Source organism: Streptomyces sp. NPDC050145 (assembly GCF_044460245.1).
In the GTDB taxonomy this organism is placed as follows: Bacteria; Actinomycetota; Actinomycetes; order Streptomycetales; family Streptomycetaceae; genus Streptomyces.
The window spans coordinates 1-56,695 of sequence record NZ_JBITJS010000012.1 but is presented as its reverse complement, the minus strand read 5'-3'; the positions used below and the strand labels follow the sequence as shown (position 1 = coordinate 56,695).

The 56,695-nt window shown below is 71.2% G+C and carries 51 protein-coding genes (1 of these 51 cut by a window edge); 11 read left to right on the top strand and 40 right to left on the bottom strand.

Translation table 11 applies throughout. From position 1 onward, the window contains the following. Positions 1 to 988: the 3' portion of an amino acid deaminase/aldolase gene (locus ACIBTU_RS24095; protein ID WP_399128459.1), read on the top strand. 215 nt of this gene lie to the left of the window's left edge; the window shows 988 of its 1,203 coding nt (coding positions 216–1,203); its start codon lies beyond the left edge, outside the window; the stop codon is at positions 986 to 988. Between the two features lie 12 nt (positions 989 to 1,000). Here the strand turns inward: ACIBTU_RS24095 and ACIBTU_RS24090 are convergent, their stop codons facing one another. From ACIBTU_RS24090 to ACIBTU_RS24070, 5 genes are all read right to left on the bottom strand, one after another. After that, entirely contained in the window at positions 1,001 to 1,924 is a 924-nt protein-coding gene (locus tag ACIBTU_RS24090; protein ID WP_399128458.1) for a DUF2510 domain-containing protein, read from the bottom strand. A gap of 224 nt (positions 1,925 to 2,148) precedes the next feature. Continuing rightward, positions 2,149 to 3,441 (bottom strand): haloacid dehalogenase-like hydrolase, encoded by a 1,293-nt coding sequence (locus ACIBTU_RS24085; protein ID WP_399128457.1) that lies wholly within the window; start codon positions 3,439 to 3,441, stop codon positions 2,149 to 2,151. Between the two features lie 67 nt (positions 3,442 to 3,508). Beyond that, positions 3,509 to 4,291, bottom strand: coding sequence for a 3-oxoacyl-ACP reductase (locus tag ACIBTU_RS24080; protein ID WP_399128456.1), 783 nt, complete (start codon positions 4,289 to 4,291; stop codon positions 3,509 to 3,511). Between the two features lie 4 nt (positions 4,292 to 4,295). Then, positions 4,296 to 5,678 (bottom strand): aldehyde dehydrogenase family protein, encoded by a 1,383-nt coding sequence (locus ACIBTU_RS24075; RefSeq protein ID WP_399128455.1) that lies wholly within the window; start codon positions 5,676 to 5,678, stop codon positions 4,296 to 4,298. Then, positions 5,675 to 7,039: a glutamine synthetase family protein gene (locus ACIBTU_RS24070; protein ID WP_399128454.1), complete on the bottom strand. Its 1,365-nt coding sequence runs from the start codon at positions 7,037 to 7,039 to the stop codon at positions 5,675 to 5,677. Before ACIBTU_RS24070 ends, ACIBTU_RS24075 begins: the two co-directional genes overlap by 4 nt. A gap of 87 nt (positions 7,040 to 7,126) precedes the next feature. Here ACIBTU_RS24070 and ACIBTU_RS24065 point away from each other — a divergent pair, with 87 nt between their 5' ends. Continuing rightward, positions 7,127 to 7,843 carry a FadR/GntR family transcriptional regulator gene (locus ACIBTU_RS24065; protein ID WP_399128453.1) on the top strand — a complete coding sequence of 239 codons (717 nt, stop codon included), beginning with the start codon at positions 7,127 to 7,129 and terminating at the stop codon, positions 7,841 to 7,843. A 153-nt stretch (positions 7,844 to 7,996) separates the two neighbouring features. Next, positions 7,997 to 8,695 (top strand): gamma-glutamyl-gamma-aminobutyrate hydrolase family protein, encoded by a 699-nt coding sequence (locus tag ACIBTU_RS24060; RefSeq protein WP_399128451.1) that lies wholly within the window; start codon positions 7,997 to 7,999, stop codon positions 8,693 to 8,695. Between the two features lie 535 nt (positions 8,696 to 9,230). Here ACIBTU_RS24060 and ACIBTU_RS24055 read toward each other — a convergent pair. After that, a complete protein-coding gene (locus ACIBTU_RS24055) occupies positions 9,231 to 10,217 on the bottom strand; it encodes a LysR family transcriptional regulator (RefSeq protein ID WP_399128450.1) in 987 nt (328 codons plus the stop codon). Between the two features lie 70 nt (positions 10,218 to 10,287). Here ACIBTU_RS24055 and ACIBTU_RS24050 point away from each other — a divergent pair, with 70 nt between their 5' ends. Further along, a complete protein-coding gene (locus ACIBTU_RS24050; RefSeq protein WP_399128449.1) occupies positions 10,288 to 11,400 on the top strand; it encodes a TDT family transporter in 1,113 nt (370 codons plus the stop codon). A 162-nt stretch (positions 11,401 to 11,562) separates the two neighbouring features. Here ACIBTU_RS24050 and ACIBTU_RS24045 read toward each other — a convergent pair whose 3' ends face one another. From ACIBTU_RS24045 to ACIBTU_RS24030, 4 genes are all read right to left on the bottom strand, one after another. After that, a complete protein-coding gene (locus ACIBTU_RS24045) occupies positions 11,563 to 12,273 on the bottom strand; it encodes a helical backbone metal receptor (protein WP_399128448.1) in 711 nt (236 codons plus the stop codon). A gap of 8 nt (positions 12,274 to 12,281) precedes the next feature. Further along, positions 12,282 to 12,884 (bottom strand): helix-turn-helix domain-containing protein, encoded by a 603-nt coding sequence (locus ACIBTU_RS24040; protein WP_399128447.1) that lies wholly within the window; start codon positions 12,882 to 12,884, stop codon positions 12,282 to 12,284. A 334-nt stretch (positions 12,885 to 13,218) separates the two neighbouring features. Further along, positions 13,219 to 15,831, bottom strand: coding sequence for an ABC transporter permease/substrate binding protein (locus ACIBTU_RS24035; protein ID WP_399128446.1), 2,613 nt, complete (start codon positions 15,829 to 15,831; stop codon positions 13,219 to 13,221). Continuing rightward, positions 15,824 to 16,987 (bottom strand): glycine betaine/L-proline ABC transporter ATP-binding protein, encoded by a 1,164-nt coding sequence (locus ACIBTU_RS24030; RefSeq protein WP_399128445.1) that lies wholly within the window; start codon positions 16,985 to 16,987, stop codon positions 15,824 to 15,826. The genes ACIBTU_RS24035 and ACIBTU_RS24030 overlap by 8 nt, the downstream gene beginning before the upstream one ends. Before the next feature lie 247 nt (positions 16,988 to 17,234). Between ACIBTU_RS24030 and ACIBTU_RS24025 the strand changes: the two genes are divergently transcribed. The 3 genes from ACIBTU_RS24025 (at position 17,235) to ACIBTU_RS24015 (ending at position 20,466) form a co-directional block, all read left to right on the top strand. After that, positions 17,235 to 18,185: a 5'-3' exonuclease H3TH domain-containing protein gene (locus ACIBTU_RS24025; protein WP_399128662.1), complete on the top strand. Its 951-nt coding sequence runs from the start codon at positions 17,235 to 17,237 to the stop codon at positions 18,183 to 18,185. 63 nt (positions 18,186 to 18,248) lie between these two features. Then, positions 18,249 to 19,091, top strand: coding sequence for a siderophore-interacting protein (locus tag ACIBTU_RS24020; protein ID WP_399128444.1), 843 nt, complete (start codon positions 18,249 to 18,251; stop codon positions 19,089 to 19,091). A gap of 409 nt (positions 19,092 to 19,500) precedes the next feature. Continuing rightward, positions 19,501 to 20,466 (top strand): RluA family pseudouridine synthase, encoded by a 966-nt coding sequence (locus tag ACIBTU_RS24015; RefSeq protein WP_399128443.1) that lies wholly within the window; start codon positions 19,501 to 19,503, stop codon positions 20,464 to 20,466. Between the two features lie 13 nt (positions 20,467 to 20,479). On the opposite strand, the gene ACIBTU_RS24010 is transcribed toward ACIBTU_RS24015, so the two are convergent. The 17 genes from ACIBTU_RS24010 to ACIBTU_RS23930 form a co-directional block, all read right to left on the bottom strand. Beyond that, on the bottom strand, positions 20,480 to 22,018 hold the full coding sequence (locus ACIBTU_RS24010; protein WP_399128442.1) for a cytochrome P450: 1,539 nt from the start codon (positions 22,016 to 22,018) through the stop codon (positions 20,480 to 20,482). Positions 22,019 to 22,081: 63 nt separating this feature from the next. Next, positions 22,082 to 22,732, bottom strand: a complete 651-nt coding sequence (locus ACIBTU_RS24005; protein ID WP_399128441.1) for a GTP-binding protein — start codon at positions 22,730 to 22,732, stop codon at positions 22,082 to 22,084. Beyond that, positions 22,713 to 23,120, bottom strand: a complete 408-nt coding sequence (locus ACIBTU_RS24000; protein WP_399128440.1) for a DUF742 domain-containing protein — start codon at positions 23,118 to 23,120, stop codon at positions 22,713 to 22,715. The genes ACIBTU_RS24005 and ACIBTU_RS24000 overlap by 20 nt, the downstream gene beginning before the upstream one ends. Continuing rightward, complete coding sequence (locus ACIBTU_RS23995; protein WP_188339907.1) at positions 23,117 to 23,524, bottom strand: roadblock/LC7 domain-containing protein; 408 nt, start codon at positions 23,522 to 23,524, stop codon at positions 23,117 to 23,119. Before ACIBTU_RS23995 ends, ACIBTU_RS24000 begins: the two co-directional genes overlap by 4 nt. Continuing rightward, positions 23,521 to 25,125, bottom strand: a complete 1,605-nt coding sequence (locus tag ACIBTU_RS23990) for a sensor histidine kinase (protein WP_399128439.1) — start codon at positions 25,123 to 25,125, stop codon at positions 23,521 to 23,523. Before ACIBTU_RS23990 ends, ACIBTU_RS23995 begins: the two co-directional genes overlap by 4 nt. 354 nt (positions 25,126 to 25,479) lie before the next feature. Beyond that, entirely contained in the window at positions 25,480 to 28,287 is a 2,808-nt protein-coding gene (locus ACIBTU_RS23985; RefSeq protein ID WP_399128438.1) for a DEAD/DEAH box helicase, read from the bottom strand. A 50-nt stretch (positions 28,288 to 28,337) separates the two neighbouring features. Next, positions 28,338 to 29,246: a diacylglycerol kinase gene (locus ACIBTU_RS23980; RefSeq protein ID WP_399128437.1), complete on the bottom strand. Its 909-nt coding sequence runs from the start codon at positions 29,244 to 29,246 to the stop codon at positions 28,338 to 28,340. Between the two features lie 42 nt (positions 29,247 to 29,288). Further along, entirely contained in the window at positions 29,289 to 30,257 is a 969-nt protein-coding gene (gene tatC / locus ACIBTU_RS23975) for a twin-arginine translocase subunit TatC (protein ID WP_399128435.1), read from the bottom strand. A gap of 50 nt (positions 30,258 to 30,307) precedes the next feature. After that, on the bottom strand, positions 30,308 to 30,604 hold the full coding sequence (tatA, locus tag ACIBTU_RS23970) for a Sec-independent protein translocase subunit TatA (RefSeq protein WP_399128434.1): 297 nt from the start codon (positions 30,602 to 30,604) through the stop codon (positions 30,308 to 30,310). 282 nt (positions 30,605 to 30,886) lie between these two features. Further along, positions 30,887 to 31,084, bottom strand: coding sequence for a hypothetical protein (locus tag ACIBTU_RS23965; protein ID WP_188339901.1), 198 nt, complete (start codon positions 31,082 to 31,084; stop codon positions 30,887 to 30,889). 9 nt (positions 31,085 to 31,093) lie between these two features. Then, complete coding sequence (locus tag ACIBTU_RS23960; protein ID WP_399128432.1) at positions 31,094 to 31,375, bottom strand: hypothetical protein; 282 nt, start codon at positions 31,373 to 31,375, stop codon at positions 31,094 to 31,096. A 79-nt stretch (positions 31,376 to 31,454) separates the two neighbouring features. Further along, the gene (locus ACIBTU_RS23955) at positions 31,455 to 32,417 is read right to left on the bottom strand and encodes a helix-turn-helix transcriptional regulator (protein ID WP_399128430.1); all 963 of its coding nucleotides are present in this window, start codon (positions 32,415 to 32,417) and stop codon (positions 31,455 to 31,457) included. A 14-nt stretch (positions 32,418 to 32,431) separates the two neighbouring features. Further along, on the bottom strand, positions 32,432 to 33,385 hold the full coding sequence (locus tag ACIBTU_RS23950) for a helix-turn-helix transcriptional regulator (protein ID WP_399128429.1): 954 nt from the start codon (positions 33,383 to 33,385) through the stop codon (positions 32,432 to 32,434). A 199-nt stretch (positions 33,386 to 33,584) separates the two neighbouring features. Continuing rightward, the gene (locus ACIBTU_RS23945) at positions 33,585 to 33,959 is read right to left on the bottom strand and encodes an FKBP-type peptidyl-prolyl cis-trans isomerase (protein WP_399128428.1); all 375 of its coding nucleotides are present in this window, start codon (positions 33,957 to 33,959) and stop codon (positions 33,585 to 33,587) included. Positions 33,960 to 34,023: 64 nt separating this feature from the next. Continuing rightward, entirely contained in the window at positions 34,024 to 35,052 is a 1,029-nt protein-coding gene (locus ACIBTU_RS23940; RefSeq protein ID WP_399128427.1) for an FKBP-type peptidyl-prolyl cis-trans isomerase, read from the bottom strand. Between the two features lie 152 nt (positions 35,053 to 35,204). Further along, on the bottom strand, positions 35,205 to 36,566 hold the full coding sequence (gene pafA / locus ACIBTU_RS23935; RefSeq protein WP_399128425.1) for a Pup--protein ligase: 1,362 nt from the start codon (positions 36,564 to 36,566) through the stop codon (positions 35,205 to 35,207). Between the two features lie 9 nt (positions 36,567 to 36,575). Continuing rightward, on the bottom strand, positions 36,576 to 37,835 hold the full coding sequence (locus ACIBTU_RS23930) for an MFS transporter (protein ID WP_399128424.1): 1,260 nt from the start codon (positions 37,833 to 37,835) through the stop codon (positions 36,576 to 36,578). 130 nt (positions 37,836 to 37,965) lie between these two features. On the opposite strand from ACIBTU_RS23930, the gene ACIBTU_RS23925 reads away from it, so the two are divergent. Continuing rightward, a complete protein-coding gene (locus ACIBTU_RS23925; RefSeq protein WP_399128423.1) occupies positions 37,966 to 39,006 on the top strand; it encodes a LacI family DNA-binding transcriptional regulator in 1,041 nt (346 codons plus the stop codon). 60 nt (positions 39,007 to 39,066) lie between these two features. Here the strand turns inward: ACIBTU_RS23925 and prcA are convergent, their stop codons facing one another. The 6 genes from prcA to arc all read right to left on the bottom strand — a co-directional run bounded on the left by prcA (position 39,067) and on the right by arc (position 45,213). Continuing rightward, positions 39,067 to 39,855 (bottom strand): proteasome subunit alpha, encoded by a 789-nt coding sequence (gene prcA, locus ACIBTU_RS23920; RefSeq protein ID WP_399128422.1) that lies wholly within the window; start codon positions 39,853 to 39,855, stop codon positions 39,067 to 39,069. Between the two features lie 46 nt (positions 39,856 to 39,901). Next, positions 39,902 to 40,747 (bottom strand): proteasome subunit beta, encoded by an 846-nt coding sequence (prcB, locus tag ACIBTU_RS23915; protein WP_399128421.1) that lies wholly within the window; start codon positions 40,745 to 40,747, stop codon positions 39,902 to 39,904. After that, positions 40,699 to 41,289 (bottom strand): endonuclease VII domain-containing protein, encoded by a 591-nt coding sequence (locus ACIBTU_RS23910; RefSeq protein ID WP_399128420.1) that lies wholly within the window; start codon positions 41,287 to 41,289, stop codon positions 40,699 to 40,701. Before ACIBTU_RS23910 ends, prcB begins: the two co-directional genes overlap by 49 nt. Positions 41,290 to 41,322: 33 nt before the next feature. After that, positions 41,323 to 41,541: a ubiquitin-like protein Pup gene (locus tag ACIBTU_RS23905; RefSeq protein ID WP_384619947.1), complete on the bottom strand. Its 219-nt coding sequence runs from the start codon at positions 41,539 to 41,541 to the stop codon at positions 41,323 to 41,325. Positions 41,542 to 41,675: 134 nt separating this feature from the next. Continuing rightward, positions 41,676 to 43,187, bottom strand: coding sequence for a depupylase/deamidase Dop (gene dop, locus ACIBTU_RS23900; RefSeq protein WP_399128419.1), 1,512 nt, complete (start codon positions 43,185 to 43,187; stop codon positions 41,676 to 41,678). 259 nt (positions 43,188 to 43,446) lie between these two features. Then, the gene (gene arc / locus ACIBTU_RS23895) at positions 43,447 to 45,213 is read right to left on the bottom strand and encodes a proteasome ATPase (protein ID WP_399128418.1); all 1,767 of its coding nucleotides are present in this window, start codon (positions 45,211 to 45,213) and stop codon (positions 43,447 to 43,449) included. A 265-nt stretch (positions 45,214 to 45,478) separates the two neighbouring features. Here arc and ACIBTU_RS23890 point away from each other — a divergent pair, with 265 nt between their 5' ends. Further along, positions 45,479 to 45,793, top strand: a complete 315-nt coding sequence (locus tag ACIBTU_RS23890) for a ferredoxin (protein ID WP_399128417.1) — start codon at positions 45,479 to 45,481, stop codon at positions 45,791 to 45,793. A 76-nt stretch (positions 45,794 to 45,869) separates the two neighbouring features. On the opposite strand, the gene ACIBTU_RS23885 is transcribed toward ACIBTU_RS23890, so the two are convergent. The 3 genes from ACIBTU_RS23885 to ACIBTU_RS23875 all read right to left on the bottom strand — a co-directional run bounded on the left by ACIBTU_RS23885 (position 45,870) and on the right by ACIBTU_RS23875 (position 49,243). Next, a complete protein-coding gene (locus ACIBTU_RS23885) occupies positions 45,870 to 46,448 on the bottom strand; it encodes a hypothetical protein (protein WP_399128416.1) in 579 nt (192 codons plus the stop codon). 217 nt (positions 46,449 to 46,665) lie between these two features. Continuing rightward, positions 46,666 to 47,571, bottom strand: a complete 906-nt coding sequence (locus ACIBTU_RS23880) for a tRNA (adenine-N1)-methyltransferase (protein WP_399128414.1) — start codon at positions 47,569 to 47,571, stop codon at positions 46,666 to 46,668. Between the two features lie 58 nt (positions 47,572 to 47,629). Then, positions 47,630 to 49,243, bottom strand: a complete 1,614-nt coding sequence (locus tag ACIBTU_RS23875; RefSeq protein ID WP_399128413.1) for a site-2 protease family protein — start codon at positions 49,241 to 49,243, stop codon at positions 47,630 to 47,632. Between the two features lie 179 nt (positions 49,244 to 49,422). Between ACIBTU_RS23875 and ACIBTU_RS23870 the strand changes: the two genes are divergently transcribed. Together ACIBTU_RS23870 and ACIBTU_RS23865 are read left to right on the top strand one after the other, a co-directional pair. Continuing rightward, positions 49,423 to 50,280, top strand: coding sequence for a RecB family exonuclease (locus ACIBTU_RS23870; RefSeq protein WP_399128412.1), 858 nt, complete (start codon positions 49,423 to 49,425; stop codon positions 50,278 to 50,280). 38 nt (positions 50,281 to 50,318) lie between these two features. After that, entirely contained in the window at positions 50,319 to 50,990 is a 672-nt protein-coding gene (locus tag ACIBTU_RS23865) for a response regulator (protein ID WP_399128410.1), read from the top strand. Positions 50,991 to 51,084: 94 nt separating this feature from the next. On the opposite strand, the gene ACIBTU_RS23860 is transcribed toward ACIBTU_RS23865, so the two are convergent. The 4 genes from ACIBTU_RS23860 to ACIBTU_RS23845 form a co-directional block, all read right to left on the bottom strand. Continuing rightward, the gene (locus ACIBTU_RS23860) at positions 51,085 to 52,656 is read right to left on the bottom strand and encodes an ABC transporter substrate-binding protein (RefSeq protein WP_399128661.1); all 1,572 of its coding nucleotides are present in this window, start codon (positions 52,654 to 52,656) and stop codon (positions 51,085 to 51,087) included. An 82-nt stretch (positions 52,657 to 52,738) separates the two neighbouring features. Beyond that, on the bottom strand, positions 52,739 to 54,346 hold the full coding sequence (locus ACIBTU_RS23855; protein ID WP_399128409.1) for an ABC transporter substrate-binding protein: 1,608 nt from the start codon (positions 54,344 to 54,346) through the stop codon (positions 52,739 to 52,741). Between the two features lie 406 nt (positions 54,347 to 54,752). Next, a complete protein-coding gene (locus tag ACIBTU_RS23850) occupies positions 54,753 to 55,448 on the bottom strand; it encodes an HAD-IA family hydrolase (RefSeq protein ID WP_399128408.1) in 696 nt (231 codons plus the stop codon). Positions 55,449 to 55,570: 122 nt separating this feature from the next. Beyond that, a partial coding sequence (locus ACIBTU_RS23845) for a vitamin B12 dependent-methionine synthase activation domain-containing protein (RefSeq protein WP_399128407.1) occupies positions 55,571 to 56,695 on the bottom strand: 1,125 nt, incomplete at its 5' end.

Sequence of the window (56,695 nt, the reverse complement as noted above, 5' to 3'; positions counted from 1 at the left end):
GTCGTTCACGCTGGCCGAGTCGATCTGGCTCGCGCGCTCCGGTGTCGAGGACGTGCTGCTCGCGTACCCGTCGGCGGACCGGAGCGCTTTCGCGGAGCTGGCGCACGATCCGAAGCTGGCCGGCGCGGTCACGGTGATGGTCGACGACCCGGCGCAGTTGAAGCTGATCGACGCGGCGCGCGACGGCGGCCGTGAGGAGATCCGGGTGTGCCTGGAGCTCGACACGTCGTGGCGGGTGCTGGGCGGGCGGGTCCGGATCGGCGCGCTGCGCTCTCCGCTGCGCACTCCGGAGCAGCTCGCCGAACTGGCCCGCGCGGTGGACCGGCGGCCCGGGTTCCGGCTGGTCGGCCTGATGGCGTACGAGGGTCATGTGGCCGGGGTCGGGGACGCGATCGCGGGGCGGCCGGTGCGCTCGCGGGCGATCCGGCTGATGCAGGCGGCGGCGCGCAAGGAGCTGGTGGTGCGCCGGGCCGAGGTGGTGCGGGCGGTGCGCGCGGTGGTGCCGGACCTGGAGTTCGTGAACGGGGGCGGCACGGGCAGCGTGCAGCACACGGCGGCCGAGGACGCGGTGACGGAGATCGCGGCCGGGTCGGGGCTCTATGTGCCGCGGCTCTTCGACAACTACACGTCGTTCAGCGCGCGTCCCGCCGCGCTGTTCGCCCAGCCGGTGGTGCGCCGGCCCGGGGTCGGCGTGGTGACCGTGCTCGGTGGCGGCTACCCGGCCTCGGGCGCGGCGGGCGCGGACCGGCTGCCGGTGCCGTATCTGCCGGAGGGGCTGCGCTACGACCCGCAGGAGGGCCCGGGCGAGGTGCAGACGCCGCTGCTCGGGGCTGCGGCGGACGATCTGCTGATCGGCGACAAGGTGTGGTTCCGGCATGCGAAGGCCGGCGAGCTGTGCGAGCGGTTCGAGGTGCTGCACCTGGTGTCCGGGGACACGGTCACGGAGACGGTGCCGACGTACCGCGGTGAGGGCTACACGTTCCTGTAGCACTCCGGCCGCCTATTGGCTCGGGCCGACCGTGCTGCCCACTCCCCCGCCGCCGGTGCCGTCGACCGCGCGGATGCCCTTGACGATCTTGTCGAGGTCGGTGAGCGGCGGGGACTCGGAGCTGACGTCGAGGGTGCAGCGGACCGCGACGAGCGCCTCGGAGCCGGAGCTGGACGGGAAGACGACGGACTGGACGTAGCCTCCGGCGCCCTCGGCGGTGGTGACCTTCCAGCGCACGAGCCAGCCCGCGCGCCCGGCGACCCCGATCTGCCGGGAGGCGACGACCTTGTGGCCGGTCATGCCGCCGAAGGGGCGCCGGCCGATGGCGTCGGTGTCGTAGGCGCGGTCGGCGGCGTCCTTGACGTCGTCCTCGGCGAGGGCTTCGGGGTCGGTCTCGTCGGTGCCGGTGACGGTGTGCGTGGAGACGGTGCCGCGGCGGCACATGCCCTGGTCGAAGGGGCAGTCGTAGGTGTCCGGCGTGGTGATGAAGGTGTAGTCGTCAGCGACGTTCTCGGCCTTCTGCCAGCCGGTGAGGACGGGCAGCGTGATGCCGTTGAGCTCGTCGGTGACGCGGGAGGGGTCCTCGCTGGGCGAGGGCGGCGGGGCGCTGCTCGCCGCCTCGGAGGACTGCGGCGGCGCGGAGGGCTCCGCGGACGAGGGGGCCGTACGGGTCTTGGGGTCCTGCTCGTCGCCCCCGAAGGCGACGATGCCGCCGGCGACGATCGCGGTGACGAGGGCGACGCCGGCGGTGATCACGGCCACGAGCCTGCCGCGACCGCCGCCGGAGCTCGGCTGCCGCACGGGCGCGGGCGGGGGCGGCGGTCCCTGCGGGGTCGGCTGCCTGCGGTGCTGCGTCCACGCGGCCCCGTCCCACCAGCGCTCGGTGGACGGGGCCTTGGGATCCGGGTACCAGCCCGGCGGCGGCGTCATGCTCATCCCGGCACTCTAGGCCCTGCGCCGAAGGTGGCGTCTGCCGTGCGACGCCTGGCACGCACTCTCGCCGCACCGAGCGTAAGGCCAAGTACGTCCAGTACGAGGCCTTGCGCCCGGCACACCGAGAGCACGCACCAGACGCCGCCCGACCCGCCCTCCGGGCGGACGACGCCACCTTCGGCGCAGGGCCTAGGCCGCCCCCGTGATGATCAGTACTGCGTCTCCGCTCAGTACGCGGAGTCGGCCTGGTCCGGCACCGTCGAGCCGTCCTCGCGCAGGAGGGGGCCGAAGCCGCCCTCGGGGCGGTTCCAGGCCGCCGTGGAGCACGGGTAGGTGCCGGACTTGCGCGGCAGCGGCTCGATGAACATCGGGTTGGCGACCCAGCGTCCGTCGGCGTTGTCGTAGGCGCGGCACATGATCTCGTTCTTGTTCCGGTTCAGGACGAGGTGTGCGCCGGTCGCGTCGCCGACGAAGGTGACGTCGGTGTCGGCGTCGCCGCCGCCGAGGGCGATGCGCTTGTCCCAGCGCTGCTTCTCCCAGGCGGCCTTCCCCTTGATGTGGAAGATGTCCTGGTTGATCCAGCAGCGCTTGCCGTCGATGTACGGGATGGCCTCGCCCTTGTTGACCGGGACGCCGCCGCAGCCCTCGTTGTACGGGGTGATGCGGCCGCGCTCGTCGAGGACGGAGCGGATGGCGACGGTGTGCGCGCGGTCGATGCCGACGCCCTTCGACCACGCCTCGGTGACCGGTTCGGAGCCGGCGGAGACGATGTAGACGTCGAATCCGGCGCGCTGGAGCGTGCGGATGAGGTCGCGCTGCTGTTCGTAGTAGCGGACGTAGCCGGGGATGGTGTGGGTGCCGAGCTTCTGGGTGGCGCCGACGGGGGCGGCGAGGGTCTCCTCGCGGGCCGCGGCCGCGTAGGACTCGAGTTCGGGGACGGTGTGTCCGGCGAAGAGCTGCGGGACCCAGGCGTACTGGGGCACGGTGTGGCGGTGGTTCCACTCGCCGGCGAAGGCGGCGGCGCCGCTCATCGTCTTTCCCGACTCACGGATGTTGAAGATCTCGTCCGTGCAGTCGGTGTCGGTGGAGGTGGGCAGCGGGGCGCCGACGGGGACGGCGGTGCCGCAGGCGGCGGTGAGCGCGCGGTCGGCCTCGTCGGTCATCCAGCGGCTGGTGTCCTTCCAGCGGCCGGGGCGGAGGATCTTGTCGTGCTTCAGCGACCAGGCGATGGTCGCGTCGGTGACGTCGTTCTTGGAGACGGTGTTGTCCCAGTCGAAGGCGGCGACGGGGCGCGGGCCGCGGTGGCCCGCGCAGGTGCCGCGTTCGTCGATCACGCGCTGGAGCTTCGCCCGGTTGTCCCCGTACCAGGGGAGCTTCTGCGACAGCTGCGGGCAGTGCCGGGCGGTCGTGGGGGTGGTGGGTGCGGACGTGGCGGCGGCCGCGGGGGTGGTCAGGGTCGCGGCCGCCATGAGTGCGGCGGCCGCGGCCGAAGTCCACGCGGCAACATGTCTGTTACGCATGCGAGTGGACCGTACATGAACCTGTGGGGCGTGCCGAGGGTGCCGGCTCCGTGTGTTGCGGCGGGGTCTAGAGAGGTGTCACGTACGCGCCGGAGATGCCGCCGTCGACCAGGAAGTCGGTGGCGTTGACGAACGAGGAGTCGTCGCTGGCGAGGAAGGCGACGGCGGCCGCGATCTCGTCGGCCTCGGCGAAGCGGCCGACCGGGATGTGCACGAGGCGGCGCGCGGCGCGCTCGGGGTCCTTGGCGAACAGCTCCTGCAGGAGCGGGGTGTTGACGGGCCCGGGGCACAGGGCGTTGACCCGGATGCCCTCGCGGGCGAACTGGACGCCGAGTTCGCGGGACATGGCGAGGACGCCGCCCTTGGACGCGGTGTAGGAGATCTGGGAGGTGGCGGCGCCCATGCGGGCCACGAAGCTGGCCGTGTTGATGATGGAGCCCTTGCCCTGTTCCCGCATGTAGGGGATGGCGGCCTTGCAGCACAGGTAGACGGAGGTGAGGTTGACCTCCTGGACGCGCTTCCAGGCCTCCAGGCCGGTGTCGAGGATGGAGTCGTCGTCGGGGGGCGAGATGCCGGCGTTGTTGAAGGCGATGTCGACGGAGCCGTAGGTCTCGTACGCGGTGCGGAACAGGGCCTCGACCTGTTCGGCGTCGGTGACGTCGACCTGGACGAAGGTGCCGCCGACGGCGTCGGCCGCGCTCTTTCCGGCGGCGGCGTCGATGTCGCCGCAGACGACGTGGGCGCCTTCCGAGGCGAGGCGGCGGGCGGTGGCGAGGCCGATGCCGCTGCCGGCTCCGGTGATGACGGCGGTGCGGCCGACGAGGCGGCGGCCGAGGGTCTCTTCGGTCATGGGGTCAGGCCTCCGTGCTGATGAAGACGTTCTTGGTCTCGGTGAAGGCGGTCAGGGCGTCGGGGCCGAGTTCGCGGCCGAGGCCGGACTGTTTGAAGCCGCCGAACGGGGTCCAGTAGCGGACGCTGGAGTGCGAGTTGACGGACAGGTTCCCGGCGCGGACGGCGGCACTGACGCGCAGGGCGCGGCCCACGTCCCGGGTCCAGATGGAGCCGGAGAGTCCGTACGGGGTGGCGTCGGCGAGCCGGATCGCTTCGGCCTCGTCGGTGAAGGGGAGCAGGACGGCGACGGGGCCGAAGATCTCCTCGACGGCGGCGCGGGAGTCGGGGGCCTCGCCGGTGAGGACGGTCGGCGGGAACCAGAAGCCGGGGCCGGTGGGCGCGGTGCCGCGCGGGCCGGGGGCCTCGTCGGTCACGAACTGCCGTACGCGGTCCCGCTGTTGCCGGGAGATGAGCGGGCCCATCTGGGTCTTCTCGTCGAGCGGGTCGCCGACGACGACGGCGCCGATCGCCTCCGTGAGCCGGGCGACGGCCTCCTCGTACACGGATTCCTGGACGAGGATCCGGGTGCGGGCGCAGCAGTCCTGGCCGGAGTTGTCGAGGAAGGAGAAGGGGTCGAGGGCGGTGGCGAGGTCGGCGTCGGCGAAGACGATGTTGGGGCTCTTGCCGCCGAGTTCGAGGGTGACGGGTTTGATCCGGGTGGCGCAGCGCTCCATGACCTCGCGGCCGGTGCGGGTCGAGCCGGTGAAGACGATCTTCGCGACGTCGGGGTGGTCGACGAGGGCGCGGCCCGTGACGCCGCCGTGGCCGGGGAGCACCTGGAACACGTGCTCGGGCAGGCCGGCCTCCAGGGCGAGTTCGGCCAGGCGCAGGGCGGTGAGCGGGGTGGTCTCGGCGGGTTTGAGGACGACCGCGTTGCCGGCCGCGAGGGCGGGGGCGGTGCCCCAGGCGGCGATCGGCATCGGGAAGTTCCAGGGGGCGATGACGCCGACGACGCCGAGCGGTTGGTGGAAGGTGATGTTCCAGCCGCCGGGGGCGGGGATCTGCGCGCCGTTCAGTCGTTCGGCGCCGCCGGCCGCGTAGAGGAGCAGGTCGCGGACGTTACCGGCTTCCCAGCGGGCGTTGCCGAGGAGGTGTCCGGCCTCGCGGACCTCCAGCTGGGCGAGTTCCTCGAGGTGGGTGTCGACGGTGTCGGCGAAGCGGCGCAGGAGGCGGGCGCGGTCGGCGGGGGCCGCGGCCGCCCAGGCGCGCTGGGCGACGGCCGCGCGGCGCACGGCGCGGTCGACCTCGGCCGCGTCGGCGGTCGGGACGGTGGCGACCACGTCTTCGGTGGCGGGGTTCAGGACGGTCAGTGTGGTCGTGTCGACGCATCGGTCGGGCAAGGTCACAGCCTTTCGAATCCTCGGCGGAGCTCCCAGTCGGTGACGGCGGCGTCGAACGCGTCGAGCTCGACCCGCGCCGTGTTCAGGTAGTGGGCGACGACCTCGTCCCCGAAGGCGGCCTTCGCGACCGGGCTGTTCGCCCACAGTTCGGCGGCCTCGCGCAGCGTGGTGGGGACGTGCTCGTACGCGGCGGCGTAGGCGTTCCCCGGGCAGGCGTCGGGCAGTTCGAGGCCCTGCTCCACTCCGTGCAGTCCCGCGGCGATCAGGCCCGCGACCGCGAGGTGCGGGTTGACGTCGCCGCCGGGCAGCCGGTTCTCGAAGCGGAGCGAGCGGCCGTGGCCGACGACGCGCAGCGCGCAGGTGCGGTTGTCGTGGCCCCAGGCGACGGCGGTCGGCGCGAAGGAGCCGGGCTGGAACCGCTTGTACGAGTTGATGTTCGGGGCGTAGAGGAGGGAGAAGTCGCGCAGGGCGGCGAGCTGGCCCGCGAGGAAGTACCGCATGAGCGGGCTCATGCCGTCGGGGTCGTCGCCGGCGAAGGCAGGGGCGCCGTCCGCGTCGGTGACGGAGAAGTGGATGTGGCAGGAGTTGCCCTCGCGCTCGTTGTACTTCGCCATGAAGGTGAGCGAGGCGCCCTCCTGCGCGGCGATCTCCTTGGCGCCCGTCTTGTAGATGGCGTGCTGGTCGCAGGTGACGAGGGCCTCGTCGTAGCGGAAGGCGATCTCGTGCTGGCCCGGGTTGCACTCGCCCTTGGCGGACTCGACGGTGAGGCCCGCGCCCGCCATCTCGTTGCGGATGCGGCGCAGCAGGGGTTCGATGCGACCGGTGCCGAGGACGGAGTAGTCGATGTTGTACTGGTTGGCCGGGGTCAGGCCGCGGTAGTTCGCGTCCCAGGCCTGTTCGTAGGTGTCCTTGAAGACGATGAACTCCAGCTCGGTGCCGACCTGGGCGGTCAGGCCGAGCTCGGCGAGCCGGTCGAGCTGGCGGCGCAGGATCTGCCGGGGCGCGGCGACGACGGGCGAGCCGTCCTCCCAGGCGAGGTCGGCGACGAGCAGGGCCGTGCCCTCGTTCCAGGGGACGCGGCGCAGGGTGCTCAGGTCGGGGTGCATGGCGAAGTCGCCGTAGCCGCGGTCCCAGGAGGACATCGCGAAGCCGTCGACGGTGTTCATCTCGGTGTCGACGGCCAGCAGGTAGTTGCAGCCCTCGGTGCCGTGGTGGAGTACCTCGTCGAGGAAGAAGCGGGCGGCGAACCGCTTGCCCTGGAGGCGGCCCTGCATGTCGGGGAAGGCCAGGACGACCGTGTCGATCTCGCCGCTCGCGACCTGGGCGTGCAACTCCTCGACGGTCAGCGGGGGTGTGCGGTCTGCCACGGTGAAAGCCTCCTCGGGGATGCTTCTGGACGGCCGGGAGTCATAAGGTATTGCGCGCAACCATTGCTGGGAAGGGGATCCGTCCACATGTCGCTCGACAGGTCGTACGCCGCGGTGCTGCGGCCGGTGCGCGCGGGGAACGGGTTCGAGGAGGCGCTGGAGCAGATCCTCCAGGTCGTCCGGCTCGGTCTGGTGCCGGGGGGTGAACGGCTGCCCGCCGAGCGGGAGTTGGCGGAGCGGCTCGGCATCAGCCGGGTGACGCTGCGGGAGGTCCTGAAGGTGCTGCAGGACCAGGGCCTGGTCGAGTCGCGGCGCGGACGGTACGGCGGAACGTTCGTGCGGCCCCGTCCGGAGGCGGCGGGCGAGGTCGAGCTGCGGCGCCGGGTCGAGGGCGTCGACGTGGAGGACACGCTGCGCTTCCGCGAGGTCCTGGAGGTCGGCGCGGCCGGGCTGTGCGCGGCGAACGGGCTCGACGCGGCGCGGGCGGACCGGCTGCGGGCCGCGCTCGCCGGCACCCATGACGCTCCGCTGGCCGAGTACCGGCGCCGCGACACGCTCCTGCACCTCACCCTCGCGGAGCTGTCCGGGTCCCCGTCCCTGGCCGCGCAGTACGCGGCGGTCCGCGCCGGGGTGAACGACCTGCTCGACTGCATCCCGCTGCTCGTACGGAACCTGGAGCACTCGCAGCGCCAGCACACCGCGCTGGTGGAGGCGGTGCTCGACGGGGACGCGGACGGCGCGCGGGAGATGATGCGCGAGCACTGCGCGGGCACGGCGGCGCTCCTGCGCGGGTTCCTGACCTGACCAAAGGTACGGGTCCAGGCCATTGCCCGACCGGCGCGGTGACCGCATGCTGAACGCGACCGCGCCCCGCACGGCGATCTCGTACCCTCGGCCCCTGACCGGCCCTGAAGGGCAGTTCGAGGGCGCGGCGACCGACCCGGGGAGCACAGCACGATGGTGAGCAGGCCGCTGATCGGCATCAGCACCTATCTGGAGAACAAGGCCAGTTGGGGCGTGTGGGAGCTGCCCGCGGCGCTGCTCCCGGCCGGCTATCCGCAGATCGTGCAGCGCTCCGGCGGGCTGGCCGCCATGGTCCCGCCGGACGATCCGCGGCACGCGCCCTCGGTGGTCGCGCGGCTCGACGGACTGGTGGTCGCGGGCGGACCCGACGTGGAGCCCGGCGAGTACGGGGCCGCCCGCGATCCGCGTACGGGGCCGGCCGCGCCCCAGCGGGACGCGTGGGAACTGGCCCTGATCCGCGCCGCGTTGACCTCCGGTACCCCGCTGCTCGGGATCTGCCGGGGCATGCAGCTGCTGAACGTGGCGCTCGGCGGGACGCTGACGCAGCACATCGAGGGGCACGTGAAGGAGACCGGCGTGTTCGGCCGGCACACGGTGACGTCGGTGCCGGGCACCCGCTTCGGCGAGCTGGTGCCCGAGCCGACCGAGGTCCCGACCTATCACCACCAGGCCGTCGACCGGCTCGGCCGGGGCCTGGTGGCCTCGGCGCACGCGACGGACGGCACGGTGGAGGCCGTCGAACTGCCCGGCATGTCCTGGGTGATCGGGGTGCAGTGGCACCCGGAGATGGGCGAGGACTCCCGAGTCACCGAGGGCCTGATCCGCGCGGCCTCGGCCCCACACGGCTTCTGACCCGGACGGCCCGGGGTCCTCAGGCGCCGGTACGGGTCACACCCGGCAGCTCACGGGCGGCACGGCGTCGCCCCTGCCCACGGGCGCAGGCATGTGCACCGAAATCGACCCGTGGCCCCCAGCGCGGCGAGACATCCGCGCCGGGCCCCACGACTCCGCACCCCGCCGAGCCTCAGTCGTCCGTACGGGTCAGACAGGCAGCTCACGGCCGCACAGCATCGCCCCTGCCCGCGCACGCAGACATACGCACCGGAATCGCTCCGCGGCCCCCAGCGCAGCCCCGTAGCGGGGGCCGCCCCCACCCCCACCAAGACATCCGCACCGCACCCCACGCCCCCGCACCCCGCCGGGCCCCAGCAGTCCGTACGGGTCAGACAGGCAGCTCACGGCCGCACAGCATCGTTCCTGCCCGCGCACGCCGGCATCGCACCGGAATCGCTCCGCGACCCCCAGCGCAGCCCCGGAGCCGCGCGGCACGCCTCCAGCCCGCCAAGTCATCCGCGCCGGGCCCCACACCTCCGCACCCCGGTGGACCTCAGGCGTCCGTGCGGGTCAGGCCGAGGAGGTCGCGGGCCGGGCCCACCGGGGGGTGGCCCGTCGGCCAGACCGCGCGGAGCGAGCGGGTCAGGGTCGCGCCCTCCAGGGGGACGCGGACCAGGCGGCGGGACGCCAGTTCCTCGCCGACGGCCAGTTCGCTGAGCACCGAGGGGCCGGCGCCGCCGACCGCCGCGGCCTTCACCGCTGTCGTGGAGGACAGCTCGATCAGCGGGCGGGCCAGCCCGCCGAGCGCCGCCTCCAGGACCTGGCGGGTGCCGGAGCCCTCCTCGCGCAGGATGAGCGGGGTCGCGGCCAGTTCCTCGGCGGCGAGCGGCTTGCGGCGGCGCGACCACGGGTGGCTCGGAGCCGTCACCACGATCAGCCGGTCGTGGGCGACGATCGCCGAGTCCAGGCCCGCCGGCACCGACAGCCCCTCGACGAAGCCGAGGTCCGCCTCACCCGCGAGGAGCCGCTCGGCGACGGCCGTCGAGTTCCCCGCGAGCAGGGAGACCGCCGTGTCGGGCCGCGCGGCCCGCAGGGCGAGCAGCCAGCGCGGCAGCAGATACTCGGCGATCGTCATGCTGGCCGCGACCCGCAGCCGGGAGTCCCGGCGCACCCGCAGCGCCTGCGCGCCCGCGTCGAACTCCTCGGCCGCCTCGACGATCCGCCGCGCCCAGTCCGTGACGAGAGCGCCGGTCTCCGTGAGCCGGGAACCACGCGGCGAGCGGTCGACGAGGGCGAGCCCCAACTGTCGCTCCATCGAGCGGATACGGCTGCTGGCCGCGGGCTGGGTGATGCCGAGCCGGCGCGCGGCCGCGCCGAGGCTGCCGAGGCGGGCGACGGCGAGCAGCAGCTCCAGCGCGCCGAGGTCGGGGACCCGGTGGGAGAGGATCCCCGGCGGCGCCGGTGCCGTCTCCCCCGCCGCGTCCTGCTCCGTACCTGACGTGCCCGTACCGCGCTCGCGCGCGCCCCGCTCCTTGCTCATAAATCCAGCTTATGCCGTGATAGCGGCGACGCCCCTGGTGGGGCGGGGGTCGCCGGGCGACCGTGGAGGCATGGTCACCGCCGTCCACCCCGCGCCCCGCACCACCACCGGCCCCCGCGCCGCCACCGTCCGTCACCTCGGCCCGAACTGGTACGCCGCCGTGATGGGCACCGCCATCGTCGCGAACGCGGGCGCGACGCTGCCCGGGCACGTCCCGGGCCTGCGCACCGTCTGCACGCTGGTGTGGGCCGTCTCGTTCCTGATGCTGCTCGCCCTGCTGGCGGCGCGGACCGCGCACTGGACGCACCACCGGGACCAGGCCCGCGCCCATCTCGACGACCCGGCGGTGGCCCCGTTCTACGGCTGCCTGTCGATGGCGCTGCTCGCGGTGGGCGCCGGCACGCTGACCGTCGGGCAGGACTGGATCGGGGTGGGCGCGGCGCTCGCGATCGACACCGTGCTGTTCGTCGCCGGTACCGCGATCGGGCTGGCCGCCGCCGTCGCGATCCCGTACCTGATGGTCGTACGGCACCGGATCGAGCCGGGGCAGGCGTCCCCGGTGTGGCTGCTGCCCGTGGTCGCGCCGATGGTGTCGGCGGCCTGCGGGCCGCTGCTCGCCGCGCATCTTCCGGAGGGGCAGGCCCGGGCGACACTGCTGCTGGCCTGCTACGCCCTGTTCGGCCTGAGCCTCCTGGCGACCCTGGTCATGCTCCCGGTGATCTTCGCGCGCCTGGTCACCAGCGGGCCGCTGCCGCTGGCGCTGACCCCCACCCTGTTCCTGGTGCTCGGTCCCCTGGGCCAGTCGACGACGGCCACCGGCAAGATCGCCGACGCCGCGCAGGGCGTGTTCCCCGCCGCGTACGAGCACGCGTTCAGCGCGTTCGCCGTGCTCTACGGCGTCCCCGTGATGGGCTTCGCGCTGCTGTGGCTGGCGCTGGCCGCCGCGATGGTGGTGCGGGCCCGGCGCGCCGGCATGGGCTTCGCGATGACGTGGTGGGCGTTCACCTTCCCCGTCGGCACCTGTGTCACGGGCGCGGAGAGCCTGGCCGCCCACACCGGCCTCGCCGCGTTCGACGTCCTGACGGTGGCGCTGTACGCGTTCCTGGTCGCGGCCTGGGCGGTCGCGGCGGTCCAGACGGTACGGGGCCTGGCCTCGGGCCGCCTGCTCGCGGCACCGGCGTGAGGTGCGGGGCGCGGTCATCGGAGGAATGCGGCGCGTAGCGCCTGCATTCCGGGGGCGCGGGGCTGTGTCATGAGCGGCTCCGCCGCGGGGCGCGACCAGCCCCCACCGAAGGCGCACCCGGCGATGAACCGACAAACCACCCCCACCGGCTCCTCCGGCGCTCTAGCGCACTCGCAGGGCCGCGCCGAGCGCCTCGGGGGCCGTCGCCAGCGAGGGCCCGTACCAGGTGAGGCTGCGGCCGTCGACGAGGGCGGCGGGGGCGGTGAAGGCCTCCGGGCCGTCGTCGGCCGTGAAACGGTACGGCTCGTCGGGCAGCACGACCAAGTCCTTCTCGACGGCCTCCAGTTCGTCGAGCGGGACGCGGGGGTAGCGCTCGGCGGCGTCCGCGTACGCGTTGGCGACGCCGAGGCGGGCGAGCAGGTCACCGGCGAAGGTGTCGCGGCCGAGGACCATCCAGGGGCGCCGCCAGATCGGCACGACGGCCCTCAGCGCGGGCTCGGGCGGCGACAGGGCGCCCCAGGCGGACTCGGCGTCGTCCAGCCAGCGCGGACGCGAACGCGCCCCGCACGCGTCCAGGACACGGTCCAGCTCGCTCAGCGCCTGCGGCAGCGTACGGATCTCCGTGACGAGGACGGGGACGCCCGCGGCGCGCAGCGCGGCGAGGTCGGGCTCCCGGTTCTCCTCCTCGTTGGCGACGACGAGGTCGGGGGCGAGCGCGGTGATCGCGGGGACGTCGGGATTCTTCGTGCCGCCGATCCGGGGCACGTCGAGCCCGGCGGGATGCGTGCACCAGTCCGTCGCGCCGGCCAGGACACCCGGCAGCGTCACCGCGACCGCCTCCGTCAGCGACGGGACCAGCGACACGACCCGCACGGCGGCGGCTACTTCGGGCCCGGCTCGTCGACGGCGTCGATGTGCTCGGCGACGGCCACCACGAGCACCCGCGTCTCGGGCACGGTCGCCCGCCAGCGGTGCCGTACGCCACCGGTCAGGTACAGGGTGTCACCGCGTCCGAGGCGATAGGCGCGGCCCTCCGCCTCGACCTCGACGGCGCCCTCGGTCACGTACAGCATCACGTCGTTGCGCAGCTGGAACTCGCGCCCCGGGTCGTGGTCGCCGACGAACTCCTGGGCGTGCATCTGGTGGTGCCCGCGCACGAGGGACCGGACGACGCTGTCGTGGGCGCCCTCCTCGACGGTGCCGTCGTCGGCGCGGACCAGGTCCACGGTGCGTGCCGGGTCGGCCGCGGCGAGGAGTTCGACGGCGGTGGTGCCGAGGGCGTCGGCGACCTTCTCCAGGGAGCGGCGGCTGGGGCGGGCCCGCTCGTTCTCCACCTGGCTGAGGAAGGGCACCGAGAGGCCGGTGCGCTCGGCGACGGCGGAGAGGGTCAGCTCCAGGGAGCGGCGGCGGCGCCGGACGGCTGCGCCCACACGCAGTGTCTCCTTGGACTTGTCGTGCTCGTTGTACTTCTCCTGCTCGTCCATGACATCCGCTCCCTCCCACTGCTCCGGTTGTGCTGTACGTCTCAATGCACCCTACGCATGTTCGTCAAACAGTTTCATCCGATGGCCGAAGCCGTGGGGCGCACACGGGGGCTCAACGGGGCGAGGGGGGGGGGGGGGGGGGGGGGGGGGGGGGGGGGGGGGGGGCGCCGGGGCGGGGGGCGGGGCGGGGGGGGGCGCCCCCCCCCGGCGCGGCCCCCCCGCCCGGGGGGGGGCGGAGCGGGCCCGGGGGGCCGGCGGGCGCGGGGCCCCCCCCCCCCCCCCCCCCCCCCCCCCCCCCCCCCCCCCCCCCCTCGGGGAGACCCTGCGGACCAGGTCAGGAAGCGGTCATCCGCTCCGCGACGTCCTGGTGCTTCGAGAGCCAGGCGGCGACGGCCGCCTCCTCCTTGCCCTGACCGCGGTTCTTGATCTCGGCCTCCAGGGAGCCCAGTTCGTCCTCGCTCAGCTTGAAGTCCTTGAACCACTTCGTGAGCTGCGGGAACTTCTTCGGGAACTCCTTGTTGGCGATCGTCCGGATGGTGTTGCCCTCACCGAACTTCTTCTCCGGGTCGGCCAGCTTGGTCAGCTTGTACTCGCTGTACGCCCAGTGCGGCGACCAGAGCACGACCGCGACCGGCTCCTTCTTGGCGTAGGACCGCTTGAGCTCGGCGAGCATCGCCGGCGTGGAGCCGTCGACGACCTTGTACTCCTTGTCCAGGCCGTAGCCCGGCAGCACGTCCTTCTTGAGGAGGTTCATCTCGCCGGTGCCCGGCTCGATGCCGATGATCTTCCCGTCGAAGGTCTTGCCCTTGCCCTTCAGGTCCGCGAGGGACTTGACGCCCTTCACGTACGAGGGGACGGCGACCTCCAGCGAGGTCGGGCTGTACCAGCTGCCCAGGTCGACCAGGTTCTTCTTGCTCTTGTCCCAGTAGTTCTTCTGCGCGTACGGCAGCCAGGCGTCGAAGTTGACGTCGAGGTCACCGCCGGCGAGGCCGGTGTAGACCGGGCCCACGTCCATCTGCTTCAGGTTCAGCTTGTAGCCGCGCTTCTCCAGGACGTTCTTCCAGAGGTACGTGACCGCGACGTCCTCGTCCCAGGGGAACCAGGCGACGTTCACCGGGTTCTTGGCCTCGGCGGGCGTCGACTGCTCCTTGACGGGGGCGAGCTTGTCGACCAGGCCCGGGTTCTTCTTCAGCCAGGTCTTGACGGCGTCCTGCTGCTTGCCCTTGCCGGTCTCGTTGATCTGCGCCTCGAGGCTCGTGAGCTGCTTCTCGTCGAGCTTGAAGTCCTTCAGCCACTTGCCGACCTCGGGGAACTGGGAGCCGAATCCCTTGCGCGCCAGCGTGTGGATGCCGTCGCCCTTGCCCCAGACGCCCTTGGGGTCCTTGAGCTTCTTCAGCTTGTAGTCGTTGTACGCCCAGTGCGGCGACCAGAGCGGGACGACGATCGGCTTCTTCTGGGCGTACGCGCGCTTCAGCTCGGCCAGCATCGCCGGCGTGGAGCTGTCGACGACCTTGTACTCCTTGTCGAGGCCGTAGGCCTTCAGCACCTTGCTCTTCAGGAGCGCCGACTCACCGGCGCTGGCCTCGATGCCGGTGACCTTGCCGCCGAAGAGGTCGCCCTTGCCCTTGAGGTCCGCGAGGGTGTTCACGTCCTTCATGTAGGCGGGCACGGTGAGCTCGAGCGAGGTCGGCCCGTACCAGGACCCGAGGTCCTCCAGGTCCTTGCCGTACTTCTTCCAGTACTCGGCGTGCGTGACCGGCAGCCAGGAGTCGGTCTGGAAGTCGACGCCGCCCTGCGCCAGCGAGGTGTAGAGCGGGCCGGCCTCGAACTGCTTGACCTCGACCTGGAAGCCGCGCTGCTCGAGGATCTCCTTCCACAGGAAGGTGGAGGCGACGCCCTCGTCCCACGGGATGTAGCCGATGGTGACCTTCTTGCCGTGCCCGACGTTCGTGGCGTCGCCGCCCGAGGCCGTCGAGGACGTCGAGCCGCCGAAGACACCCATGCCGCCGCCGACGAGCGCCAGGATCACCACACCGATCACGGCCACGGCCGGACGGGGGCGGTAGGACCAGATGTTCAGGCCGCGCGCGGCGCGCAGCTTGGCCAGGGCCCGGCGGCCGAGCGGGGAGACCTGCTGGCCGAGCGCGCTGGTCATGCGGTCGAGGTAGATCGCCAGGATGACGATCGCGATGCCGGACTCGGCGCCGAGGCCGACGTTCAGCTGGCCGATGGCCGTGTTGACGTCGCCGCCGAGGCCGCCGGCGCCGACCATGCCCGCGATGGCGGCCATGGACAGGCCCAGCATGATGACCTGGTTGACACCAGCCATGATCGTCGGCAGGGCCAGCGGCAACTGGACGCGGAGCAGGATGTTGCGCGGGGTGGTGCCGAACGCCTCGGCCGCCTCGACGAGTTCCTGGTCGACCTGCCGGATGCCCAGCTCGGTCATGCGCACGCCCGGGGGCACGGCGAAGATCAGGGTCGCGACGATGCCGGCGGGGGCGCCGGAGCCGAAGAACAGGATGGCCGGGATCAGGTAGACCATCGCGGGCAGCGTCTGCATCAGGTCGAGGACCGGCCGGAACAGGCCGCTGACCCGGTTCGAGCGGGCCGCCCAGATGCCCAGGGGCACCCCGATGATCAGGGCGATCACCGTCGACACGAGGACCAGCGACATGGTGTCCATCGCGTGGTCCCACAGGCCCAGGTTGTCGATGAACCACAGGCCGGCGAAGGTCAGTACGCCCGCGACGGTGCCGCGCAGCCAGAAGGCGACGACGGCGAAGATGCCCGCCATGATGAGCGCGGGGGGCGCCTGGAGGACGTCGGTGAGTCCGTTGTTGACGCCTTCGAAGCAGCTCTGGAAGAAGTCGAAGAGCCACGACATGTGGTGGAGCAGCCACTCCACGGCATCGTTGACCCAGTCGCCGAAGGGGATCTTAGGCATCGGCGTTCACCTTCTCCACGGGACCGTCTTCCTCGCCGCGCGGCGCCGGGACGGTGTCCTGCTTGACGAGGCCCGAGGCCGCGCCGTCGTTCTCGGCGCCGTCGTTCTCCGCGCCGGATGCGTCGTCCTGCGCGGTGATCGTCTCGCCGAGCACGGCGAGCAGCCGGGCCCGGGTCACGACACCGGCGAGCTCGCCGTCCTCGCCGGTCACGGCGACGGCGACGCCGCTCGTGGAGCACGGCGTGAACAGGTCGATGATCGGGGTGGCGGCCGTGACCGTGGCCGGGGCCCCGGCCGGGTCGTAGTCCTGCTCCGGCTCGCTCATGATCGCGCCCGCGGTGAGCACCCGGGCCCGGTCGACGTCCTGGGTGAAGGACGCGACGTAGTCGTTGGCCGGCGTGACGAGGATGTCCTCGGCGGTGCCTATCTGGACGATGCGGCCGTCGCGCATGACGGCGATGCGGTCGCCCAGGCGCATGGCCTCGTTCAGGTCGTGGGTGATGAAGACGATCGTCTTCTTCAGGGTCTTCTGGAGCTCCAGGAGCTGGTCCTGCATGTCACGGCGGATCAGCGGGTCGAGCGCGCTGAACGACTCGTCCATGAGGAGCAGGTCGGCGTCGGTGGCGAGCGCGCGGGCCAGGCCCACGCGCTGCTGCATGCCGCCGGACAGCTCGTCGGGGAAGGACTTCTCCCAGCCCTTGAGCCCGGCGAGTTCGAGCGCCTCGTGGGCCCGCTTCTCCCGCTCGGGGCGCGGGACGCCCTGCACCTCGAGCCCGTACGCCGCGTTCTCGAGGACGGAGCGGTGGGGGAAGAGCGCGAAGTGCTGGAAGACCATGCTGATCTTCTTCGAGCGGACCTCGCGCAGCTCGCGGGGCGAGAGCCGCGTCAGGTCCTCCCCGTCGAAGCGGACGTGCCCGGCAGTGGGCTCCAAAAGTCCGTTCAGCATGCGCAGAAGGGTGGACTTGCCGGATCCCGACAGACCCATGACGACGAAGATCTGCCCGGGCTCGACGGTGAAGGACGCGTCGATCACGGCGGCAGTGGTGCCGTCGGCGCGCAGTTCCTCACGGTCGGCTCCGCGGCGGAGCTTCTCCACCGCCTCATCGGGTCGTCTGCCGAACACCTTGTACAGGTCTTCGGCTTCAAGCCTGGACACATACACCTCTCGGGTCGAACCAAGACGGCCCGCCTCCCCCGCCGGCGGGCCGTGGAGCGTGCGGGGTCGGCCCGCCGAACCGGACACCCGACTTTCAGCCAATAGTTGAAAGTGGGACCGGGTTCGCTCCGGCTCGTCGCCTGCCCCGGCTTATGCAGAACAAACACGGGAGTGGCCCAGTTCACATGGCGTTCACCGCCTCGCACGCCCACTGCACGACCGGTAAGTGTCGGTGGGGTGCGGCATGATGCGGAGGGTGACCCAGGACAACTCCGCATCCCAGCGCCTGATGCTGCTCGACACCGCGTCCCTGTACTTCCGGGCCTACTTCGGCGTGCCGGACTCCGTGAAGGCCCCGGACGGCACCCCGGTCAACGCGGTGCGCGGGCTGCTCGAATTCATCACCCGGCTCGTCCACGACCATCGCCCCACGCACCTGGTGGCGTGCATGGACGCGGACTGGCGCCCCCAGTGGCGCGTCGACCTCATCCCCTCGTACAAGGCGCACCGCGTCGCCGAGGAGACCCCGGCGGGCACGCCGGACGAGGAGGAGGTGCCCGACACGCTGTCCCCGCAGGTGCCGGTCATCGAGGACGTGCTCGACGCGGTGGGCATCGCGCGCGTGGGCGTGGCGGGTTACGAGGCGGACGACGTGATCGGCACGTACACCGCGCGCGCGAGCGGCCCGGTCGACATCGTCACCGGCGACCGCGACCTGTACCAGCTCGTGGACGACAAGCTGGAGCGCCGGGTGCTCTACCCGATCAAGGGCGTCGGCACCCTCCAGGTCACCGACGAGGCCTTCCTGCGCGAGAAGTACGCGGTGGACGGTCCGGGCTACGTGGACATGGCGCTGCTGCGCGGCGACCCGAGCGACGGACTGCCGGGCGTGCCCGGGATCGGCGAGAAGACGGCCGCGAAGCTGCTCGCGCAGTTCGGCGACCTGGCCGGGATCATGGCCGCGGTCGACGACCCGAAGGCGAAGCTCACGCCGACGCAGCGCAAGCGGCTCGACGAGTCGCGGCCGTACATCGCGGTGGCCCCGAAGGTGGTGCGGGTCGCGGACGACGTACCGCTGCCCGCCGTGGACACCGCGCTGCCGCACGCACCGCGCGACCCGGCCGCCGTCGAGGAGCTCGGCGCCCGCTGGGGCCTGGGCGGATCCCTCCAGCGACTCCTGACCACGCTCGCCGACTGAGGTGCTAACTTAGGCATACCTAAGTTCATGCCTGAGTTCACGTTGCACCGAGGGAGACCGCACATGGCCGAGCGCCCCGCACGCCCGCCCCGCAAGGCCCGCTCCGCCCAGGTGGTGCGCGCCGAGCACGTCACCCCGCACATGCGCCGGGTGATCCTCGGCGGCGAGGGCCTCGCGGACTTCCCCGACGAGCTCCCGTACACCGACCACTACGTGAAGCTGCTCTTCGCGCCGGCGCCGGACGTGACCTACGCCGAGCCGTTCGACCTGGAGCGGATCCGCGCGGAGCTGCCGCGCGAGCAGTGGCCGGTGACGCGGACGTACACGGTGCGGGCCTGGGACCCGGCCGCGCGCGAGCTGACCCTCGACTTCGTGGTGCACGGCGACGAGGGCCTGGCCGGGCCGTGGGCGGCCGGCGTCGCCCCCGGCACGACGGTCCGTTTCATGGGTCCGGGCGGCGCCTACCGCCCGGACCTCACCGCCGACTGGCACCTGCTGGCGGGCGACGAGAGCGCCCTCCCGGCGATCGCCGCCGCCCTCGAGGCTCTCCCGGCCGGCACCCGAGCCCACGCCTTCATCGAGGTCGAGGGCCCGGAGGAGCAGCAGAAGATCGACTCCCCCGTCGAGATCACCTGGCTCCACCGCGCGGACCGCCCCGTCGGCTCCCTCCTGGTCGAGGCGGTCACGGGCCTCGACTTCCCGGCCGGCCGCCCCCACGTCTTCGTCCACGGCGAGGCCGGATTCGTGAAGAGCCTCCGCCGCCACCTCCGCATCGACCGCGAGATCCCCCGCGAACACCTCTCGATCTCCGGCTACTGGCGCCTCGGCCACAACGAGGACGGCTGGCAGGCCTCGAAGCGCGACTGGAACGCCCAGGTAGAGGCCGAACAGGAAGCCTCCGCCTGACCATCCGCCCCTGAAGGCCGCACGAAGTGTGCCCTCCAGGGGCGCGGGGCTGAATCCCATCAGCGGCTCCGCCGCGAGTCGCGACCACCGAGCCCCCTGGGGGCGCACGAAGTGTGCCCTTCAGAGGCACGGGGCTGAACCCGATCAGCAGCTCCGCCGCGGGGCGCAACCACCGGGCCCCCGGGGCACGCGGAGCGTGCCTCTGGGGGCGCGGGGCACGCGGAGCGTGCCTCTGGGGGCGCGGGGCTGTGTCCGATCAGCGGCTCCGCCGCGGGGCGCGACCAGCAGCCCCTGGGGGCGCACGAAGTGTGCCCTTCAGGGGCGCGGGGAACTGCGCGACCAGCCACGACGGCGCGGCACCCGGCAACACACGACAACCCCCGCGGCGCGAACCCGTACCGTTACCCCGGTGACCCGCCGCACCCGCCGCACCCCCACCCCGCCCCTCCCCCAGCGCGACGGAATCGACCCCGTCCATATCAAGCTGCCGACCACCGGCGAATGGCGCACCGTGCGGGACCACTTGGTGGAGCGGCTCGCCGCCCACGCGGAGACGATCGACACGATGATCGACGCGGGCCGGATCGTCACAGCGGACGGCACGTCCATCGGGCCCGACACCCCCTACACCCCCGGAGGGCACGTCTGGTTCCACCGGGACCTCCCGGCGGAGCCCCCCGTCCCGTTCCCGATCGAGATCGTGCACCGCGACGACCACCTCGTCATCGCCGACAAGCCCCACTTCCTGGCGACGACCCCCCGCGGCAGCCACGTCAGGGAGACCGCCCTGGCCCGGCTGCGCCGCGACCTGGACCTCCCCCGGCTGGGCCCCGCGCACCGCCTGGACCGCCTGACCGCCGGCCTCGTCCTGTTCGTCGTACGCCCCGAGGACCGCGGCCGCTACCAGACCCTGTTCGGCGACCGCCTGGTCCGCAAGGAGTACGAGGCGATCGCCCCGTACGACCCGGCCGTCACACTCCCCGTCACCGTACGGAGCCGGATCGAGAAGGAGCGCGGGGTGCTCGCCGCGCAGGAGATCCCCGGCGGCGAGCCCAACGCGGAGAGCGAGATCCGGCTCGTCGAGACGCGCGGCCCGCTCGGCCGCTACCGCCTCACCCCGCACACGGGCCGCACCCACCAGCTCCGCGTCCACATGAACCGCCTGGGCCTGCCGATCCTCGGCGACCCGATCTACCCGGAGATCGCTCCCCTCACCGCCCCGGACGACTTCCGCCGCCCTCTCCAACTCCTCGCCCGCACCCTGGAGTTCAGGGACCCCGTGTCCGGCCGCGAGCTCCGCTTCACGAGCGGGCGGGACCTCGCGGCCTGGACGTCGTACGAGGACTGGGCGGGCGACCGGCCGGGACAGCCCTGACCCCGGGAGCGGATCAGTAGCCGCGCCACCACCGCAGGAACCGCTGCCAGGCACCGAGCCGCTCCCCCTGAGGCGGAGCCTGCACCCCCGCAGGCACCCCCGCGGGCGCCGGGGCGGCGGCCGGAGCAGGCCCCGGCTGCGGCGGCACCACGGCGTCCGGCCGCCCCGGCCCGTCGCCGTGCCCCGGCGAGGACACCTGCCAGTCGGTGCGCTGCGGCGACGACATGCTCGGCACCGACACGACGTCCTGCTGCCCCCGCGGCGTGAACTCCACCGGCAGCGCCACGAGATGCTGCGACAGGATCGTCGACCGCCACCTCAAGTCCGACTCGGACACGGCCAGTTCCGCGTCGGGCAGCCGCATCAGGAACGCGTCCACGCCGATGTCGGCGATGACACGCCCGATGTCCTGACCGGGGCACTCGTGCGGACCGCCGCCGAACGCGAGGTGCGAGCGGTTGCCCATCATGTGGGCTCCGGCCTCGGGACGTACGACCGGGTCGGCGTTCCCCGGCTGGATGCCCATGATCAGTCCGTCGCCGGCCCGGATGTGCTGCCCGCCCAGCTCGGTGTCGACCTTGGCGAAGTACCCGACCATCGCGCTGAACGGCGGCTCGTCCCACAGCGACTGCTCGACCGCCTCCGGCACGGTCATCTGCCCGCCGTTGAGCTGGGCCCGGAAGCGCGGGTCGGTGAGCACGACGCGCAGCACGTTGGCGATGAGGTTGGCCGTGGCCTCGTACGCGGCGATGAGCACGAGCCGCAGGTGCTGGCCGACCTCGTCGTCGGTGAGTCCCGCCGGGTCCGTGATCAGGGTGCTGGTGAAGTCGTCCTCGATCGGGTCGGCCCGGCGGCGCACGGCGAGTTCCATGAGGTGGCCCATGATGAACTCGTTGCTCGCGATGGCCGTCTCGGTGCCCTTGATCATGTCGCGGGCCGCCTGGACGAAGCGCTCGCTGTACGCCTCGGGCGCGCCGAGCAGGTCGAGCATCACCATCATGGGCAGGTGCTCGGCGAACTCGCTGACGACCTCGCAGGTGCCGCGCTCACAGAAGCGGTTGATGATCACCTGGGTCGACTTGTTGATGGTGCGACGCAGGCTGCGGGCCTCGATCGTGCCGATGGCCGCGGTGACGGCGCCGCGCAGCCGCAGGTGCTCCGCGCCCTCGGCCATGGAGCAGATGGGCTGCCAGCTGAAGACGGGGGCGAGCGGGTGGGTCGGTTTGACCGTGCCGTTCTTCAGGGCCGTCCAGTTGCGCGCGTCGCGGTTGTACTGGGAGGTGCTGCGGACCATGTGCAGGTTCTCGCCGTGGCCGAGGACCGCCCACATGCGGACGTCGTCGTGGATCAGCACGGGTGCGACGGGGCCGTGCTCGGCGCGGAGTTTCTCGTACACGCCCGCGAGGTCCACGTCGGCCTCGGGGCCGTACAGCCTGCGCAGTCCGTCCGGGCCGAGCGCGTGCGCGGGGCAGCCGGGCGGCGGCGCGAGCGAGGGGTCCCCCAGGGCGTCGTATCCGGCGTGCGGCTGGGAGGGCTGGGAGGGAGGCGTCACGGTGATCGCTCCGGTGGTGTGGTCAGCTGGGTGAGTCGGGTCGGGCGGGGGGCGGCGCGGGGCTCAGGCGCGGGCCAGTGCCATCTCGTGCAGGTAGCGCATCAGCGTCATCAGGACGTCGCGGCTGGAGGCCCGGCGGCGCGCGTCGCACTCGACGATCGGGACGTGCGGGTCGAGGTCGAGCGCGTTGCGCAGTTCCTCGTTGGGGTAGCGCGGGCCGTCGGGGAAGGCGTTGTTGGCGATGACGAAGGGGACGCCGCGCTCCTCCAGGCGCCCGATCACGTCGAAGCTGACTTCGAGGCGCCGGGTGTCGATGAGCACGACGGCGCCGAGGGCGCCCTCGAACAGGCCGTTCCACAGGAACCAGAAGCGCTCCTGGCCCGGGGTCCCGAAGAGGTACAGGACCAGTTCGTCGGTGATGCTGATGCGGCCGAAGTCCATGGCCACGGTGGTGGCGGTCTTGGTCTCCGAGCCGTAGTTGTCGTCGACGCCGATGCCGGCCTGCGTCATGGTCTCTTCGGTGGTGAGCGGGCGGATCTCGCTGACCGAGCCCACCATGGTGGTCTTGCCGACGCCGAAGCCGCCGACGATCACGATCTTGACGGCCGAGGTGACCGTGTCGGGCATCCGGTCCTCGGCCCGCGGACCGGGGATGTGCAGGCTCCCGACGGCGGTCTCCGTCCCGGCCGTGCTGTCAGAGCTTCTGTAGTCCATGCATCACCGCTTCGAGGAGGGAACGGTCGGCCACGGCGCCGCGGATGACGGGTGCGCGCGCCTGGACCAGTTCGGCCGCGAGGAGTTCGCCGAGCAGCACGGTGACCACGCTGAACGGCAGGTTGAGGTAGGCCGAGATCTCGGCCGTGGAGAGGGGGTTGCGGCACATCCGTAAGACGGCGGCCTGTTCGGGCGGGGCCGTCGGGGGCGGTTCGGAGCGCGCCACGATCAGGGTGACCAGATCGAGGGGCGCCCGCTCCGTGCCGTCGGTGCCGCCGGTGATCACGTACAGCCGCTCCGGATCGCGCTCTTTGGCGTCCGAGCCGGGGCGGCGCTCGCGCTGGGGCGGCTCTTCCCGGAAGGGGGGGTCGGGGGGGCGGAGAGTCATACAGTCTGGCCGTTGCGTCGGGGCGGGCTGGTCAGGTGGGCGCCGATCCGGATGACGAGGTCGCGCATCTGGTGGCTGATCATTCCGGCGTCGACGAACTGGTCGGCGAGGACGGCGAGATAGGCGCCCTTGCCGGCCGCCATCAGATAGAAGAAGCCGCCGTCGACCTCGATGATGACCATGTTCATCTTGCCGCTGCTGTCGGGGATCTCCGTGGCGACGGCGGAGGCGAGCGACTGGAGTCCGGCGCAGGCCGCGGCGATCCGGTCGGCCGCGTCGGGGTCTCCGCCGTACCGGGCGATGCGCAGGCCGTCCGCGGAGAGCACCACCACCTGGCGCACGTTGGAGACGCTCTCGGCGAGCTCCTTGAGCATCCAGTCGAAGTTGGCCCTTTGCTGGATCACTGGTGGTCTCCCTCTTCGGCCTGCTGGTTGTACGCGTCGTCGTACGGCTTGTCCGCTCCGGGCCCGTCCGGGGCGTCGGGCTTGAGCCCGTTCATGAACGCCTCGACCCACAGGCCCGGTTCGGGCTGCGCGGGCCGCTCGTGCTCCGGCTGGGCCGGGGGCAGCGGGGCGGCCGCCGCGGGGGCGGGCAGGGACAGATCGGGGTGGCGCGGGGTGACGATGATCTGGTTGTCGATGACCTTGGTGTCGACCTTGCGCCGGCGCTGCGGGAGCCCGTTGGCCCGCCATTCGGTGACCACGGGGACGTCGTCCTCCATCGCGACGAGCGGGGCGGAGGGACGCGGTCCCGTGGTGGGGCGACGCGTCTTCTTCAGCCGCGGCTCTTCCTTGACCGGGACGCCGTTGTGGTCGACGCGGGGCACGGCGCTGGCGCCGATGCCGTGGGCGCGGCCGGGCGCGGGTCCGGAGCTCATCATCTCGCGCGGCACGATCAGCACGGCGCGCACGCCGCCGTACGCGGACTGGCGCAGCGAGATCTTCATGTCGTACATGGCGCAGAGCCGGCCGACGATGGCGAGGCCGAGGCGGGGGCTCTCGCCCAGGTCGTTCAGGTCGTAGCCGGCCTGGGCGCGCTCCAGCATCCGCTCGACGCGGGCGCGCTGCTCCTCGCCGAGGCTGACGCCGCCGTCCTCGATCTCGATGGCGATGCCGGTCTGCACCTCGACGGCGGTGACGTGCACGCGGGTCTGCGGCGGCGAGTAGCGGGTCGCGTTGTCGAGGAGCTCGGCGCAGGCGTGGATGAGGGGTTCGACGTGGATGCCCTGGATGGCGACGTCGCAGATGGCGTGCAGGTCGATGCGCGGGTACTCGAGGATGCGCGACATGGCGCCGCGCAGCACGCTGTAGAGCTTGACGGGCTTGGGCCACTGGCGGCCGGGCCGGGCGCCACCGAGGACGGTGACGGAGTCGGCGAGGCGGCCGATCAGGGCGGTGCCGTGGTCGATGCGCAGGAGGTCGTCGAAGACCTCGGGGTTGCGGCCGTGGTCCTCTTCCATCTCGCGCAGTTCCTGGGACTGCTTGTGCACGATGGCCTGGACGCGGCGGGCGACGGAGACGAAGGAGCGCTGGGCGCCGTCGCGGAAGGCGGCCTCCCGGTCGATCTCCTTCAGACAGCGGTAGAGCAGCTCGCGCTCGCCGCGCGTGACGTCGCGGAAGGCCGCCTCGGAGTCGCAGGTGTCGCGGACCGCGTCACGCGGGTTGGCGCCCTTGCGCATGCGGTAGAGGGCGTGCGGCAGGACTTCCTTGGCGACGCGCATCGTGAGCTGCTCGTGGCCGTCGACCCGGGCTTCCAACTCGGCGACGTGCTGGGCGTATTGGGCGCGCAGGCCCTTGAGGACGCGGCCGCGGCGGACGGCCTCGGCGGCGACGGCGACGACCAGGAGCGTGCCGAGGGCGCCGCACAGGGCGACCGCGAGGCGGGCGGGCTGCGTGACCACGGCGACGGCTGCTCCGGTGGCGGCCGCCATGACCATGGCGGGCAGCAACAGCACGCGTGTGTAGGGGACTTCTCGGCCACCGGGAGGCGATTGAACACTCACCATGTATGCCCTCTAAAAACAATCGGGTCGGGGAATTCGCGGTGGTCCGTCGTATTTCGTACCGGGGCTCGACGCGAACCATCCACGCATAGGGGAACAAGCGCCCGAATACATCTCAACTCGGTGCGCTACGGGCGAGCTTAGTCCGACCGGATCATCGCCGAGTCATATTCGGCAAGGCCCTGCACGCACCCCCGCGCCGGGCATACACTCGCTCCCATTTGCACGCTCCGCTCAGATTCGAACGCATGGAGTGATCACGTCCGGGTACGCGAATCCGGGCCCTTCCCCCTGCCCCCCCCGGGCACGCGAAAGGGCGCCGTCCCTGCGGACGGCGCCCTTCTGACGGAGCGTCGGCTAGCCGACGGACGAGTACGCCACGACGCCGCGCAGCAGTCCGTCGACGGCCTTGCGCGCGTTCTTCGCGACCGTGGAGCCCTCCCTGGGGGCGGCCGCGGCGATCTGCCCGAGCACGTCGATGACCTGCTTGCACCAGCGCACGAAGTCGCCCGCCGGCATCTCCGCCTCGCGCAGCACCTCGTCGAGCCCCTTGCCGGAGGCCCACTCGTACGCGGCCCAGGCGAAGCCGAGATCGGGCTCGCGCTGCCCGACGCCCTCGGTCTGGCTGATCCGGAAGTCCTCCTCCAGCGCGTCGAGCCGGCCCCAGATGCGGACCATCTCGCCGAGCGCGGCCTTGGCGCGGCCCGAGGGCAGCTTCGGGGCGAGCGCGTCGTCGGCGGCTCGCGCCTCGAACACCAACGCCGAGACGCACGCCGCCAGTTCGGCCGGGTCCAGGCCCTCCCAGACGCCGTCGCGCAGGCACTCGCTCGCCAGCAGGTCCAGCTCGCCGTAGAGCCGGGCCAGCCGCTTGCCGTGCTCGGTGACCTCGTCGCCGCGCAGATAGTCCATCTCGGTCAGCAGCTTGACGATGCGGTCGAAGGTGCGGGCGATCGTGTTCGTCCGGCCCTCGATGCGGCGCTCCAGCTGCGCGGTGTCCCGCTTGAGCCGGTGGTAGCGCTCGGCCCAGCGCGCGTGGTCCTCGCGCTCGGAGCAGCCGTGGCACGGGTGGGCGCGCAGCTCGGCGCGGAGCCGGATGATCTCGCGGTCGTCCGCGGCGGCCGAGCGGCTCTTCTTGTGCCGGTCGGGCACGATGTGGCCGGCCTTGGTGCGCAGCGCCGAGGCGAGGTCGCGCCGGGACTGCGGCGAGCGCGCGTTGAACGACTTCGGGATGCGCATCCGCTCCAGCGCCTCGACGGGCACCGGGAAGTCGATGGACGCGAGCCGTTTGACCTGCCGCTCGGCGGTGAGCACCAGCGGGCGGGGGCCGTCGTGGGACTCGAAGCCGCGGTGCCCGTTGGACCGGCCCCCGGGCAGGCCCGGGTCCAGGACGAGCGCGAGACCCGCGAACTTGCCGGTGGGCACGTGGATCACGTCGCCCGGCTTGAGCTTCTCCAGGGCGGCGGCGGCCTGGGCCCGGCGCTGGGCCGCGCCCTGCTTGGCCAGGTCCGTCTCACGGTCCTTCAGCTCGCGGCGCAGCCGCGCGTACTCGTCGAAGTTGCCGAGGTGGCAGGTCATGGACTCCTTGTAGCCCTCGAGCCCCTCCTCGTTCTTCTGCACCTGCCGGGAGATGCCGACGACCGACTTGTCCGCCTGGAACTGGGCGAAGGAGGTCTCGAGCAGCTCGCGCGAGCGGTGCCGCCCGAACTGCTCCACCAGGTTCACCGCCATGTTGTACGACGGCTTGAAGCTGGAGCGGAGCGGGTACGTGCGCGTGCCGGCCAGTCCGGCCAGGTGCTCGGGGCTGAAGCCGCGCTGCCACAGCACGACGGCGTGGCCCTCGACGTCGATGCCCCGGCGGCCGGCGCGGCCGGTCAGCTGCGTGTACTCGCCCGGGGTGATGTCGGCGTGCTGCTCCCCGTTCCACTTGACGAGCTTCTCCAGGACGACCGAGCGGGCCGGCATGTTGATCCCCAGCGCCAGGGTCTCGGTCGCGAAGACCGCCTTGACCAGGCCCTTGACGAAGAGCTCCTCGACGACCTCCTTGAAGGTCGGCAGCATGCCCGCGTGGTGGGCCGCGATGCCGCGCTCGAGGCCCTCCAGCCACTCGTAGTAGCCGAGGACGTGCAGGTCCTCGTCGGGGATGGACGCCGTGCGCTCCTCGACGATCTCGCGGACCCTGGCCCGCGCCTCGTCGTCGTTCAGCCGCAGGCCCGCGTACAGGCACTGCTGGACGGCCGCCTCGCAGGCGGCGCGGCTGAAGATGAAGGTGATCGCGGGCAGGAGCCCCTCGGAGTCGAGCCGGTCGATCACCTCGGGCCGCCCCGGCGTCCACATGCGGGAGCGCTGGCGGCGCTCGCGCTCACGGTCCGCCTCGCGCATGGCCCGCCCGCGCCGCCGGTCCTGGAAGGACGGCCGGCTCGCCTCCATGCGGGCCATCCGCGTCAGGTCCGGGTTGACCGCCTTCTTGTGACCCTCGCCCTCCTCGAAGAGGTCGTACATGCGGCGCCCGGCGAGCACGTGCTGGAACAGCGGCACGGGCCGGTGCTCGGAGACGATCACCTCGGTGTCGCCGCGCACGGTGTCCAGCCAGTCGCCGAACTCCTCCGCGTTCGACACCGTCGCCGAGAGGGAGACCAGGGTCACCGACTCCTGGAGGTGGATGATCACCTCTTCCCAGACGGCGCCGCGGAAGCGGTCGGAGAGGTAGTGCACCTCGTCCATGACCACGTAGCCGAGGCCCAGCAGCGAGCGGGAGCCCGCGTACAGCATGTTCCGCAGGACCTCGGTGGTCATGACGACGATGGGCGCGTCGCTGTTCACACTGTTGTCGCCGGTCAGCAGGCCGACCTTGTCGGAGCCGTAGCGCTTGGCGAGGTCCTGGTACTTCTGGTTCGACAGCGCCTTGATGGGTGTCGTGTAGAAGCATTTCTCGCCCTGCAGGAGGGCGAGGTGGACGGCGAACTCGCCGACGATCGTCTTGCCGGAGCCGGTGGGCGCCGCCACCAGGACGCCCTTGCCCGCCTCCAGCGCCTGGCAGGCCTCGATCTGGAAGGGGTCGAGGCCGAAGTCGTACATCTCGCGGAAGGTCGCGAGCGCGGTGGCCTGCTCGGCGGCCCGCTTACGGGATGCCGCGTACCGCTCGGCCGGTGAGAGGTCCTCTGTCATCGTGCTTTCGAGCCTACCGGCCGTCACTGACATCGGACGATCATTATCCGCTAAGCACTCGGGCGAGGGCCTCGGACCAGGACGCGCACGGCCCCCGGCACGCACTCCGCGGCCAGCGGCAGCGCTCCCACCGGCTCGCCGTCCGCGTACGCCGTGATGTCGGGCGCGGCGAGCTCGACGCGGCGCGCGCGGTACACGGTGACCTTGGGGTGGGTCAGGTGCGTGCCCTTGTAGACGCGCGGGAAGACGCGCAGCAGGGTGGCGCGCGAGCAGTCCCCCACGACGGTCACGTCGAAGAGGCCGTCGTCCATCTCCGCGTCGGCGCATATCCGCATGCCGCCTCCGTAGGAGGTGCCGTTGCCGACGGCGACGAGGGTGGCGGGGACCTCGCGCACGGAGCCGTCGTCGAGGGTGAGGCGGAAGGGCACCGGCTTGAAGGCGGCGAGTTCCAGGGCGATCGCCAGGTCGTACTTGAAGCGGCCGAGCGGCAGCCGCATCCGGTTGCCGCGGTCGTTGACCCGGGAGTCGAAGCCGGAGGCGAGGACGGTGCCGAACCAGTGGTCGCCGATCCGCCCGAGGTCGATCTCGCGGATCTCCTCGCCCTTGAGCGCCTCGGCGACGAGCGCTCCGGCGGCGGCCGGGTCCCGCACGGGCAGTCCGAGGGCGCGGGCGAAGTCGTTGCCGGTGCCGACGGCGACCACGCCGAGCGGGGTGCGGGTGCCGGCGACGGCCTGCAGGGCGAGGTTCACCAGTCCGTCCCCGCCGACGGCCACGAGGGCGCCGGTGCCCTCGGCCACGGCGGCACGCGCGCGTGCGAGGGCGTCGGCGGCGTCCTCCCCGATGACCGTGCGCACGGAGAATCCGGCGGCCCGCAACGCGGAAGCGGCCGGCTGCGCAGCGTGTGCGCCCCGGCCGCGGCCCGCGGTGGGATTGACGAAGAGGGTGATGTCGCAGCTCACGGCCGGACCCTAACAAGTGCCCGGCCCTGAACCGCGGTTACCTCAGGTCACATCGTCGTAACCGTTGATCCGGTCCTGCTCGCCGGTGGACTGCTCCGGCACCGAGCGGCCGGCGCTCACCGTCTCGACCTCGCCGATCTCCTCGGGCGTGAGGTCGAGCTCGGACGCCTCGTCGTCACCGGGACCCGCCGCCTCGATGCGCCGCTTGCGCCGGTCGTTCAGGAGCGAGAAGCCCGTCGCCGCGAAGTAGAGCACCCAGATCGGGCCGGCGAGGGCGAGCATGGTCAGCGGGTCGGTGCTGGGCGTGGCCACCGCCGCGAAGACGGTGATGCCCATGATCATCCCGCGCCACCAGCCGAGCATCTTCTTGCCGCTGAGCACGCCGGTGAGGTTGAGCATGACCAGGAGCAGCGGCAGCTCGAAGGAGAGACCGAAGACGATCACCATGCGGGTGATCAGGTCCAGCAGGTCGTCGAGCGGCAGCTGGTTGTCGATGTTGGCCGGCGAGAAGTCGAGCAGCACGCGCGCCATCGTCGGCAGCGTCTTGTACGCGAAGAACGCGCCGCCGAGGAACAGCGGAACGCCGGTCGCCACGAAGGCGGTCGCGTACTTCTTCTCGTGCTTGTGCAGGCCGGGCGCGACGAAGCCCCACAGCTGGTAGAGCCAGACCGGCGAGGCGGCGATCACACCGGCCATGAGGGAGACCTTCAGGGCGAGCGTGAAGGGCGTGATCAGACCGTTGAGCACGATGCGGGCGCACTGCTCGTTGGCGTCCTTGTTGTCCGCCGCCTTGGCCGTCAGTTCGGCGAAGGTCTTGTCGCAGCCGACCGACTCGAGGACCGGGTTCGTGAAGAACTCGATGATGTCCTTGTAGTAGAAGGCGGCGACGATCGTGACGACGAGGATGGCCAGGACGGCCTTCCCGAGTCGGTTGCGAAGCTCACGCAGGTGCTCCGCGAGCGGCATCCGCCCCTCGGGGTCCTTCTCCTGTTTGCGGGCAGACTTGAGCAACCCACGTCCTCATCTCGTGCGACAGGCCGCCGCTGCGGGGCGGCCTTGGATCAGCTCTGCGTCGTCTGGTTCGTCTGCTCGGTCACCGGACGCGAGCTGCTCACGTCGCCGGGAGCGGCCTGGATGGTGCGCTGGGCCGGAGGCTGCTCGTCCGTCTTCGGCGGGTCGGACGGAGCGGCATCCTTGTTGCCACCCTCGCTCTTCATGGCCTTGGCCTCGCTCTTGAGGATGCGGGCCGACTTGCCGAGCGAGCGCGCCATGTCCGGAAGCTTCTTCGCGCCGAACAGGAGGAGGATGACCACGAGCAGGATGATCAACTCGGGGGCGCCGATCTTTCCACCGAACATATGCGTTTACCTTCTCACTGAGGCGGCAGGGGCGGGGCTGCCGGTACCGGCCGAACTTCGGACTGTTGTCCGACCACCGTGCTGGCAGCGATCGTATCCCGTGGGGGTGAACAGGGGGCAATCCCCGTGCGTACTCCCGCTTGCGGCCCGCGCCTCGCTCCCAGGCCGCGTAAGCGAGCGTACCCGGCGGACCCCGCGCACCGACAGGCCACGGGGGTAAAGCGCTTTCCATCGCCGCTTCCCGCGGGCGTCCGCGTCCGGACCGGGACGCCCGACACGATGTCAGACCGCGTCGCCGCCGGCCTTCGCGACACTCACCGCGGCACGCTCCAGCTCCTCGGCCGCGCTGTTGATCCGCCGTGTCGTGTCGGCGACTTGGCGGCTCAGACGCTGCGCCTCGACGAACACCCTCACCGCGAGAACCGCCAGGACGGCGAGTCCCACGAACCCCACGGCCACCGCCAGCATCGCCCAGAACATGCGCCGAGCCTAGACGGTCTGGTGGAGGCGCAGGGTGCGCACCCCGCCACCGGTGAGGAGTTCGACGATGCGCTCGCCGGCCGGTTTGCGCACGGCGCTGGAGCACTCGGGGCAGGTGAAGGAGTAGAAGGTGGTGCGGCGGCTGCCGCCGATCACCAACCGGAGCGAGGACGCGGCCAGTTCGAAGCCGGCCCGGCAGTGCGGGCAGGCGGCCTTGAAGACCACGGGCGCCTGGATCCCCGCCACGGCGGATATTCCGGAGACGCCCATCAGTCCGGTCGCTCCACCCATGTCGCCCACCTCACACCCTTCTCTTACCTGTCGCCCGAAGTTCCGCGTGTCGCTCGAACCGCCCCGAATGCGGCAGACGTCACAACTCGTACGCGGCGAGGGCCTCGCGGGCCGCGTCGCGCGCGCTGTCGGCCAGGTCGGCGGGGGCCACGATGTGCCCGTCGCCGCCGAGCCGCAGGGCGAGCCGGCGCAGCGAGGACGGGTCGGGGGTGCGCAGCGTGATCCGCAGCCCGCCGTCGGGCAGCTCCTCGGCGCTGTCGTGCGGGTAGTACTCGGCGACCCAGCGCCCGCCGGGGCCGACCTCCACGACGACCTCGGGGTCCTCGGCGGCGGGCTGCACGAGCGCCTCGGACAGGTCCCGCAGCTCTATCTCGGGCGGCGCCGACGCCTCGTCCAGGACCCGGATCTCGGCGACCCGGTCGAGCCGGAACGTGCGCCGGGCCTCGGAGCGGCGGCACCACGCCTCCACATAGGTGTGGCCGACGCTGACGAGCCGGATGGGGTCGATCTCGCGCTCGGTCAGCTCGTCGCGGGCGGGCGAGTAGTAGCGGATCCACAGCCGGCGCCGCTCGGAGATCGCCCGGTCGACGTCGGCGAAGACGCCGCCCTCGGACTCGAAGGTCACGTTCAGCCGGGCGCTGGCGCCGGCCATCTCACCGGCGGCGGTCTCCAGCTTGGCGGTCGCCCGCAGCAGCGCGAGCCGGTCGCTCTCGCGCAGGCCCGGGAGCGTCGCGACGGCGCGCGCGGCGACGAGCAGCGCGGTGGCCTCGTCGGAGGCGATGCGCAGCGGCTCGGCGGCCTCCGCGGACAGGGCGGCCGGGTTGTGCCACCAGATGCGGTCGCCGTCGGTGTCGATGTCGAGCAGGTCACCGCCGCGGAAGCTGGTGCCGCACAGCGGCAGCACGTCGAGGTCGGCGATCAGCTCGTCCTCGGTGATGCCGAAGGCCCGCGCGACGTCGCTGACGTGGGCGCCGGGGCGCTCGCGCAGATACGTCACCAGGGAGAGCATCCGCCGGGTCTGGTCGATGGCGTTGGCAGCCATGGTCGTACGTCCCCTCAGCCCTTGGCCACGGCGCGCAGCCGCTCCACCACGTCGGCCCGCAGTTCGGCGGGCTCGAGCACGACCACGTCGGGGCCGAACTCCACGAGCCAGGCGTCGAGCCCGTGCCCGTACGGGATCTCCACCTCGTCCCAGCCGTCGCCCAGGTCGCGTACGGAGACGGCCTTGGCGCGCAGCGGGTAGCCGGCGCCGGCGCGCAGGCGGATCAGGGCGGAGCGGTCGGCGGTCTCGCCCGCCCAGCTCGCGACGGTCTCGCGCACGGTCACCACGTCCGGTACGGGCGCCTTGAAGCGGCCCGCGCGGGAACGGACCTTGCCGGTGATCCGGGAGAGGCGGAAGACACGCTCGGCCTCCCGGTCGCGGTCCCAGCCGGCCAGGTACCAGTGGCCGCGCCAGCACTCCAGGGCCCAGGGCTCGACCTGGCGCTGCTCGGGGCGCGCGGCGGTGGCCTTGCGGTAGTCGAAGACGACGGGGCGGCGGTCGCGGCAGGCCAGCATCAGCGGCTCGAAGGACGCCTCGCGCACCGGGATGCGGGGCTCGAGCGCGCCGTGCGGCTCGTACGGGTCCACGTCCTCGGGCATGCCGGCGGCGCGCAGCTTCTGCAGGGCGCCGCTGGCGGCGCCGGCGAGGCGGGCCTGCTGCCACACCTTGGCGGCGAGGCCGAGGGCCGCGGCCTCCTCGGCGTCGAGGGCGATGGGCGGCAGCCGGTTGCTGTCACGGCGGGCCTGGTAGCCGATCTCGCCGTCCAGGTTCTCCACGGTCTCGATGACCAGGCCCAGCTCGCGCAGATCGTCCTTGTCGCGCTCGAACATGCGGTTGAAGGAGTCGTCGCTGCCCGCCTCCAGGTAGGCCTCGATGGAGCTCCGCAGCTCCCGCTTGCTGAGCGGTCGGCGCGTCCCGAGCAGACACAGCGCCAGATTCATCAGCCGCTCGGCCTTGGCAATGGCCATCGACGCCCTTTCGTCCCCGGAGGCTCCCCGCGCGCTCCCCTAGTGCTCCCGATCGTCGACCGTACCGCCCCGGGGTGTCGCGGCAAAAGCCAGGGGCAAAGCCGAGGCAAAGCGGCGGGGCGGCCGGCGGGAAGGCGGAAGGGCCCGTGCCGGGTGGCACGGGCCCTTCTCACGACGTTCGGCTCGCTCGCGCGGACCGTCAGACGGCGACCAGGTCGCAGACGAAGATCAGCGTCTCGCCCGGGGCGATGGCCCCGCCGCCGGCGCCGCGCTCGCCGTACGCGAGGTGCGAGGGGATGGTCAGCTCACGACGACCGCCGACCTTCATGCCCTGCACGCCCTGGTCCCAGCCCTGGATGACCTGGCCGGCACCGAGCTGGAACTCCAGCGGGTTGCCGCGGTTCCAGGAGGCGTCGAACTCCTCGCCGGTGGAGAAGGCCACGCCCACGTAGTGGACCTTGACGAAGTCGCCGGCCTTGGCCACGGCGCCCTCGCCCTCCCAGATGTCCTTGATCTGGAGGTCCGCCGGCGGCTCGCCGACGGGGAAGTCGACCTCGGGCTTGTCGATGCTCACGTGAAGTGCTCCTGCTTGTTGGCTGTCGGACAACCGGGACAGTCTGCCACTTGTACCGACAGGGTCAGTGCGCGGCAAGGATGTCCACGACGAAGACGAGGGTGGACTTGGCCGGCAGGGCCTTGCCCTGGTCCTTCTCGCCGTAGGCCTGCTCCGGCGGGATCACCAGCAGGACGCGGTCACCGACGTGCTTGCCGACGATGCCCTTGTCCCAGCCCTGGATGACCTGGCCCTGGCCGATGGGCGTGGTGAACGGCTGGCCGCCGCGGTTCCAGGAGGAGTCGAACAGCTCGGCCTTGGCCTTGCCCTCGTTGATCTTCCAGGCGGCACCGCTGTACTGCATGCTGACCGTCTGGCCGTTCTTGACCTCGGCGCCCTTGCCCTTGATGAGGACCTGCTCGACGAGCTTCTTCGGCGGGTCGTTCTTCGGGACGGAGATCGTGGCCGGCTTCTCCTCGTCGGCCTTGATCTGCGGCAGGTCGGACGGGATCGCGGCCTGGGTGCCCTCGACCTTCTTCGGGACGACCTTGCCGACGTCGACGGCGAAGACCAGCGTGTCCTCGCCCGTGACGCCCGCCTGCGGGTTGCCCTGGGCACCGAAGCCAGCGGCCGGCGGCGCCACGACGAGCACCCGGCTGCCCTCCTTCTGCCCCACGACGGCCTGCGCGAACGCGGGCAGCTGGCCCGCGGCGCCGGCGGTCACCATCTGGTCGCCGCCGCCCTGCTGGCCGTAGGTGGTGCCGAGGTCCTTGCCGCCCTTCCAGACCTTGCCCGTGAAGTTCATCGTCACCAGGTCGTTCTTCTTGACCTCGGCGCCGTCGCCCTCGGAGAGCGTGTGCACGACGAACTTGCCGCTCGGGTCGGCCTTGGGCACCGTGATGGACGCCTTCTTGCCGACGTCACCGGCGACCTTCGGCATCGGGTTCGCGGTGTCGACGGGCTTGGGCACCTCGGCCGACTTCGGCGCGGCGGAGGAGTCCGCCTTGTCCGCCGAGTCCTTCTTGCCGTCGTCGCTGCCACAGGCCGCCGCGGTCAGCGCCAGTGCCGGAACGATCAGTAGAGCTGCAAGTCGCCGTCGCACAGTGATCCTCATGTCGCTCGAATACGGTCCGGCCACTCTAGGCCCTCGAGCAACTGTGCCACGGGCAGCGGAAGGGCCCCGTAAGAATGATTCGCACGGGGCCCTTCCTGAACGCCTCGAACACCCCTTTGGGCGGTGTCGCGCGCCGGTTCTTCACGCCGGTCCTACATACCGGCGATCAGCTTCTCCACCCGGTCGTCCACGCTGCGGAACGGGTCCTTGCACAGCACGGTGCGCTGCGCCTGGTCGTTCAGCTTCAGGTGCACCCAGTCGACCGTGAAGTCACGGCGCTGTTCCTGGGCGCGCCGGATGAAGTCGCCGCGCAGCCGCGCGCGCGTGGTCTGCGGCGGCACGGACTTGCCCTCGAAGATCTTCAGGTCGTTGCAGATCCGGGCGGCCTGGCCCTTCCTCTCCAGGAGGTAGTAGAGACCACGACGGCGGTGGATGTCGTGGTAGGCGAGGTCTATCTGCGCGACCCTCGGGTGCGACATGGTCATGTTGTGCTTGGCCCGGTACCGCTCGATGAGCTTGTACTTCATGACCCAGTCGATCTCGGTGCCGATGCGGTCGAGGTCCTCCTCCTCGATCGCGTCGAGCGTGCGGCCCCACAGCTCGAGGACCTGGTCCACGGTGCCGGTGCGGATGCCCCGGCGCTCGCAGAAGTCCACGGCCTTCTCGTAGTACTCGCGCTGGACCTCCAGGGCGGAGGCCTCGCGGCCGCTGGCCAGGCGGACCTTGCGGCGGCCCGTGATGTCGTGGCTGACCTCGCGGATGGCCCGGATCGGGTTCTCCAGGGTCAGGTCACGCATCACCGTGCCGGCCTCGATCATGCGCAGCACGAGGTCGGTGGCGCCGACCTTGAGGAGCATGGTCGTCTCGGACATGTTCGAGTCGCCGACGATGACGTGCAGCCGGCGGTAGCGCTCGGCGTCCGCGTGCGGTTCGTCGCGGGTGTTGATGATGGGCCGGGAGCGCGTCGTCGCGGAGCTGACGCCCTCCCAGATGTGCTCGGCGCGCTGGCTCACGCAGTACACCGCGCCGCGCGGCGTCTGCAGCACCTTGCCCGCGCCGCACAGCAACTGACGGGTGACCAGGAAGGGGATGAGAATGTCCGCGAGTCGCGAGAACTCCCCGTGCCGTGCCACCAGGTAATTCTCGTGGCAGCCGTAGGAGTTTCCCGCCGAGTCGGTGTTGTTCTTGAACAGATATACGTCGCCTGCGATTCCCTCCTCGTGCAGGCGGCGTTCGGCGTCGACGAGCAGGCCTTCCAGAATGCGCTCGCCCGCTTTGTCGTGGGTGACCAGCTCGGTCACGTTGTCGCATTCGGGTGTTGCGTATTCCGGATGCGAACCCACGTCCAGATACAGGCGGGCGCCGTTCCGCAGAAAGACATTGCTGCTGCGGCCCCATGACACGACACGGCGGAAGAGGTACCGCGCCACCTCGTCAGGAGACAGGCGTCGCTGTCCCCTGAACGTGCATGTGACGCCGTACTCGTTCTCCAGCCCGAAAATGCGGCGGTCCATGACTGAACATTACGCCCGATCCCCCGAGCTGAAACGGGGTTGGACGGCACGGTTCGGATCATTTTCCGATGAGAGCGCGACACGCCCGGACGCGTGCGGCGCGCTCAGGACCCGACCGGTGGCCAGCAGGACGAGCAGTGCCAGGGCGCCCGTCACGGCCGGCACGGCGAAGCCCCACCGGGTGCCGCCCCATTCGACGACGGGGCCCGCGACGGCCGTTCCGACGCTCGCGCCCACCGTGAACGTCGTCACGAGCCACGAGAACGCCTCGGTGACCGTCCCGCGCGGGGCGTGCCGGTCCACGACGATGAACGCGCACGCGATGCAGGGCGCGAGGAACACTCCCGCGACCGCCGTCAGCGCCACCATGGCCACCGGCCCCGGCACGATCGCCAACGGCACGTAGAACAGCGCCAGAAGCGCCACCAGCCACCGAAGTCGCCCCTCGGGAGCCCCACTCCACTGCCGTGCGCCGTAGACCGCGCCGCCGACGAGCGCGCCGAGCCCGAGCGCCGCCATCATCCAGCCGTACACGGCGTCGCCGCCGTTGTCGTCCCCGTACGAGACACCCGCCACGGTGATGGAGCCGAGCGCGAGCCCGATGAACAGGAAGGCGGCCAGCAGCACCAGCAGGCCCGGCGAGCGCAGCGCGCCCAGCCAGTGGGCCTCGCGGGGCGCGGAACGCCACGCGCGCGAGGGCTTCGACAGCACCACGGAGAGGGCGCCGAGCACGCCGATCACGTTGAGCACGACGAGCGCCGCCTGCGCCGACCACAGCGACACACACACGGTCACGAGCAGCGGGCCGACCGTGAACATGACCTCCTGCGCGATGGCGTCCATGGCGTACGCCACATGCACCTGTTCCTCGCGCGGCAGCACACTCGGCCACAGAGCGCGCAGCCCGCCCTCCAGCGGAGGTGTGAACAGGCCGGCGGCCGCCACCGCGAGATACGCCACCACGGGTGTGTCCGTGCCCACCAGGGCGAAGACGGTCATGGCGAGCGCCGAGAGGACGGCGGCGGGCAGCTGCACCTTCGGCTGGCCGCGCAGGTCCACGAGGCGGCCGAGCACCGGCTGCCCCACCGCGTTCGCCACGCCGTACACCGCGGCCAGCGCGCCGGCCAGGCTGTAGGTACCGCCCTCCTCGCGCACGAACAGCACGATCGCGATCGCCGCGATCGCGTTCGGCAGCCTGCCCACCAGCGTGCCCGTCAGCAGCCGCATCGCATGCCGCGCCCTGAGGATCTCCGCATAACCCGCGGCCATCGCCCCGCCCTCACCTGAAGTTTTACGTATAACGTCGTGACGTCATACGTACCACGCGCCCGGCCCCGACAGCCACCCGCTACCGTCGTGAACCGGACCAGGCCGGACCAGGAACGACACGGAGGCACCAGTGACCAGCGGCACCGAGGGCCCGGCGACCACCCGCCCCACCAGCCGGGACGTGGCCCGCGCGGCCGGCGTCTCCCAGGCCGCCGTCTCCCTCGTCATGGGCGACAAATGGCGCGGCCGCGTCGCCGCCACCACCGCCGAGCGCGTCCGCGACGCCGCACGACAGCTCGGCTACCGGCCGAATCTCGCCGCCCGCAGCCTCCGCATGGGCCGTACCCGCACCGCACTCCTGGTCGTCCCCGCACTCACCAACGAGTTCTTCGCCGGGGTCTACACGGGCGCCGCCCGCGTCGCCGCCGAGCACGACTTCGGCGTCGTCCTCTACCCCTCCCCCGAGGGCACGGGCCCCGCCCGCGACCCCTTCCCGTCCTCACAGGCCGCACTCGACGGCATCCTCGCCTCCTCCATGGCCGCCGACGCCGTCACCACCCTGCGCGGTGACGACCTCCCGCTCGTCATGCTCGACAGCGACCCCGGCGACCCCGCCACCACCACCGTGAACCTCGACCTGCCCGACGGCGTCCGGCAGCTCACCGAACACCTCCTCGGCCTCGGCCACCGCCACTTCCTGCACCTCGCCTCGGCCGTCGACTCCTGGACCTTCGACGTCCGCGCCCGCGAACTCGCCGCCCGCACCCGGCAGATGCCCGGCACCACGCTGCGCACCGTGCGCTCCCCCTTCACCGTCGAGGGTGCCCAGCACGCCGCCGAGCGCGCCCTGCGCACCAGCGGCCTCCAGACACCCACCGTCATCGTGTGCGACGACGACAAGATCGCCGCCGGCGCCTGCAAGGCCGCCCGCCGGCTCGGCCTGCGCGTCCCCGACGACCTGTCCGTCACCGGCTTCGACGACCTCTCCCTGGCCACGGCACTCGAACCCGAACTCACCACCGTGCGCCTGCCCGCCGAGGACTTCGGCGCCCGCGGCATGGCCGCCCTCCTCGCCGTGCTCGACGACCGCACCCCGGACACCTCTCCCCTGCCCGTCCGGCTCGTCCCCCGCGGCTCCACCGCCCCGCCGCCGCTCACCACCGCCCCCTGACACACGTGTGCCCCGGCCGGTCAGGAACCGGCCGGGGCACACCTGCGAATAATCCGCGCGCTACGCCTCGGACTCGCCGTCGGCGCCGTCGTCGGAGGACGTGTCGTCGGACACCGCCTCGGACGCCGCCTTCGACACCTCCGCCGCACCCTCGGCCGTCAGCAGCCGCTCCAGCTGCCGCCCGGCGATCCGCTTGAACTTGCGCTGCTGCGGCCGCGTACGGTCCAGGACCGCCACTTCCAGGCGCTCCGCGGGGATCTCCCGCTCGCTCCCGTTCGTGTCCCTCGACAGGGCCTGCACGGCCAGCTTCAGCGCCTCGGGCAGCGACATGCCGTCCTGGTGGCGCTGGTCCAGGAAGGTGCTGATCTGCTCCGCGTTGCCACCCACCGCCACCGAGCCGTGCTCGTCGACGATGGAACCGTCGTGCGGCAGCCGGTAGATCTGGTCGCCGTCGGCGGACTCGCCCACCTCGGCGACGACCAGCTCCACCTCGTACGGCTTCTCACCCGCGCTGGAGAAGATCGTGCCCAGCGTCTGGGCGTAGACGTTCGCCAGGCCACGGGCCGTCACGTCGTCACGGTCGTAGGTGTAACCGCGCAGGTCCGCGTACCGGACCCCGCCGATCCGCAGGTTCTCGTACTCGTTGTACTTACCGGCGGCCGCGAAACCGATGCGGTCGTAGATCTCGCTGAACTTGTGGAGGGCACGGGACGGGTTCTCGCCGACGAACACGATGCCGTCGGCGTACTGCAGCACCACCAGGCTGCGACCGCGCGCGATGCCCTTGCGCGCGTACTCCGCGCGGTCGGCCATCGCCTGCTGGGGAGAGACATAGAACGGTGTCGACACCGGCTATCCGTCCCTTTCTGTCAGTGACTCAGTGAATGGGATCGGCTCAGAGCAGGGCGGCGCGCGGGCCGTCCGGCTGCTCGAGGCGCCGCGCCAGGATCGCGCGGGCGATCTCGGACGACTCATCCTCCGTCAGCCTGCGGAACCCGTCCTCCGTGATCACGGTGACGATCGGGAAGATCCTGCGGGCCATGTCGGGACCGCCCGTCGCCGAGTCGTCGTCCGCCGCGTCGTACAGCGCCTGCACGACCAGCGTCGTCGCCTGGTCCTCCGTCAGATCGTCGCGGTAGAGCTTCTTCATCGCCCCGCGCGCGAAGACCGAACCGGAACCAGTGGCGGCGTACCCGTGCTCCTCGCTGCGCCCGCCCGTCACGTCGTACGAGAAGATGCGGCCCTTCGCACGGTCGACGTCGAAGCCGGCGAACAGGGGCACGACCGCCAGGCCCTGCATCGCCATACCGAGGTTCGACCGGATCATCGTGGACAACCGGTTCGCCTTGCCCTCCAGCGACAGCTGGGCGCCCTCGACCTTCTCGAAGTGCTCCAGCTCCAGCTGGAAGAGCTTCACCATCTCCACCGCCAGACCGGCGGTTCCTGCGATACCGACGGCCGAGTACTCGTCCGCCGGGAAGACCTTCTCGATGTCGCGCTGCGCGATGACGTTGCCCATCGTGGCCCGCCGGTCACCGGCGAGCACGACGCCACCGGGGAAGGTCACGGACACGATCGTCGTGCCGTGCGGGGCCTCGATGACGCCCTGGGTCGGCGGCAACTGCCGCTTGCCCGGCAGCATTTCGGGCTGGTGCTCGGCCAGGAAGTCCATGAAGGACGACGAGCCGGGCGTCAGGAAGGCAGCCGGTAGACGCCCGGTGCCACGAGAATTGGCTTCCACGCGTTTCCTTCCAGGTAGTCGGCGGCTCGACGGAGCGCGTCGGGCCTGTCCTTGAACTGCCCCAGGGCTGCATTGCAGCTGAAGCACAGTACGCCACGGACCCTACCCGTCTCGTGGCAGTGATCCACATGCTCGGCAGGAGCATCCAGGCAGATACAGCAGACGCCCGCTTGCTCACGCCGCAGGTCATCCAACTCCGCTGGCGTCAGGCCGTACTTCCGCTTGAAGTAGCTGATTCGGTTCCGCTCGGCCCTACATTCACGGCAGTAGCTCGACCAACCGTCCGACGAGGACCTGTTGCGCTCCCAGTCGGAGTGCGGCTTGACGACTTGGCACTGCGGACACCTTTTGTGCCCGTCGGGCACTGCGACCTTCACACGCACCTGCTTGCCCTTGGACTCCTGGCGCTGCCGGTAGTACTCGGCGGAGCACTCACGGCAGTACGCCTGAAGGCCGTCCGGCATCGACCTGTTGCCGGCGAACGCCGCTCGCGGCAGCGACTCACCGCAACGCGAGCAGCGCTTCAGCTCCGACACCCCCATATCGCGCACCTTCGATTCGAAGGGTAGATCGATCTACTGCCCACCCTTTTGAACGAATGACCTCACGAAATCCTCGGCATTCTCTTCCAAGACGTCGTCGATCTCGTCCAGAACCGAGTCGACGTCGTCGCTCAGCTTCTCCTGGCGCTCCTTGAGGTCCTCGGAGCCCTGGGCCTCCTGGGCCTGCTCCTCGACCTCCTCGGTGGAGCGTGTCGCCTTCTGCTGCCCGCCGCCGGTGTCCTTGGTTGCCATGTCCAGCTCACCCCGCTCGGTTCGAGATACAGCTCGTTCGTGATGATCAGACCCTACAAGTCCGGTCCGACATCGGCCCCGCAGTTTCTTCAACGTACGGGGCCCACCTCTGTGATTCCCCGGCGCCCGGTATTTCAGCCGCCGGACAGGACGCGGACCAGATCTTCCGCCGTGCGGCAGCGGTCCAGCAGCTCCTTCACGTGGTTACGCGTTCCGCGAAGCGGTTCGAGGGTTGGCACCCGCTGGAGCGAGTCGTGGCCCGGCAGATCGAAGATCACGGAGTCCCAGGAGGCCGCGGCGACGTCGTCCGCGTACTGCTCCAGGCAGCGACCGCGGAAATAGGCCCTGGTGTCCTCCGGGGGCTTCCTGCGGGCCCTGTCGACCTCGGCCTCGTCCAGGAGGCGCTTCATCCTGCCGCGGGCCGCCAGACGGTTGTACAGGCCCTTCTCGGCCCGCACGTCGGCGTACTGGAGGTCCAGGAGGTGCAGCTTCGCGGCGTCCCAGTCCAGGCCGTCACGGCGCCGGTAGCCCTCCATGAGCTCCCGCTTCGCCACCCAGTCCAGCTCGCCGGACAGGCTCATCGGGTCGGACTCCAGGCGCCCGAGGACGTCCTCCCAGCGGCTGAGGACGTCCTTGGTCTGGTCGTCCGCGTCCACGCCGTAGCGCTCCTCGACGTACTTCCTGGCCAGCTCGTAGTACTCCATCTGGAGCTGCACCGCGGTGAGCGTGCGGCCGCTGCGGAGCGTGATCAGGTGCTGCAGGTCCGGGTCGTGGGAGACCTGGTGCAGGGTGCGCACGGGCTGGTCCACGGCCAGGTCCACGGCGATGAAGCCGTCCTCGATCATGGCCAGGACCAGGGACGTCGTGCCGAGCTTGAGGTAGGTCGAGATCTCCGAGAGGTTCGCGTCGCCGATGATCACATGGAGCCGGCGGTACTTCTCGGCGTCCGAGTGCGGCTCGTCGCGGGTGTTGATGATCGGGCGCTTGAGCGTGGTCTCCAGGCCGACCTCGACCTCGAAGTAGTCCGCGCGCTGGCTCAGCTGGAAACCGTGCTCGTGGCCGTCCTGGCCGATGCCCACGCGGCCCGCGCCGGTCACGACCTGGCGGGACACGAAGAACGGCGTCAGGTGCCGCACGATGTCCGAGAAGGGGGTCTCCCGCTTCATCAGGTAGTTCTCGTGCGTCCCGTAGGAGGCGCCCTTGTTGTCGGTGTTGTTCTTGTAGAGATGGATCGGCTGGGCGCCGGGCAGCTGGGCGGCCCGCTCGGCGGCCTCGGCCATGATCCGCTCGCCGGCCTTGTCCCACAGGACGGCGTCCCAGGGGTTCGTGACCTCCGGGGAGCTGTACTCGGGGTGGGCGTGGTCGACGTAGAGGCGTGCGCCGTTGGTCAGGATGACGTTGGCGAGGCCGATGTCCTCGTCGGTGAGCTGGCTGGAGTCGGCGTTGTCCCGGGCGAGATCGAAGCCCCGGGCGTCCCGCAGCGGGTTCTCCTCCTCGAAGTCCCAGCGGGCCCGGCGGGCGCGGTGCATCGCGGCCGCGTAGGCGTTGACGATCTGGGACGAGGTGAGCATGGCATTGGCATTGGGGTGGCCGGGGACGGAGATTCCGTACTCCGTCTCGATGCCCATTACTCGCCGTACGGTCATGCGGCCCTCCTTGCCCGGCGGCGCCCTCGGTCGGGGGCGTCGCTCAAGTACTCCGCTGGTTCTCCGGTGCGTGTGCGGTGCCCGTCCCCGCACGGCGCGACTCGGCGGCATGGAAGAGCCTAGAACGCCTTTGCGCTGGTGGGGAGATCATTTGCGTCATTGCTTCGCTCCGACGTCGGGCGGGTTCTTCCGGGACAATGCGCCTGGAAAACAGTGGGCTGCGGGTACCCGGTCCGGGCACCCGCAGCCACCCTGCTTTTTACAGGTACTGTCCGGTGTTCGCCACCGTGTCGATGGAACGTCCGGTGTCCGCGCCCTGCTTTCCGGTGACCAGGGTGCGGATGTACACGATCCGCTCGCCCTTCTTTCCGGAGATCCGGGCCCAGTCGTCCGGGTTGGTGGTGTTCGGAAGGTCCTCGTTCTCCTTGAACTCGTCGATGCAAGCCTGGAGGAGATGGGCGACCCTGAGGCCCTTCTGGTTGTGCTCGAGGAAGGCCTTGATGGCCATCTTCTTGGCGCGGCCGACGATGTTCTCGATCATTGCGCCGGAGTTGAAGTCCTTGAAGTAGAGGACTTCCTTGTCGCCGTTGGCGTACGTGACTTCGAGGAAGCGGTTCTCCTCGGTTTCCGCGTACATGTGCTCCACGGCCGTCTGGATCATGGCGTGGACCGTGGCGGCCTTGTCGCTGCCGTGCTCACCGAGGTCGTCGGTGTGCAGCGGGAGACGCTCGGTGAGGTACTTGCCGAAGATGTCCTTGGCGGCCTCGGCGTCCGGACGCTCGATCTTGATCTTCACGTCGAGCCGGCCGGGGCGCAGGATGGCGGGGTCGATCATGTCCTCGCGGTTCGAGGCGCCGATCACGACCACGTTCTGCAGGCCCTCCACGCCGTCGATCTCGGCGAGGAGCTGCGGGACGATGGTGTTCTCCACGTCCGAGCTGACGCCGGAGCCGCGGGTGCGGAAGAGGGACTCCATCTCGTCGAAGAAGACGATGACGGGGGTGCCCTCGCTTGCCTTCTCGCGCGCTCGCTGGAAGACGAGGCGGATCTGGCGCTCGGTCTCGCCGACGTACTTGTTGAGGAGCTCGGGGCCCTTGATGTTGAGGAAGTAGCTCTTGCCCTGCGCCTGTCCGGTCACTTCCGCGACCTTCTTGGCGAGGGAGTTGGCGACCGCCTTGGCGATGAGCGTCTTGCCGCATCCGGGGGGCCCGTACAGGAGGACGCCCTTGGGCGGGCGCAGTTCGTGCTCCCTGTAGAGGTCCGGGTAGAGGTAGGGGAGCTCGACGGCGTCGCGGATCAGCTCGATCTGGTTGCCCAGGCCGCCGATCTGCTCGTAGCCGATGTCCGGGACCTCTTCGAGGACCAGCTCCTCCACTTCGCTCTTCGGTACGACTTCGTAGACATAGCCGGATCGGGGTTCGAGAAGCAGGGCGTCGCCGGGGCGGATGGTGATGCCGCGGAGCGGTTCGGCGAGCCGTACCACCCGCTCCTCGTCGGTGTGCCCGGTCACGAGGGCGCGCTCGCCGTCCTCGAGGATCTCCTTGAGGGTGACGATGTCGCCGACGCTCTCGAACTCCATGGCCTCGACCACGTTGAGTGCTTCGTTGAGCATCACTTCCTGGCCGCGCCTGAGCTCTTCGAGCTCGACGCTCGGGCTCACGTTCACCCGGAGCTTGCGGCCGCCGGTGAAGATGTCGGCGGTGCCGTCCTCGTTGGCCGAGAGGAAGACTCCGAAGCCGGCCGGTGGCTGTGCGAGCCGGTCGACCTCCTCCTTGAGGGCCACGATCTGGTCGCGGGCCTCACGGAGCGTGCCGGCGAGCCTCTCGTTCTGCGCCGAGACGCCGGCCAGGTTGGTCTGCAACTCGACGATCCGCTCTTCGAGAATCCTCGTATGACGCGGAGAGTCGGCGAGCTTGCGCCGCAGGACGGCGATTTCCTGCTCGAGATAGGCAATCTGACCGGCGGGGTCGTCGGACCCTCGTCCCGGGCGGATGCCGCGGTTGATGTCGTCGTCGTGGGCTGCCACGGTCCTCACCTCCTCCAAGGGGAGCTGGACGCTTCCAGACCCTACCTGGGCGGGTGTCGATTGAAACCCCTAGATCACAAAGACGTCGGGGTGTGTCCGATCTTCACCCTTGCGCTCTCCCTCACGCCAGGGGAATACCCACCGATCAAGATCCGAAAGCCGGTGGTTATAGGCTCGACACCGTTCAACACCCGTCAGGCCTGGCCCGACTTGCTCCGGCGAGGTCGGTTTTTGCCGGGCCGCGACGTAGGAAACGGCAGGAGAAATGACCGTGCAGCAAGAGGCCGTATCCGGCATCGGGACCGGCGTTCCGCTGGAGGTGTGGATCGATCAGGATCTGTGCACCGGGGACGGGATCTGCGTCCAGTACGCGCCCGAGGTCTTCGAGCTGGACATCGACGGGCTCGCGTATGTGAAGAGCGCGGACGACGAGCTGCTCACGGAGCCGGGTGTGACCACGCCGGTGCCGTTGCCGCTGCTCACGGACGTGGTGGCGTCGGCGAAGGAGTGCCCGGGCGACTGCATCCACGTGCGGCGGGCCACGGACGGCGTCGAGGTGTACGGGCCGGACGCCGACTGAGCGCCGGGTACGTGTGAGGGGCCCCGCCCGCCGGAGTGACCGGTGGACGGGGCCCCTTTCGCGCGCGGGGAGCGCGTCAGACGCTGCGGGCCGCGGCGGGGGTGGAGCGGACGAACGCGCCGCCCTGCCACTGCCACTTGGCCTTGTCGTGGACGTCGGGGCGGTAGCGCGGGACCTCGGGTGACGAGTAGCCGTCGAGGTTCGCGGTGACGGCTCCGTCGCGTACGGTCACGTCGCTGGCGGTGAAGCGGTCCTTGGGGTCGACGAGGGTGGCGACGACCCGGGCGGCGGAGCCCGCGGGCCGGGTGACGACGTAGACGCCGTCGGGCGGGGTGCCGGAGCCGGCGTCGCAGCGGACGACGGCCACCGTTTCGGGTCTGCCGTCCCCGTCGAGGTCGCCGGTGGCCTTCGCGCGGACGAGGGCCTTGACCGGGCCGCACTCGATCGGGAAGTCGACGGCCGAGGGGTCGGGCGGGGCGACGGCGTGCGCCTTGGCGGTGACGTGCTCGCCGCCGCCCGTGGGCGCGGCGGTGGCGGAGTCCGGCTGGAGGAAGCCGGAGGCCGCGACGACCGCGGCCACGGCGGCCGCGGTGGCCAGCCAGTGGATGGGACGGGTGGTGGTGTGCGCCAGTTCCGGGACGGCGGGTTGCTGCACTAGGAGCGTCTCCTGTGAGGGCTGTGCCGGTGGGGGTGGCCAGCATCGTGCCACAGGTCACAGTGCGGGGGAACGGCGGGGTCCGCCGTTTCTTCGCGGCCGTGGGAAGGCGTGGTGCTGCCGCTGGGTCAACGTACGGACGCCGCCGTCGAGTTCCCGTGCGGTGCGGGGAACTCGACGGCGGCGTCGGTGCGTTGTGCGGTGGTACGGGGCCGGGTCAGCGGCCGCGGGCTCCGCCGTCGGCGTTGGGGCCCTCGTAGTCCTCGCCGTAGGCGCCCTTGGCGGGGCGGCGGCGGCGCATGGGCGGCTCGACGCCGTCCGCGAGGCGGCGGGCGGTGAGGAGGAAGCCGGTGTGGCCGATCATCCGGTGGTCGGGACGGACCGCGAGGCCCTCCACGTGCCAGTTGCGGATCATCGTCTCCCAGGAGGTCGGCTCGTTGAAGCAGCCGATCTCGCGGATGGACTCGACGGTGCGCGCGAGCTGGGTGGTGGTGGCCACGTAGCAGCACAGGATGCCGCCGGGGACGAGCGCCTTCTTGACGACGTCGAGGCATTCCCAGGGGGCGAGCATGTCGAGGATGACGCGGTCGACGTCGCCGTCGGACAGGTTGTCCTGGAGGTCGCCGACGGTGAGCTGCCACGCGGGGTGGGGGCCGCCGAAGTAGCGCTCGACGTTGCCCTTGGCGATCTCGGCGAAGTCCTCGCGGCGCTCGTAGGAGTGCAGCATGCCCTCGTCGCCGATGGCGCGCAGCAGGAAGCTGCTGAGGGAGCCGGAGCCCACGCCCGCCTCGACGACGCGGGCGCCGGGGAAGATGTCCGCGAAGGCCAGGATCTGCCCCGCGTCCTTGGGGTAGACCACGGCGGCGCCGCGGGGCATGGACAGGACGTAGTCGGGGAGCAGGGGGCGCAGCGCGAGGTAGGCGACGTTTCCGGTGGTGCGGACAACGCTGCCCTCGGGTGCGCCGATCAGCTCGTCGTGCGGGAAGGAACCCTTGTGGGTGTGGAAGTTCTTTCCCTCTTCGAGCGTGAACGTGTAGTGGCGGCCCTTGGGGTCGGTCAGCTGAACCTGGTCCCCGACCTTGAAGGGCCCGCGGCGGCGGGCGGCACCGGTCGGTTCGGACATGTGACCAGCCTACCGGGCCCGGCGCGGGCCGCCGACCACGCAGGGTCCCTTCCGGGGGCTACGAGGGCCTGGCCATGGCCTTGACGAAGGCGCGCTCGACGTCGGCGGCGGACAGGACGCCGTAGATGGCGCCGTTGTCCTCGACGACGAGGTACTCGGTGGCGGGGGTGGCCCTGAGGGTGTCGAGGAGGTCCTCTCCGGCGAGTTCGGCGGAGACGCGCATGCCGTCGGTGAGGTCCTGGGCGAGGCCGCTGACGGCGACCCAGGGGCGGCGGTGTTCGGGGACGCCGACGATGGCGGCCTCGCGGACCAGGGAGCGGGGTTCGCCGTCCGCGTCGACGACGACGAGGGCTCGGGCGCCCGCCTCGTTGGCCCGGCGGAGGGCTTCGGAGAGGGGGGTGGCGGGCTCGACGGGGACGGCGCGGCGGGTCAGGGTGCGGGCGCGCAGTTCGGGGAGGTGCTCGCGCAGGCGGGCCATGCGCAGGCTGTTGCCGGCGCCGGTCCAGATGATGGCGGCGAGGATCGCGGCGAGCAGGGCGTCCAGGACGGTGTCCATGCCGCTGACGTCCTCGGCGTCGGGGCCGAGGGCGCCGGACTGGGTGAGCAGCGGCAGGCCGATGAGGACGCTGACGGCGAGGGCGCGGCCGACCCAGGCGGCGGCGATCGTGCCGCTCATGGGCTTGCCGGTGATCTTCCAGACGACGGCGCGGAGCATGCGGCCGCCGTCCAGGGGCAGGCCCGGGAGGAGGTTGAAGGCGGCCACGATGAGGTTGGAGATCATCAGGCCGGCGAGGAGGACTCCGGGGACGGTGCCGGGCTCGACGGCCTTGAGGCCGAGGTAGAAGAGGCCGGCGAGGACGAGTGAGAGCAGGGGGCCGACGAAGGCGAGGACGAACTCGCGGCCCGGGGTCTCGGACTCCTTCTCGATCTCCGAGACGCCGCCGAAGAACTGGAGCTGGATGCGGCGGACGGGGAGCTTGTAGCGCAGGGCGGCGACGGTGTGGGCCAGTTCGTGCACGAGCACGGAGGCGTAGAACGCGACGGCGAAGAAGAGGGCGACGAGGTAGCGCAGGGCGCCGAGCTCGGGGAGCACGCGGTCGAGCTGGCCGCCGAACACCCAGGTGATGAGCGCGGCGACGAGGAACCAGCTGGGGGCGACGTACACCGGCACGCCGAACGGCCGTCCCATGAGCAGCCCGCCGCGGGGCTCGGGCGGTTTGGCGGGGCCCTTCCGCTTCCCCGAGGTGGCGGCGGCGCGCTCGGGGTGCCGGTCGAAGGGGCTTGCCTCCGGCGGTCCGGCGGGGTCGGCGCCGGGCGGGGTACCGGGGGCGGCGGTACCAGGAGTGGTTTCGCCGTTCGGCGACGTGGTCCGAGGTTCGTCAGCGTCCGGTTCGCCGGAGCCCGGTTCGTCGGAGTCCGGTTCGCCGGCGGGGGCCGGTTCGGCCTGTGAGGGAGGGTCCGGGGTCGCGTCCGCGTCCGCCGCGTCCGGCTCGGGGCCCGGAGGTGCCGGGGGCTCGTCCGCGCCCCGCGCCTCGCCTTCCGGCGCGGGGGGCCGGGGTGCGTCGGCGGGCATCGGGGCGCCCGGCTCGGCCGGGGGCTCGGGGGGCGTGTCGGCGTGCGGGGGCGGGGTCGTCCCGCCGGTGCCCGACTGCGGCCGGCCGCTCTCGTCCACGGTGATCCCTCGGTCCCCTCGTTCGAGCGTCTCCCGCCGCCGGGCGGGACGTTCTGGCGTCGATGGTATGCGGAGGGTGTCCGGCGGCCCGCGCCGACTCCCCCGGCTCCACGCTACGCAAGACGCCGCCGACCGCGCAGGTGCCTGACTGTCAGTGGCGGGCCGTAGGGTCGGGGGTCATGGAGACCAGTGCCCAGCCCGCCCGCGAGCCCGCCCGGCCGGCTTCGCTCTCGCCGTCGCGCGCGAGCGATTTCATGCAGTGCCCGTTGCTGTACCGGTTCCGGGTGATCGACAAGCTGCCGGAGAAGCCGAGCGAGGCCGCGACGCGGGGCACGCTGGTGCACGCGGTGCTGGAGAGACTGTTCGACGCGCCGGCCGGGGAGCGCACCCCGCCGCGGGCCAAGTCGCTGATCCCTGGTCAGTGGGACCGGCTTCGGGAGAGCCGCCCGGAGCTGGCGGAGCTGTTCGCGGACGATGCCGAGGGCGAGCGGATGACGCGCTGGCTGGGCGAGGCGGAGCGGCTGGTCGAGCGCTGGTTCACGCTGGAGGACCCGACGCGGCTCGAGCCGGCGGACCGGGAGCTGTTCGTCGAGGCGGAGCTGGCATCGGGCCTCAGGCTGCGCGGGATCATCGACCGGGTGGACGTGGCGCCGACCGGCGAGGTCCGCATCGTCGACTACAAGACGGGCAAGGCGCCCCGCCCCGAGTACGCCGAGGGCGCCCTGTTCCAGATGAAGTTCTACGCGCTGGTGGTCTGGCGCCTGAAGGGGGTCGTGCCGCGCCGGCTGCAGCTGGTGTACCTGGGCAGCGGTGACGTGCTGACGTACGACCCGGTCGTGGCGGATCTGGAGCGGGTGGAGCGCAAGCTGCACGCGTTGTGGGACGCGATCCAGACGGCGACGGAGTCCGGCGAGTGGCGGCCGCGACCGACGAAATTGTGCGGCTGGTGCGATCATCAGGCGGTTTGCCCCGAGTTCGGCGGGACTCCCCCGCCGTATCCGTTGCAGGTCGGGCTGCCCGAGTCGGGCACGGCCTAGCAGGGCAGAATGGGCCCGGACTACCGAAGGAGAGTTTCGTGGCCATCCGCGTCCTACTGGTCGATGACCAGCCGCTGCTGCGTACGGGCTTCCGCATGATTCTCGAGGCCGAGCAGGACATCGCGGTCGTCGGCGAGGCCGGCGACGGCCTCCAGGCTCTCGACCAGGTGCGGGCGTTGCAGCCCGATGTGGTGCTGATGGACATCCGGATGCCGCGGATGGACGGGGTCGAGGCGACGCGGCAGATCACCGGTCCCGGCCGGGACGGTCCGGCGAAGGTGCTGGTCCTGACGACGTTCGACCTGGACGAGTACGTGGTGGAGGCGCTGCGGGCCGGGGCGAGCGGCTTCCTGCTCAAGGACGCGCCGGCGCACGAGCTGGTGCAGGCGATCCGGGTGGTCGCAGCGGGCGAGGCGATGCTGGCGCCGAGCATCACGCGCCGTCTCCTGGACAAGTACGCGGACCATCTGCCGTCGGGCGAGGAGGCGGTGCCGGACACCCTGCACACCCTCACCGAGCGCGAGGTGGAGGTGCTGAAGCTGGTGGCGCGCGGGTTGTCGAACGCGGAGATCGCCGCGGACCTCTTCGTCAGCGAGACGACCGTGAAGACCCATGTCGGGCACGTGCTGACGAAGTTGGGGCTGCGCGACCGGGTGCAGGCGGCCGTGTACGCGTACGAGAGCGGTCTGGTGCGTCCCGGGGCGCAGTAGATCGAAGCGGAATACGTGTGAGGGGCGGCGGTCACCAGGTGGTGACCGCCGCCCCTCACGCGTGTCCGGGACGGGACGGGTCGGGCGCGCGGGCTCAGCCCTTGCTGATCTCCCAGAAGCGGAAGACGGTCGACGCGTCGAGGCAGTTCTCGAGGCCGTAGACGTTGTCGCGGGTCACGGCGTATTGCTTGGCCTGCCAGACGGGCAGGATCGGCAGCTGCGCGGCGACGATGTCCTGGAGCTGCTCGTACTGCTCGCTGGTCGAGGAGCGGTCGCTCTGCTCACCGGTCTGCGGAATGATCGTCCCGGTGATCGTGGCGTTGTCGTAGTGGTTGCCGAGGACGTTGCCGTCGCCGAAGAACGGCTGGGTGAAGTTGTCCGGGTCCGGGTAGTCGGGGACCCAGCCCTTGACGTAGACGCCGTACTTGCCGGACTTGACGTCCCGCTCGTACTGGGAGAACTCGACGGACTTCACGTCGGCGTCGAACAGGCCGCTGGCGTTGAGCTGTCCGGCGATCGCCTCGAGCTCGGCGTCGGTGGTGGGGCCGTAGCGGACCGGGGTGGACCACAGGGTGATCTTGACCTTGCCGGTGATGCCGTCGGCGCGCAGGGCCTGGGCCGCCTTCGCCGGGGAGGGGCGGGCGCCGTAGGTGTCGAAGAAGGCCGTGTTGTGACCGGTGATGCCCGCCGGGATGATCGAGTACAGGGCGGCGGTCGTGTTGTCGTAGACCTTGTCGATGAGGGCGTCGCGGTCGAGCAGGTAGGCCATGGCCTTGCGGACCGAGAGCTTGCCGGCGACGGGGTCCTTCATGTTGAAGACGAGGTGCTGGACCTCGGCGCTGTTGCCCTCGACGACGTCGATGCCCTTGGTGCCGGCCTTCTCGATGTCGGCGATGTCCTGGGCGGCGAGACCGCGGTACGCGAGGTCGATGTCGCCGTCGAGCAGGGACTTCTTGAGGCCCTTCTGGTCACCGTGGAAGAACTTCATGGTGACGCCGGAGTTCTTGACCTTGGCGTTGCCCTTGTAGGACGAGTTGACCGAGAAGACGGCCTGGCTCTTGCCGTAGGAGTCCAGCTTGTACGGTCCGGAGCCGACGGCCTTGCCGTCCGTGCGGAGCCGGCTCGCGGGGTACTCGGTGTGGTCGACGATCGAGCCGGCGCCGGAGGCGATCTTGCTGGGGAAGGTCGCGTCGGCGTACTTGAGCCGGAAGACGACGGTGCTCGCGTCGGGGGTCTCGACCTTGTCGAGCATCGGGAACATGATCGCCGGGCCGGCGTCGTCGTCGATGGTCATCGTCCGGTCGAAGGAGTACTTGACGTCCTTCGAGGTGAGCGCGTGCCCGTTGCTGAACTTGAGCCCCGGGCGGAGCGTGCACGAGTAGACCTTGGTGGCGGCGTCGCTGAAGTGGCATTCCTTGGCGGCTTCCGGCACGGGCTCGGTGCCGCCGTTGGGGAAGCTGAGGAGCGACTGGAAGACGTTGTTGAACAGCAGCCACGAGCCGGGGTCGTAGCCGGACGCGGGGTCGGTGGCGAGGATCTCGTCGGACATCCCCATGACGACGGCCTCACCGTCGGCGGCGGTGTCCGACTGCTCGTCGCCGCAGCCGGCGAGCAGGGCTGCGGCGAGCACCGCTCCGATGGGCGGGACCAGCCACTGGTTGCGCATTCTCACGTACGTGCCTTGTCGTCGGTCGTGCGATAGAGCGGGGCCGGCCGCGACGTCGGGGCCGGCCCCTTCAGGCGGACGCTCAGCCGCTGACGCCGCGGCCGAGCTCCCACAGCTGGAGGACGGAGGAAGCGGACAGTGCCCACTCCACACCGGTGATGTCGTCGCGGGCGGCGACGTACTGCTTGCCCTGCCACAGCGGGAGGACGGGCACGTCGTCGGCGACGATGTCCTGGATCCGCTCGATGCTGTCGGTGGCGGTGAGCCGGTCGGCCTCGCGGCGCTCGGCCGGGATCAGCCGGCCGCGGATGTCGCTGTCGGAGTAGGGCGAGTTGAGGAAGTTGCCCTTGTCGAGGAACGGCGCGAGGAAGTTGTCCGCGTCGGGGAAGTCGGGGAACCAGCCGAGGCCGTAGACGTCGTACTTGCCCTTGAGCTCGGCGGGGCGGAAGGTCTCCCAGGGCTCGCCCTTGATGGAGACCTTGAAGAGGCCGCTCGCGTCGAGCTGCTTCTTCAGGATCTCGAACTCCTTCTGGGTGGCGGGCCCGTAGTGGTCCGTCGTGTAGTGCAGCGTGAGCTTCACCGGGGTGGTGATGTTCGCGCGGCGCAGGGTCGACGTGGCCTTGGCGACGTCGGGGTCTCCGTACTTGTTGGAGAAGGAGTTCTGGTGGCCGGTGATGCCGACCGGGACCAGGGAGTAGAGCGGCTGGGCGGTGGTGCCGTAGACGCCGGCGACGATCTCGCCGCGGTCGACGACCTGGGCCATCGCCTGGCGGACGGCCTTGTCCCGGACGGTCGGGGCGGCGGTGTTGAAGCCGAGGTAGCGGATTTCCATGCCGGGCATCTCGACCAGGTTCACGTTCTTCGGCGGGTTGTCGCCGTAGGACTTGATCTGCTCCGGGGACAGGGTGCGCGTCATCAGGTCGACGTCGCCCTTGTCGAGGGCCTTGCCCATGGCGCCGGCGTCGGCGAAGGAGCGCAGCTCGACCTTGTCGTTCTTCGGCTTCAGCTCACCCTTGTAGTTCGGGTTCTTGGTGAAGACGGTCTTGACGACGGCGTTGTTCTTGACCTCGGCCTTGAGGGTGTAGGGGCCGGAGCCGTCCACCTCGAAGCCGTCGCGCAGGCTGTCCTTGGGGTAGTCGTCGGGGTTGACGATGCCCGCGGTGGGGGTGGCCAGCTTGTACGGGAAGGTGGCGTCCGGGGTGCTGAGGTGGAAGATGACGTCCCGGGTGCCCTGCGTCTCGATCGTGTCGATCGTGGAGAGCAGGCTCCAGGAGCCGCTGTCGCTCTCGATCTTGCGGACGCGGTCGATGGAGTACTTCACATCGGTCGCGGTGACGGGGGTGCCGTCGGCGAACTTGAGGTCCTTGCGCAGCTTGCACGCGTACCGCTCGCTGCCGGTGTCGGAGAAGATGCAGCTCTCGGCAGCCTCGGGGACGGGCTCGCCGCTGCCGCTGCGGGGCATGGCCATGAGCGTCTGCACGGTCTGGCGCAGCAGGTTCCAGGACCCGGCGTCGTAGGCGTAGGCCGGGTCGAAGGGGGCCGGAGCGTCCTTGGAGGCGGTGAACCGGTCGGTGGTGCCCACGACGATCGCGTTGCCGTCCGACGATCCGCCGTCGGACCCGCCGCACGCGGCGAGCACCGGAGCGAGCAGGCCGATCACGGCCGGCAGCACCAAAGTCTTGCGGTTCATGCTCGTACTTCTCCAGAGCTGTTGGTTCCCGTGGCCCGCGGGCGGGGGTGGTGCGCGCGCGTCGGCGGGAGGGTTTGCGGCGATGTTCTCGCGACGACACTAATGGGCTCGCGGACGGACATCGCAGGCGCTGGAGAGGGCGGCCCATCACGCTCCGAAACCGGGTGTGGACGCACCGAAACACCTCAGGAGGAAGGTTCGTCGCAGGGGGCGACCAATCGGGACACAAGGTGACGCCCGCAGGAGCGGAAGGGACCCCTCCGACGCCCGGGTCCAGCACTGTCGACCCCCCGCCGAGTGGGAAAGGTCACATGTTCAACTTGATCGGCGGGGGTTCCCATTCGGCCGCGACGGCGCGTTCTCGCCGCCTCTCGGGACGGCCGCGCCGATTACCGGTCAGTTGCCTTCAGGGCGTCATCAGCCCGTGCAGGAAAGGCAGGTTGACGTGTTCGAGGGAGCGGACGACGGTGCGCCGGGGGGCCGCCTCGATGGGGGCGACGGACGGTACGGCGACGACGTGGCAGCCGGCGGCCTCGGCGGCGGCGACTCCGGTCGCGGTGTCCTCGATGACGGCGCAGCGGCGCGGGTCGGCGTCGAGGCCCGCGGCGGCGACGAGGTAGGGGTCGGGGTACGGCTTGGTGCGCTCGACCTCGTCCCCGGCGACGGTGAGCCGGAAGTTCTGCCGGCCGAGGGAGTGCAGGACGCGGTCGATGATGCGGCGGTGGGAGGCGGAGACGAGCGCGGTGGGCACGCGGTGCGCGGCGAGTTCGGCCAGGAGTCTCGCGGCGCCCGGCATCAGCGGCAGGGACTGGCTGATGCGCTGTTCGAAGCCGTCGTTGAGGAGCACGGTCAGCTCGGCCAGGGTGATGTCGGCGCCGGTGGCCTCGATGAGGAAGCCCGCGCTGCGGGTCATGGGTCCGCCGACCACGACGTGGCGCCAGGCCTCGTCGAGGGTGTGGCCGAGCGCGGCGAAGACCGTGACCTCGGCGTCCCACCAGAAGCCTTCGGTGTCGACGAGGGTCCCGTCCATGTCGAGGAGGACGGCCTGCAGGGCGGACCCTTCGGCCGTTCGGGTACCGAGTGCGGGGACCGTGCTGGTCATCTAGGCACACCTCCATGAGGGACGAAGAGGCCGGTCTCCCTTCCTGAGCGGAAGGGCGACCGGCCTGCGCTGGACCGACAAGTGTACGTCGGACCCGGCTGTCGCGCGTCTGAGTACTGCGCTTATCGAGCGTTGAAGTACTTCGCCTCGGGGTGGTGGATGACGATGGCGTCGGTGGACTGCTCGGGGTGGAGCTGGAACTCCTCGCTGAGGTGGACGCCGATGCGCTCGGGCTCCAGGAGCTCGGCGATCTTGGCCCGGTCCTCGAGGTCGGGGCAGGCTCCGTAGCCGAGGGAGAAGCGGGCGCCCCGGTACTTGAGGTCGAACATGTCCTCGATCTGCGCCGGGTCCTCGCCGGCGAAGCCGAGCTCGGAGCGGACGCGGGCGTGCCAGTACTCGGCGAGGGCCTCGGCCAACTGGACGGACAGGCCGTGCAGTTCGAGGTAGTCGCGGTAGGAGTCGGAGGCGAACAGCTCGGCCGTGGCCTCGCCGATCTTCGAGCCCATGGTGACGACCTGGAGGCCGACGACGTCGGTCTCGCCGGACTCCTCCGGGCGGAAGAAGTCCGCGAGGCACAGGCGGCGGCCGCGGCGCTGGCGCGGGAACGTGAACCGGGTCCGCTCGTTGCCCTCGTCGTCCAGGATGATCAGGTCGTCGCCCTTGGAGACGCACGGGAAGTAGCCGTAGACCACGGCGGCTTCCAGCTGGTTCTTCGTCTGGAGCTGGTCGAGCAGGCCGCGCAGCCGCGGCCGGCCCTCGGTCTCCACGAGCTCCTCGTACGTGGGTCCGCCGGTGCGGGCCTGCTTGAGGCCCCACTGCCCCTTGAAGAGGGCGCCCTCGTCGAGCCAGGAGGCGTAGTCCTTGAGCGGGATGCCCTTGATGACGCGGGTGCCCCAGAACGGCGGCGTGGGGACGGGGTTGTCGACGGCTACGTCGGAACGGCCGACGTTCTCCGGCTCGTCCAGGGTCACTTCGCGCTTGGGGACCCGGCGCTGCTTGAGCTCGGGCAGGGTCGCTCCGGGGACACCGCGCTTGACCGCGATGAGGGCGTCCATGAGGCGCAGGCCCTCGAACGCGTCGCGGGCGTAGCGGACTTCGCCCTCGTAGATCTCGTGGAGGTCCTGTTCGACGTAGGCGCGGGTGAGGGCGGCACCGCCGAGGATGACGGGGTAGTCGGCGGCCAGCTTGCGCTGGTTGAGCTCCTGGAGGTTCTCCTTCATGATCACGGTCGACTTGACCAGGAGACC

Bases quoted from the DNA above. Each gene is read 5' to 3' on its own strand.
- ACIBTU_RS24090 (WP_399128458.1), bottom strand. From the start codon at position 1,924: ATGAGCATGACGCCGCCGCCGGGCTGGTACCCGGATCCCAAGGCCCCG.
- ACIBTU_RS24085 (WP_399128457.1), bottom strand. From the start codon at position 3,441: ATGCGTAACAGACATGTTGCCGCGTGGACTTCGGCCGCGGCCGCCGCA.
- ACIBTU_RS24080 (WP_399128456.1), bottom strand. From the start codon at position 4,291: ATGACCGAAGAGACCCTCGGCCGCCGCCTCGTCGGCCGCACCGCCGTC.
- ACIBTU_RS24065 (WP_399128453.1), top strand. From the start codon at position 7,127: ATGTCGCTCGACAGGTCGTACGCCGCGGTGCTGCGGCCGGTGCGCGCG.
- ACIBTU_RS24060 (WP_399128451.1), top strand. From the start codon at position 7,997: ATGGTGAGCAGGCCGCTGATCGGCATCAGCACCTATCTGGAGAACAAG.
- ACIBTU_RS24055 (WP_399128450.1), bottom strand. From the start codon at position 10,217: ATGAGCAAGGAGCGGGGCGCGCGCGAGCGCGGTACGGGCACGTCAGGT.
- ACIBTU_RS24050 (WP_399128449.1), top strand. From the start codon at position 10,288: ATGGTCACCGCCGTCCACCCCGCGCCCCGCACCACCACCGGCCCCCGC.
- ACIBTU_RS24040 (WP_399128447.1), bottom strand. From the start codon at position 12,884: ATGGACGAGCAGGAGAAGTACAACGAGCACGACAAGTCCAAGGAGACA.
- ACIBTU_RS24035 (WP_399128446.1), bottom strand. From the start codon at position 15,831: ATGCCTAAGATCCCCTTCGGCGACTGGGTCAACGATGCCGTGGAGTGG.
- ACIBTU_RS24025 (WP_399128662.1), top strand. From the start codon at position 17,235: ATGCGGAGGGTGACCCAGGACAACTCCGCATCCCAGCGCCTGATGCTG.
- ACIBTU_RS24020 (WP_399128444.1), top strand. From the start codon at position 18,249: ATGGCCGAGCGCCCCGCACGCCCGCCCCGCAAGGCCCGCTCCGCCCAG.
- ACIBTU_RS24005 (WP_399128441.1), bottom strand. From the start codon at position 22,732: ATGGACTACAGAAGCTCTGACAGCACGGCCGGGACGGAGACCGCCGTC.
- ACIBTU_RS24000 (WP_399128440.1), bottom strand. From the start codon at position 23,120: ATGACTCTCCGCCCCCCCGACCCCCCCTTCCGGGAAGAGCCGCCCCAG.
- ACIBTU_RS23990 (WP_399128439.1), bottom strand. From the start codon at position 25,125: ATGGTGAGTGTTCAATCGCCTCCCGGTGGCCGAGAAGTCCCCTACACA.
- ACIBTU_RS23985 (WP_399128438.1), bottom strand. From the start codon at position 28,287: ATGACAGAGGACCTCTCACCGGCCGAGCGGTACGCGGCATCCCGTAAG.
- tatA (WP_399128434.1), bottom strand. From the start codon at position 30,604: ATGTTCGGTGGAAAGATCGGCGCCCCCGAGTTGATCATCCTGCTCGTG.
- ACIBTU_RS23965 (WP_188339901.1), bottom strand. From the start codon at position 31,084: ATGTTCTGGGCGATGCTGGCGGTGGCCGTGGGGTTCGTGGGACTCGCC.
- ACIBTU_RS23960 (WP_399128432.1), bottom strand. From the start codon at position 31,375: ATGGGTGGAGCGACCGGACTGATGGGCGTCTCCGGAATATCCGCCGTG.
- ACIBTU_RS23955 (WP_399128430.1), bottom strand. From the start codon at position 32,417: ATGGCTGCCAACGCCATCGACCAGACCCGGCGGATGCTCTCCCTGGTG.
- ACIBTU_RS23950 (WP_399128429.1), bottom strand. From the start codon at position 33,385: ATGGCCATTGCCAAGGCCGAGCGGCTGATGAATCTGGCGCTGTGTCTG.
- ACIBTU_RS23940 (WP_399128427.1), bottom strand. From the start codon at position 35,052: ATGAGGATCACTGTGCGACGGCGACTTGCAGCTCTACTGATCGTTCCG.
- pafA (WP_399128425.1), bottom strand. From the start codon at position 36,566: ATGGACCGCCGCATTTTCGGGCTGGAGAACGAGTACGGCGTCACATGC.
- ACIBTU_RS23930 (WP_399128424.1), bottom strand. From the start codon at position 37,835: ATGGCCGCGGGTTATGCGGAGATCCTCAGGGCGCGGCATGCGATGCGG.
- ACIBTU_RS23910 (WP_399128420.1), bottom strand. From the start codon at position 41,289: ATGGGGGTGTCGGAGCTGAAGCGCTGCTCGCGTTGCGGTGAGTCGCTG.
- ACIBTU_RS23905 (WP_384619947.1), bottom strand. From the start codon at position 41,541: ATGGCAACCAAGGACACCGGCGGCGGGCAGCAGAAGGCGACACGCTCC.
- dop (WP_399128419.1), bottom strand. From the start codon at position 43,187: ATGACCGTACGGCGAGTAATGGGCATCGAGACGGAGTACGGAATCTCC.
- ACIBTU_RS23890 (WP_399128417.1), top strand. From the start codon at position 45,479: ATGACCGTGCAGCAAGAGGCCGTATCCGGCATCGGGACCGGCGTTCCG.
- ACIBTU_RS23880 (WP_399128414.1), bottom strand. From the start codon at position 47,571: ATGTCCGAACCGACCGGTGCCGCCCGCCGCCGCGGGCCCTTCAAGGTC.
- ACIBTU_RS23870 (WP_399128412.1), top strand. From the start codon at position 49,423: ATGGAGACCAGTGCCCAGCCCGCCCGCGAGCCCGCCCGGCCGGCTTCG.
- ACIBTU_RS23860 (WP_399128661.1), bottom strand. From the start codon at position 52,656: ATGCGCAACCAGTGGCTGGTCCCGCCCATCGGAGCGGTGCTCGCCGCA.
- ACIBTU_RS23855 (WP_399128409.1), bottom strand. From the start codon at position 54,346: ATGAACCGCAAGACTTTGGTGCTGCCGGCCGTGATCGGCCTGCTCGCT.
- ACIBTU_RS23850 (WP_399128408.1), bottom strand. From the start codon at position 55,448: ATGACCAGCACGGTCCCCGCACTCGGTACCCGAACGGCCGAAGGGTCC.